This window comes from Sphingomonas sp. P3_C5 (genome assembly GCF_056402635.1).
Window position 1 is genome coordinate 56431 of the sequence record NZ_JBFUHA010000007.1, and the last position, 57020, is coordinate 113450.

50 protein-coding genes and 1 pseudogene (2 of these 51 only partly in view) are annotated in these 57020 nt (G+C 63.3%); 27 read left to right on the plus strand and 24 right to left on the minus strand.

Annotation, left to right across the window (positions count from 1 at the left end; genetic code table 11):
- Together AC1DVS_RS17550 and AC1DVS_RS17555 are read right to left on the minus strand one after the other, a co-directional pair.
- Window positions 1-106, minus strand: the beginning of a protein-coding gene (locus AC1DVS_RS17550) for a YbjN domain-containing protein (RefSeq protein WP_478025190.1). 374 nt of this gene lie to the left of the window's left edge; the window shows 106 of its 480 coding nt (coding positions 1-106); the start codon lies at window positions 104-106; the stop codon falls past the left edge of the window.
- A 64-nt stretch (window positions 107-170) separates the two neighbouring features.
- Window positions 171-518: a VOC family protein gene (locus AC1DVS_RS17555; RefSeq protein ID WP_478025192.1), complete on the minus strand. Its 348-nt coding sequence runs from the start codon at window positions 516-518 to the stop codon at window positions 171-173.
- Window positions 519-570: 52 nt separating this feature from the next.
- Here AC1DVS_RS17555 and AC1DVS_RS17560 point away from each other — a divergent pair, with 52 nt between their 5' ends.
- The 3 genes from AC1DVS_RS17560 (at window position 571) to AC1DVS_RS17570 (ending at window position 4596) form a co-directional block, all read left to right on the plus strand.
- On the plus strand, window positions 571-1644 hold the full coding sequence (locus AC1DVS_RS17560) for a PA0069 family radical SAM protein (RefSeq protein ID WP_478025194.1): 1074 nt from the start codon (window positions 571-573) through the stop codon (window positions 1642-1644).
- 873 nt (window positions 1645-2517) lie between these two features.
- Window positions 2518-4044 carry a carboxylesterase/lipase family protein gene (locus tag AC1DVS_RS17565; protein ID WP_478025196.1) on the plus strand — a complete coding sequence of 509 codons (1527 nt, stop codon included), beginning with the start codon at window positions 2518-2520 and terminating at the stop codon, window positions 4042-4044.
- A 69-nt stretch (window positions 4045-4113) separates the two neighbouring features.
- Entirely contained in the window at window positions 4114-4596 is a 483-nt protein-coding gene (locus AC1DVS_RS17570) for a GreA/GreB family elongation factor (protein WP_478025430.1), read from the plus strand.
- Window positions 4597-4641: 45 nt separating this feature from the next.
- Here the strand turns inward: AC1DVS_RS17570 and AC1DVS_RS17575 are convergent, their stop codons facing one another.
- Window positions 4642-5553: a LysR family transcriptional regulator gene (locus AC1DVS_RS17575; RefSeq protein WP_478025198.1), complete on the minus strand. Its 912-nt coding sequence runs from the start codon at window positions 5551-5553 to the stop codon at window positions 4642-4644.
- Window positions 5554-5655: 102 nt separating this feature from the next.
- Between AC1DVS_RS17575 and AC1DVS_RS17580 the strand changes: the two genes are divergently transcribed.
- The 4 genes and pseudogenes from AC1DVS_RS17580 (at window position 5656) to AC1DVS_RS17595 (ending at window position 8283) form a co-directional block, all read left to right on the plus strand.
- On the plus strand, window positions 5656-7017 hold the full coding sequence (locus AC1DVS_RS17580; RefSeq protein ID WP_478025200.1) for an alpha/beta fold hydrolase: 1362 nt from the start codon (window positions 5656-5658) through the stop codon (window positions 7015-7017).
- A 22-nt stretch (window positions 7018-7039) separates the two neighbouring features.
- Window positions 7040-7891 carry a lysophospholipase gene (locus AC1DVS_RS17585; protein WP_478025202.1) on the plus strand — a complete coding sequence of 284 codons (852 nt, stop codon included), beginning with the start codon at window positions 7040-7042 and terminating at the stop codon, window positions 7889-7891.
- A 23-nt stretch (window positions 7892-7914) separates the two neighbouring features.
- Window positions 7915-8007 (plus strand): annotated as a pseudogene (locus tag AC1DVS_RS17590) (transcription elongation factor GreB); the annotation flags it as partial.
- Window positions 8008-8055: 48 nt separating this feature from the next.
- Window positions 8056-8283: a hypothetical protein gene (locus tag AC1DVS_RS17595; RefSeq protein WP_478025204.1), complete on the plus strand. Its 228-nt coding sequence runs from the start codon at window positions 8056-8058 to the stop codon at window positions 8281-8283.
- A gap of 18 nt (window positions 8284-8301) precedes the next feature.
- Here AC1DVS_RS17595 and AC1DVS_RS17600 read toward each other — a convergent pair whose 3' ends face one another.
- Window positions 8302-8784, minus strand: coding sequence for an SRPBCC family protein (locus tag AC1DVS_RS17600; RefSeq protein ID WP_478025206.1), 483 nt, complete (start codon window positions 8782-8784; stop codon window positions 8302-8304).
- 86 nt (window positions 8785-8870) lie between these two features.
- Here AC1DVS_RS17600 and AC1DVS_RS17605 point away from each other — a divergent pair, with 86 nt between their 5' ends.
- Window positions 8871-9206: a hypothetical protein gene (locus AC1DVS_RS17605; RefSeq protein WP_478025208.1), complete on the plus strand. Its 336-nt coding sequence runs from the start codon at window positions 8871-8873 to the stop codon at window positions 9204-9206.
- Between the two features lie 65 nt (window positions 9207-9271).
- Here AC1DVS_RS17605 and AC1DVS_RS17610 read toward each other — a convergent pair whose 3' ends face one another.
- Together AC1DVS_RS17610 and rsgA are read right to left on the minus strand one after the other, a co-directional pair.
- Window positions 9272-9778, minus strand: coding sequence for a DUF805 domain-containing protein (locus AC1DVS_RS17610; RefSeq protein WP_478025210.1), 507 nt, complete (start codon window positions 9776-9778; stop codon window positions 9272-9274).
- A gap of 128 nt (window positions 9779-9906) precedes the next feature.
- Window positions 9907-10902 carry a ribosome small subunit-dependent GTPase A gene (gene rsgA / locus AC1DVS_RS17615; RefSeq protein ID WP_478025212.1) on the minus strand — a complete coding sequence of 332 codons (996 nt, stop codon included), beginning with the start codon at window positions 10900-10902 and terminating at the stop codon, window positions 9907-9909.
- A gap of 268 nt (window positions 10903-11170) precedes the next feature.
- On the opposite strand from rsgA, the gene AC1DVS_RS17620 reads away from it, so the two are divergent.
- Window positions 11171-12607 (plus strand): serine hydrolase domain-containing protein, encoded by a 1437-nt coding sequence (locus AC1DVS_RS17620; protein ID WP_478025214.1) that lies wholly within the window; start codon window positions 11171-11173, stop codon window positions 12605-12607.
- Window positions 12608-12713: 106 nt separating this feature from the next.
- Here AC1DVS_RS17620 and AC1DVS_RS17625 read toward each other — a convergent pair whose 3' ends face one another.
- From AC1DVS_RS17625 to AC1DVS_RS17635, 3 genes are all read right to left on the minus strand, one after another.
- Window positions 12714-12935, minus strand: coding sequence for a hypothetical protein (locus AC1DVS_RS17625; RefSeq protein WP_478025216.1), 222 nt, complete (start codon window positions 12933-12935; stop codon window positions 12714-12716).
- A gap of 86 nt (window positions 12936-13021) precedes the next feature.
- A complete protein-coding gene (locus AC1DVS_RS17630) occupies window positions 13022-13540 on the minus strand; it encodes an RES family NAD+ phosphorylase (protein ID WP_478025218.1) in 519 nt (172 codons plus the stop codon).
- Between the two features lie 27 nt (window positions 13541-13567).
- The gene (locus AC1DVS_RS17635) at window positions 13568-13999 is read right to left on the minus strand and encodes an antitoxin Xre/MbcA/ParS toxin-binding domain-containing protein (RefSeq protein WP_478025220.1); all 432 of its coding nucleotides are present in this window, start codon (window positions 13997-13999) and stop codon (window positions 13568-13570) included.
- A 273-nt stretch (window positions 14000-14272) separates the two neighbouring features.
- Here AC1DVS_RS17635 and AC1DVS_RS17640 point away from each other — a divergent pair, with 273 nt between their 5' ends.
- From AC1DVS_RS17640 to AC1DVS_RS17665, 6 genes are all read left to right on the plus strand, one after another.
- On the plus strand, window positions 14273-15586 hold the full coding sequence (locus AC1DVS_RS17640) for a serine hydrolase domain-containing protein (RefSeq protein ID WP_478025221.1): 1314 nt from the start codon (window positions 14273-14275) through the stop codon (window positions 15584-15586).
- Window positions 15587-15660: 74 nt separating this feature from the next.
- On the plus strand, window positions 15661-16020 hold the full coding sequence (locus tag AC1DVS_RS17645) for a hypothetical protein (protein WP_478025222.1): 360 nt from the start codon (window positions 15661-15663) through the stop codon (window positions 16018-16020).
- A gap of 187 nt (window positions 16021-16207) precedes the next feature.
- The gene (locus tag AC1DVS_RS17650; RefSeq protein WP_478025223.1) at window positions 16208-16675 is read left to right on the plus strand and encodes a hypothetical protein; all 468 of its coding nucleotides are present in this window, start codon (window positions 16208-16210) and stop codon (window positions 16673-16675) included.
- Between the two features lie 243 nt (window positions 16676-16918).
- Entirely contained in the window at window positions 16919-17299 is a 381-nt protein-coding gene (locus tag AC1DVS_RS17655; protein WP_478025224.1) for a DoxX family protein, read from the plus strand.
- A 3-nt stretch (window positions 17300-17302) separates the two neighbouring features.
- Window positions 17303-17446 (plus strand): OST-HTH/LOTUS domain-containing protein, encoded by a 144-nt coding sequence (locus tag AC1DVS_RS17660; protein ID WP_478025431.1) that lies wholly within the window; start codon window positions 17303-17305, stop codon window positions 17444-17446.
- Between the two features lie 163 nt (window positions 17447-17609).
- On the plus strand, window positions 17610-17900 hold the full coding sequence (locus AC1DVS_RS17665) for an acylphosphatase (protein WP_478025225.1): 291 nt from the start codon (window positions 17610-17612) through the stop codon (window positions 17898-17900).
- Window positions 17901-17906: 6 nt separating this feature from the next.
- On the opposite strand, the gene AC1DVS_RS17670 is transcribed toward AC1DVS_RS17665, so the two are convergent.
- Window positions 17907-18866: a hypothetical protein gene (locus AC1DVS_RS17670; protein WP_478025226.1), complete on the minus strand. Its 960-nt coding sequence runs from the start codon at window positions 18864-18866 to the stop codon at window positions 17907-17909.
- Window positions 18867-18930: 64 nt separating this feature from the next.
- Window positions 18931-19374 (minus strand): nucleoside deaminase, encoded by a 444-nt coding sequence (locus AC1DVS_RS17675; RefSeq protein ID WP_478025227.1) that lies wholly within the window; start codon window positions 19372-19374, stop codon window positions 18931-18933.
- Window positions 19375-19475: 101 nt separating this feature from the next.
- Between AC1DVS_RS17675 and AC1DVS_RS17680 the strand changes: the two genes are divergently transcribed.
- Entirely contained in the window at window positions 19476-21530 is a 2055-nt protein-coding gene (locus tag AC1DVS_RS17680) for an acyltransferase family protein (RefSeq protein ID WP_478025228.1), read from the plus strand.
- Between the two features lie 153 nt (window positions 21531-21683).
- Here AC1DVS_RS17680 and AC1DVS_RS17685 read toward each other — a convergent pair whose 3' ends face one another.
- Complete coding sequence (locus AC1DVS_RS17685) at window positions 21684-23186, minus strand: hypothetical protein (RefSeq protein ID WP_478025229.1); 1503 nt, start codon at window positions 23184-23186, stop codon at window positions 21684-21686.
- A 288-nt stretch (window positions 23187-23474) separates the two neighbouring features.
- The gene (gene ettA / locus AC1DVS_RS17690) at window positions 23475-25154 is read right to left on the minus strand and encodes an energy-dependent translational throttle protein EttA (RefSeq protein WP_478025230.1); all 1680 of its coding nucleotides are present in this window, start codon (window positions 25152-25154) and stop codon (window positions 23475-23477) included.
- A 206-nt stretch (window positions 25155-25360) separates the two neighbouring features.
- Here ettA and AC1DVS_RS17695 point away from each other — a divergent pair, with 206 nt between their 5' ends.
- Complete coding sequence (locus AC1DVS_RS17695; protein ID WP_478025231.1) at window positions 25361-26737, plus strand: M20/M25/M40 family metallo-hydrolase; 1377 nt, start codon at window positions 25361-25363, stop codon at window positions 26735-26737.
- Between the two features lie 130 nt (window positions 26738-26867).
- Window positions 26868-27059, plus strand: a complete 192-nt coding sequence (locus tag AC1DVS_RS17700) for a hypothetical protein (RefSeq protein WP_478025232.1) — start codon at window positions 26868-26870, stop codon at window positions 27057-27059.
- Between the two features lie 212 nt (window positions 27060-27271).
- On the opposite strand, the gene mgrA is transcribed toward AC1DVS_RS17700, so the two are convergent.
- On the minus strand, window positions 27272-28324 hold the full coding sequence (gene mgrA / locus AC1DVS_RS17705; protein WP_478025233.1) for an L-glyceraldehyde 3-phosphate reductase: 1053 nt from the start codon (window positions 28322-28324) through the stop codon (window positions 27272-27274).
- A gap of 151 nt (window positions 28325-28475) precedes the next feature.
- Between mgrA and AC1DVS_RS17710 the strand changes: the two genes are divergently transcribed.
- A complete protein-coding gene (locus AC1DVS_RS17710) occupies window positions 28476-29585 on the plus strand; it encodes an aldose epimerase family protein (protein ID WP_478025234.1) in 1110 nt (369 codons plus the stop codon).
- Between the two features lie 33 nt (window positions 29586-29618).
- On the opposite strand, the gene AC1DVS_RS17715 is transcribed toward AC1DVS_RS17710, so the two are convergent.
- The 5 genes from AC1DVS_RS17715 to AC1DVS_RS17735 are packed head-to-tail and all read right to left on the minus strand — an operon-like array spanning window position 29619 to window position 36736.
- The gene (locus AC1DVS_RS17715; RefSeq protein ID WP_478025235.1) at window positions 29619-30641 is read right to left on the minus strand and encodes a cupin-like domain-containing protein; all 1023 of its coding nucleotides are present in this window, start codon (window positions 30639-30641) and stop codon (window positions 29619-29621) included.
- Window positions 30638-32170, minus strand: coding sequence for a tryptophan halogenase family protein (locus tag AC1DVS_RS17720; RefSeq protein WP_478025236.1), 1533 nt, complete (start codon window positions 32168-32170; stop codon window positions 30638-30640). Before AC1DVS_RS17720 ends, AC1DVS_RS17715 begins: the two co-directional genes overlap by 4 nt.
- Window positions 32167-33741, minus strand: a complete 1575-nt coding sequence (locus AC1DVS_RS17725; protein WP_478025237.1) for a tryptophan halogenase family protein — start codon at window positions 33739-33741, stop codon at window positions 32167-32169. Before AC1DVS_RS17725 ends, AC1DVS_RS17720 begins: the two co-directional genes overlap by 4 nt.
- Entirely contained in the window at window positions 33738-35237 is a 1500-nt protein-coding gene (locus tag AC1DVS_RS17730; RefSeq protein WP_478025238.1) for a tryptophan halogenase family protein, read from the minus strand. The genes AC1DVS_RS17725 and AC1DVS_RS17730 overlap by 4 nt, the downstream gene beginning before the upstream one ends.
- Complete coding sequence (locus tag AC1DVS_RS17735) at window positions 35237-36736, minus strand: tryptophan halogenase family protein (RefSeq protein WP_478025239.1); 1500 nt, start codon at window positions 36734-36736, stop codon at window positions 35237-35239. The genes AC1DVS_RS17730 and AC1DVS_RS17735 overlap by 1 nt, the downstream gene beginning before the upstream one ends.
- Before the next feature lie 281 nt (window positions 36737-37017).
- On the opposite strand from AC1DVS_RS17735, the gene AC1DVS_RS17740 reads away from it, so the two are divergent.
- Entirely contained in the window at window positions 37018-40404 is a 3387-nt protein-coding gene (locus AC1DVS_RS17740; RefSeq protein ID WP_478025240.1) for a TonB-dependent receptor, read from the plus strand.
- Between the two features lie 76 nt (window positions 40405-40480).
- On the plus strand, window positions 40481-42331 hold the full coding sequence (locus tag AC1DVS_RS17745) for a glycoside hydrolase family 9 protein (RefSeq protein ID WP_478025241.1): 1851 nt from the start codon (window positions 40481-40483) through the stop codon (window positions 42329-42331).
- A gap of 736 nt (window positions 42332-43067) precedes the next feature.
- Here the strand turns inward: AC1DVS_RS17745 and AC1DVS_RS17750 are convergent.
- Window positions 43068-44144 (minus strand): LacI family DNA-binding transcriptional regulator, encoded by a 1077-nt coding sequence (locus AC1DVS_RS17750; RefSeq protein WP_478025242.1) that lies wholly within the window; start codon window positions 44142-44144, stop codon window positions 43068-43070.
- A gap of 200 nt (window positions 44145-44344) precedes the next feature.
- Between AC1DVS_RS17750 and AC1DVS_RS17755 the strand changes: the two genes are divergently transcribed.
- The 3 genes from AC1DVS_RS17755 to AC1DVS_RS17765 are packed head-to-tail and all read left to right on the plus strand — an operon-like array spanning window position 44345 to window position 48450.
- Window positions 44345-45562: an endo-1,4-beta-xylanase gene (locus tag AC1DVS_RS17755; protein WP_478025243.1), complete on the plus strand. Its 1218-nt coding sequence runs from the start codon at window positions 44345-44347 to the stop codon at window positions 45560-45562.
- Between the two features lie 43 nt (window positions 45563-45605).
- Window positions 45606-46211, plus strand: coding sequence for a hypothetical protein (locus AC1DVS_RS17760; RefSeq protein ID WP_478025244.1), 606 nt, complete (start codon window positions 45606-45608; stop codon window positions 46209-46211).
- A 28-nt stretch (window positions 46212-46239) separates the two neighbouring features.
- The gene (locus AC1DVS_RS17765) at window positions 46240-48450 is read left to right on the plus strand and encodes a beta-glucosidase (RefSeq protein ID WP_478025245.1); all 2211 of its coding nucleotides are present in this window, start codon (window positions 46240-46242) and stop codon (window positions 48448-48450) included.
- Between the two features lie 248 nt (window positions 48451-48698).
- Here the strand turns inward: AC1DVS_RS17765 and AC1DVS_RS17770 are convergent, their stop codons facing one another.
- The 3 genes from AC1DVS_RS17770 to AC1DVS_RS17780 all read right to left on the minus strand — a co-directional run bounded on the left by AC1DVS_RS17770 (window position 48699) and on the right by AC1DVS_RS17780 (window position 51491).
- Window positions 48699-49730 (minus strand): oxidoreductase, encoded by a 1032-nt coding sequence (locus AC1DVS_RS17770; RefSeq protein ID WP_478025246.1) that lies wholly within the window; start codon window positions 49728-49730, stop codon window positions 48699-48701.
- Window positions 49731-49762: 32 nt separating this feature from the next.
- Entirely contained in the window at window positions 49763-50272 is a 510-nt protein-coding gene (locus tag AC1DVS_RS17775) for a hypothetical protein (RefSeq protein ID WP_478025247.1), read from the minus strand.
- A 61-nt stretch (window positions 50273-50333) separates the two neighbouring features.
- On the minus strand, window positions 50334-51491 hold the full coding sequence (locus AC1DVS_RS17780) for an AI-2E family transporter (RefSeq protein ID WP_478025248.1): 1158 nt from the start codon (window positions 51489-51491) through the stop codon (window positions 50334-50336).
- Window positions 51492-51765: 274 nt separating this feature from the next.
- On the opposite strand from AC1DVS_RS17780, the gene AC1DVS_RS17785 reads away from it, so the two are divergent.
- Window positions 51766-54624: a TonB-dependent receptor domain-containing protein gene (locus tag AC1DVS_RS17785; protein ID WP_478025249.1), complete on the plus strand. Its 2859-nt coding sequence runs from the start codon at window positions 51766-51768 to the stop codon at window positions 54622-54624.
- A 208-nt stretch (window positions 54625-54832) separates the two neighbouring features.
- Here AC1DVS_RS17785 and AC1DVS_RS17790 read toward each other — a convergent pair whose 3' ends face one another.
- Window positions 54833-55603: a MerR family transcriptional regulator gene (locus AC1DVS_RS17790; protein WP_478025250.1), complete on the minus strand. Its 771-nt coding sequence runs from the start codon at window positions 55601-55603 to the stop codon at window positions 54833-54835.
- Window positions 55604-55750: 147 nt separating this feature from the next.
- On the opposite strand from AC1DVS_RS17790, the gene AC1DVS_RS17795 reads away from it, so the two are divergent.
- Window positions 55751-56389 carry a hypothetical protein gene (locus AC1DVS_RS17795; RefSeq protein WP_478025251.1) on the plus strand — a complete coding sequence of 213 codons (639 nt, stop codon included), beginning with the start codon at window positions 55751-55753 and terminating at the stop codon, window positions 56387-56389.
- 576 nt (window positions 56390-56965) lie between these two features.
- Window positions 56966-57020 carry the beginning of a hypothetical protein gene (locus tag AC1DVS_RS17800; protein ID WP_478025252.1) on the plus strand. It continues 704 nt past the right edge of the window, so the window shows 55 of its 759 coding nt (coding positions 1-55); it begins with the start codon at window positions 56966-56968; its stop codon lies off the right edge, out of view.

The window sequence follows — 57020 nt, forward strand, 5'->3', positions numbered from 1 at the left end:
GCGCAGCGACGCCCTGGACGCTGCTGACATCGACCACCTGGTCAGCCGCCATAGCGCTAGCCGGAAGTGTCAGCGCCGCGACGAATGCCAATGCCCGAACCCACATATGCCCTCTCCCCTGATAGAACCGATCCGGACTTTAAGCGTCGGCGCCACCCGCGCAATAGCGGTCAGCTTTGTTCAGCATCGACCTGCACCACACCAAGCTCATGCCCGGCCGGATCGCGGAAATGGAATCGCCGGCCGCCCGGAAAGGCGAAGATCCCCAGCGTGATCTCACCGCCCGCCTCCGTCACGCTCGCCTCGGCGGCTTCGAGATCATCGACTTCGATCGCCGGCAGCAACAGGGCCGTCATATGGGCCGGATCGCCGTTGAGGCCGATATCGGTGTCTCCGGTCATCGTCGCTGCATAGTCCGCGCCGAAATCCGTGAAGCTCCAGCCAAAGGCCGAGCTGTAGAACGCCTTGATCGCCGGCACATCGCGGACCGGCAGTTCGAGATAATTCAAGCGCGCCATAAATGCCTCCATTGTTCTTGATATGTTCTCGCCGACCCGCTAGACCGAGTCAATGGTAAAACCCCGTCCCGTCCGCGGCGCGACGTTGAACCGCGAGAGCACCCGCTTCAACCTGCCCGAACGCGAGGCCGATGGCGACTGGCTCGATGATCGCGAGACGCTCGACGAAGGCCCGCCCCCGCTCCGCACCACCGTGACGATCGAAAAACCGCGCACGATCATCACCCGCAACAACTCGCCGGACGTCGGTTTCGATCGCTCGATCAACCCTTATCGCGGCTGCGAACATGGCTGCATCTACTGCTTCGCCCGGCCGACCCATGCCTATCACGATCTGTCCCCCGGACTCGATTTCGAAAGCCGGTTGTTCGCCAAGCCCGATGCCGCGCTGCTGCTCCGCACCGAGCTCTCGAAACGAGGCTATGTCTGTCGCCCGATCGCGTTCGGCACCAATACCGATCCCTATCAGCCGATCGAGGGCGACTGGCGGATCACGCGAAGCTGCATCGAGGTGCTGGCCGAGACCAACCACCCCCTCACCATCACCACCAAATCGGACCGTGTGACCCGCGACATCGACCTGCTTGCCCCCATGGCGGCGAAGGGGCTTGCGGCGGTCGCCCTATCGGTGACGTCGCTCGACCCGCGGATCGCGATGACGGTCGAGCCGCGCGCTCCCGCGCCGGAGCGAAGACTTGCGGCGGTGAAGAAGCTCGCCGAGGCCGGCATCCCGACCTATGTCTCGATCGCCCCCGTGATCCCTGCGATAACCGATCATGAGCTCGAGCACATCGTCGAGCGTGCCGCGCTGGCCGGGGCAACGGGCGTCCGTTTCCTCATTGTGCGGCTGCCCTTCGAGGTTGCGCCGCTGTTCAGGGCGTGGCTCGAGACGCATTTCCCCGATCGCGCCGGCAAGGTCATGGCGACGATCCAGTCGCTTCGCGGCGGGCGCGACAATGATCCCGATTTCTTCAGCCGGATGCGCGGGCAAGGCCCATGGGCAGACCTGCTGCAGACTCGCTTTCAGATCGCTTGTCGAAAGCACAATATGAACCGCGACCGGATCGAGGTGCGGACCGACCTGTTCAGGCCGCCAGCCGGACCGCAGGGCGAGCTGTTCGGCTGAAATCATGCGCCGCGACGAGTATTTGCCGTCCAACATGGATAGTTGCGCCGATTGTGCGTGCCCCTCGCCGAAATCGGCGCGGAGTGAGTCGGGGATGTCGCGGCTTTTTCTGGTTTTTCAGCGTGTTGTTTTGCGACTGGGAGGTCCGGCGCTTGTCTGCGGTCCGGCTCTCAGGCTGAGCGAGTCGCAGTATTCTGCAATATCCATTGCGAGCCCGCCGAAAATTCCAGGCTAATAACCCTGTTTGGCGCGCCCACCCCCCCTCCGGGCGGCGGGCGGCGCGGCATTTTTGCGATTCGACGTGCGAATTCAGATTTCGCAGGCCGCCGGATTTGGCGTTGGAAATGCAATATTCTTCACGTCGATCCGCGTGCGTTTTCATCATCTAACCGTGCGCCACTTCGCTTGGAATTACATGATTTAGCGCATCAGAAGTATAGAGTTTCGAGAATCGTTCCGTTACTCTTTCTTCCTGCTTACCCGGCCGGGTGATGTGACAAAGCGGAGCGCCAATCGTCCACATCCCCAACTGGATTCGGCCTTCGCCGGGAAAGCGAGAAGGAACGAAGGGAGCGTTTGTGCGCCGCCCTCGCCCACCGGCGGCGCGGTGGGGTGTTCGTGATCTTGACCGTTAGAAAGAGCGGCCCTGACGCGCAGGGTATTGGCCGGGCAGGACGATAGCAGCGATTGCATGTGTTTGAATTGCCTCGGGCGAGACCGGGGGAGTCTTGTGCCGTACGGGAACGCTCCGCTTCAGCGAGCGGCGGAGCGGCGGTTGACGGGCCATGCGTGTTATACTAGAGTAACACAGTAAATTGGTTCGTCGATAGCGGTGCGCGGCCGTCAATAAATACAGGTGAGGAAACGGTCGTCATGTTGCACAAGTCTCTCGCGTTCGCCGCTTTGCTCGCCGCCGCCAGCGCCCCTGCCCTGGCGCAGCCTGCCGCACCCACCGTTACGGTCGACAGCGGGAAACTGGCCGGCAATGAACGGGATGGCATGAGGGCGTTCCTCGGCATTCCCTACACCGCCCCGCCCATCGGCGACCTGCGTTGGAAGGCGCCACAGCCGGTGAAAGCCTGGCAAGGCACGCGCAAGGCGACCGAGTTCGGGTTCGTCTGCCGCCAGACCGCCGATTGGGTGAAGATGCCGCAAAGCGAGGATTGCCTGACGCTCAACATATGGGCGCCCGCCAAAAAAGCAGCCAAACCCTATCCCGTCATCGTCTGGATTCACGGCGGCGCGTTGACCAGCGGCCATGGAACCGAATGGGGCCCCGAAGGCGGCAAGAGCGTCGTGCGAAAGGGCGTGATCCTCGTTTCGATCAACTACCGGCTCGGCGTGTTTGGCTTCTTCGCCCATCCCGAGCTTTCGACCGATGCCCCCAACCACACTGGCGGGAACCAGGGCTTCCGGGACCAGATCGCAGCGCTGCAATGGGTCAAACGCAACATCGCAGCCTTTGGCGGTGACCCTCATAATGTCACCATCGCGGGTGAATCGGCGGGCGCATCCTCGGTGAGCGCGTTGACGATTTCGCCGTTGGCCAGCGGCCTTTTCCAGCGCGCCATCGCCGAAAGCGGCGTGGCCGGCCCCCTGCCCCCCGCGGCCGCAGCGGAAAATCTGGGAAAGGCGCTGGGCGAGGCCCTCAAGGCGCCGCATCTCGCCGACCTGCGCAAGCTGAGTGCCGAGGATCTGCTCAAGCAGAAATGGCAGGTGATGCCCTATCTGGACGGCGCGGTTTTTGCCGAACAGCCGCAGCAAAGCTTCGCCGCCGGCCACCAGAACAAGGTGCCGCTGTTACTTGGCTGGAATGCCGATGAAGGGCTGGACCTCGCCCCCGATGTCTTCGGCACAAAGGATATCAATGCGACCAATTACGAAAGCCTGCTGCACAGGCCCTTCGGCCCGCAGGTGCCGCCCGTCATACTGACGCTCTATCCGGGGAAGACCGATGCCGAGGCCAAGGCATCGGCGCAACGCCTGGTCACCGACATGATCGGGCTGTCGCATTTCGGCTGGGCCACCACGCAGCAGAAAACCAACACCCAGCCGGTCTATCTCTATTACTACACCCACTCCCCCGCCGAGGCGCTGCCGGAGCAGCCCTGCACTTATGGCTGCAAGGCCGGGCATACCGCGGAAATCCGCTTTGCCTTTGGCCAATTGTGGCGCGACCCCCGCCCGTGGAACAAGGATGACCTGGCGCTGGAGGAACAGATGCTCGGCTATTGGACCGACTTCGCCAAAACCGGCGACCCCAATGGCGCGGCGCGGCCGAAATGGCCGGTCTTCGATGGTACGCCGGCCACGGTGCAAAGGCTTGGGAGTGCGGCGGAGATCAAGGAGCGCGGCAATTTCCCGGATTTCCGGCCTTTCCTCAGCATGATGCCGCAATAGGCCAAGGCGCATGTGAGGGGCATTCCAGCCCTTTCGCCCGCGCTGGCGATCCGGCATGAAGCAGCGGCTATGGACCGCCCGAACTATATCACTCCTGCCGGCTATTCAGCGCTCAGCCGCGAATATGGGGCGCTGCTCGGCGACGAGCGGCCGAAGCTGGTCGAGGTGATCTCTTGGGCGGCCGGCAATGGCGATCGGTCCGAGAATGGCGATTATATCTATGGCCGCAAACGCCTGCGCGAGATCGACCGGCGGCTCGGCTGGCTGGCGAAACGGATGAAGGCCGCCGTGGTAATCGACCCCGCCGCCCAGCCCGACCGTTCGCGGGTGTGGTTCGGCGCGACCGTCACCATTGCCGATGAGGATGATGTCGAGCGGGTGCTGACTCTGGTCGGCGACGACGAGGCCGATGCCGGCGCGGGCCGGATCGGCTGGAGCGCGCCCTTCTCCCGGGCCTTGCGGGGCGCCGCAGTAGGCGATCTGCGGCGGGTGATATTGCCGGCTGGCGAGCGGGAATATGAGGTGATCGCAATCACCTACCCGGAGCCCTGACACTGCGGGCGACCTGCCGCTGAGAAGCAGAATTGAGCGCGCCAATCAGGCCTGTTCGGCCAGTGTTTCGCCATAATGCTCAGCGAGATAATCAACGAACAATCGGATGCGTGTCGGCAGGTTTGCGCCACCCATGAAGACGGCATGGAATATCTCCCTGTCTCCCGGGTTGTACGGTTCCAGCAACGGTATCAGGCGGCCATGGGCGATGGCGCGCCCGATGGCGAAATTGCCGATGCGGGCGATGCCGACGCCGTCGAGCGCGAGTTGCAGGAGCGTTTCGCCACTATTTGCTTCGATCGAGCCATGGACTTCGAACGTCTCGATCCTGCCGTCACGCCGAAAGGGCCAGACCGGCTCGGCTCGTCGAAAATTGAAGTTCAGGCAGTTGTGCCGGGCGAGGTCTTCAGGCGATTGCGGCGTGCCCCGTTCCGCAAGATAGGCCGGTGATGCCACGACGGTGCGGCCATTGTCGCCAAGGCGGCGGGCCATCAGCCCGCTATCGGCAAGTGGCCCGGATCGCACAGCGATATCGGCCTGGCCCGCCGCGATATCGACCGTTTCGTCGCTCAGGTTGATGTCGACGAGGATCGAGGGATAGCGACGCACGAAAGCTTTCAGAAGCGGTACGATACAGACCCGGCCGTGGGACACCGCTGCGCTGACACGAACGCGCCCACGGGGAGCGCCCTGATCCGCGATCGATTGTTCGACTTCGTCGATGTCCGCCAGAATACGGCGCGCACCACCAAGATAGGTTTGGCCTTCAGCCGTGAGCGTCAGCGCGCGCGTCGTTCGCAGGAGCAGGCGCGTACCCAGCCGCGCTTCGATCCGGTCGACCGCCCGGCTGACGCCTGACGGGGTCAGGGACAGGCGCCTGCCTGCGCCGGAAAAGCTGCCGGTTGCTGCGATTGCGGCAAAGACTTCGAAATCGCGCGCGCGGTCGAATGCTGTCACCTTTGCCTCCCAGTCAATAATCCTGCGACTGGCACCCAGCTAATCAAGCGGCAGCCGCTCGTCTAGTTGTGCTTCAGCGCATGGAGCGCCTGAGGAGCCGTTATGAAAATTTCGAAATTCGCCCGTCGCCTCGCAATCGCCGCGGCCGCAACCACCAGCCTGTTCAGCCTGGCTGCCTCGGCGCAGACACGCACGGACTTTCCCAGGGAATTCCACACCCAGGAGATAAAGACCAACGGCACAACCATTCATGTCCGCGTCGGCGGAACCGGTCCGGCCGTCATTCTGCTGCACGGCTATGGCGATACCGGCGACATGTGGGCGCCGCTCGCTACGGGCCTTGCGAAGGATCACACCGTGATCGTTCCCGATCTGCGCGGCATGGGCCTCTCCGCCGTCGCCGATTCCGGGTTCGAGAAGGCGAACGAAGCCCAGGATATTGTGGGCGTCATGGAAGCGCTGCACACATCCAGCGCTGATGTCGTGGCGCACGACATCGGTAACATGGTCGCCTACGCACTCGCAGCGCGCCGTCCTGAGCATGTCACCCGGCTGGTACTGATGGACGCACCCGTTCCCGGCATCGGACCGTGGGACGAAGTGCTGAAGAGCCCTTTGCTGTGGCATTTCCGGTTCGGCGGACCGGATATGGAGCGCCTCGTCGCGGGTCGCGAGCGGATATATCTCGATCGCTTCTGGAACGAATTCGCGGCCAATCCGGCACGCTTCACCGAGGCGGAACGCACGCATTATGCCGCGCTCTATGCAGCGCCCGGTCGCATGCATGCGGGCTTCAGGCAATTTGCCGCCTTCGACCAGGATGCAGTCGATAATCGCGCGTGGCTCGCCTCACACGGCAAGTTGCGCATGCCGGTGCTGGCCATCGGCGGCGAAAAGTCGTTCGGCCCGATGATGGCGGTCGTTGCGCGCGGCGGCGCGGTGCAGGTCGAGGAGCGCGTCATTCCCGATGCCGGCCACTGGCTGATGGAAGAACAGCCGGACAGCACCGTGAAGGCGATCCGCGACTATCTCGACGCAAGGCTGCCAGTCGCGACAGCCGGCAAACTCTCCCGATCCGTCCTGTCGCTCGATCAGGCCGCGATGAAGCCAGTCGCCGGAGCGGGCGCGGGAACCTCGGGTGTGACCGGCATCCAGACGGTGCTGCTCTATGGCGACCCTGCCAAGCCAGGACCCTATGCGCTCGAAATCCGCGTTCCGGCCAATACCGCGATCGCACCGCACACGCACCGCGACGATCGTTTCGCGACGGTCATGTCCGGCACATGGTTCTTCGGATACGGCAGCGACCGCGCGCAGGCGCGCGTTTCGGCGCTGACAGCCGGCGGCCTCTACACCGAGCCCAGGGACGTGCCTCATTTCGCGTTCACGCGCGACGAGGCGGCCGTGGTCCGGGTCACCGGCGTCGGCCCGAGCGACACCGCCTTTACCGCCACGCAGCGCTGAGCATTTTCGAGAGGATTGACTCATGACTCAGTTGGAAGTGATCGCCGAGCGCGATCGATCGATCGAAGGCAATGCCGGGCGGCTGTTCGTCCGGCAATGGCCAGCCCAGGGCGAGCCGGCGGCGAGCCTTGTCATCTGCCACGGCTTCAACGCCCATAGCGGCCATTATGCGAGAGCGGCCGAAGCCTTTGCCGCACGTGGATTTGCGGTGACGGCACTCGACCTTCGCGGTCGCGGCCGATCGGATGGCGAGCGGTTCTACGTCGACAGCATCGACGATTATGTCAGCGACCTTTCCGGGGCAGTGGAGCTGGTGCGGACGGAGGCCCCGCATCTGCCGATCTACCTGCTCGGCCACAGCGCCGGTGGCGTGACGGCTGTCGCCTATGCCATCGACAACCAGGATCGGATCGCCGGCCTGATCTGCGAGAGTTTTGCACTGCGTGTCGCTGCGCCCGACATCGTGCTGCAGCTGCTCCGGGGCGCCAGTCACATCGTGCCGCACGCCCATATCCTGAGGCTGAAGACCGAGGACTTCTCACGGGACCCGGCCTGGATCGCTCACATGAATGCGGATCCGTTGATCGACGACGAGGTCCAGCCGATCCGAACCGTAGCGGCGCTGGCGCGGGCGAGCGAGAGGCTCGATCAGGCCTTTGGTCGCATCACCCTCCCCGTCCTGATCCTGCACGGGACAGCCGACAGAGCGGCCCGGCCAGACGGCAGCCAGCGCTTTTTCGACGCTGCGGGATCAAGCGACAAGACGCTTCACCTGTACGAAGGCCATTATCACGATTTGCTCAACGACATTGGCCGGGATCGCGTGCTGAACGACGTCGGCAACTGGATCGAGAAACGCGTGATCCAGCTTTGAAAAATATCAACCACGTTTCCAGGCGGGCAGCCGCGGTTGGCGATCTGCGGCGGGTGATATTGCCGGCGGGCGAGCCGGAATATGAGGTGATCGCAATTGCCTACCCGACGGTTTGAAGGAACCGCGCCACCCCCCGGCCGGTTGATGGCGCAAGGAGAAGGAGCATGGAAAACCCCCGCACCACCACCGCGCGCGACCATGACGACCATGAGCTGATCGAAGGCGAGGCCCCTGCCCCCGCTGTCTCGGGCTCGGCCGGCGGAAATCTGGCCCGCGACATCGCGACGCAGAGCGAGGAGGATAGCCTTATCGAGCCATATAGCAGCAAGCGGGTGCAGAAGGACGACGCGATCCATAACGACACCGCGCGGCGCAACCGGCGACCGCGCTAGGCCGCGACGGCGACAAGCTCAACCGCGCCTCAGCACTTCGGCGAGGTTCGCGATCATCGCTTCCCAGAGCTTCTGCGCGTCCGCCGGTCCGGCTCCTCTCGCCTGAAAATTCAGGCGCGTGTTCGGCCTAATGGGTGTGAACGTCACGTCGATCTGCGCCAAACCCGCGAAATGCTGGGGTACCGCCAGGCTGAACGAAAGCCTCCTGGGCGGCTCGAAAATCGCGTAATTGCCATCATGCGTGATGATCCGGCCGGCTTCGTGTTCCACAATGGAAAACGCCCCGCCGGTTCGGCGATCGGTTCGTGCCACGAGCCTGTTCGTCGGCGATTTGAACAGCCAGCGCTCGATCAGCGGCGGATCGACCCATGCCTCGAATGCCGCATGGGGATCTGCATCGAGATCGATCGAAATCCTGGCTCGTACGTCACTGGCGACCATCGCCCGCGTCTCCACAGCTGCCGGCCCGGTCTTGTTGGAAAGCCGACGTCCCCGGCTCAACGGTCGGATCGGCCATCCCGATCCAGCGAGGCAGCGCGAAACAAGCAGCGGTGGGCAGCGCAGCTTTTAGGCCCTAAGGCCGACGCATGGCCAGACTTTCAAAAAAAGACCCCTATGGAGATCTGCACCGCGAGGAGGAGGCTCCCGCCCCGCCGACGCTGTGCTGGCTCTGTGGCCGGCCGACCGGCAAGACCATAACCTGGCACCATCCCGTGCCCAAGAGCCGGGGCGGGCGCGACGTCGTGCCGATGCACCCGATTTGCCAGCAGACGCTGACCGCGAATTTCACCAATTCCGAACTGCAGCGCCACGGGATGGATGTGGAGGCGCTGCTGGCCAACCCCAATATCCGCAAGTTCGTCGACTGGGTGGCGAAAAAGGATCCGGATTTCACTGCGGGCACGACCAAGAAGCAACGCTGATCAGGCGTGCCTGGCACTCCAACGGAAAGGCGCCAAAACCCGCACTGTCGCGGGCGGCCAGGGGCCTATTCGAAGGTCGCGCTCAGATCTTCCAGCGTCGCGCCGAACGGGTCCTTGCCGAAGCGATTGTCGCCTCGGGTGCCGGGAACGATGCACCAGATGAGGAGTGTGGCGGTTCCGACCAATGTGGCCAGCACCCCACCACCGCCGATCGTGAGAAAGAGAGGCCGGTTGCCCAATAACAAGAAAAACAGCGTTATGGCGAAAGGCACCCAGATCAGCAGGACCCACCAACCCCGGTTGTTCATGTCATGCAGCCGCCGAACCGCGACCGCCAGGCTCGGCAGGAACGTTCCGAGCCAGAAGAAGAATGCGAAGACTATGGCGAAATCACCCCATATCCGCGTGCTCGAGCGCCCGCTCCTGAAAGCGCGATCGCCGAAATTCGCGTTCAACACGATGCACGCGGTGATGACCGCCACCATGAACGCTATCCAGGGCCAGAACTCCCGTCGCGACGCCCGGCCGCTGAACCGGGCGTAGCGCCGCAACGGCATGAACATCCACCGCATTCTTCCCCCTTTTTGTGGCGCTTCGATGCCCCGTCGCCAGAACTGCCAGTATCAGAGTATCTCGAAAAAACGATAAACCCGCCCGATCTCGGCGTGTCGGTTTCCGACCGCAGTTCAGTTCGATCTCGTTATCGGCGCCGCTTCTTCGGGTATGCGGGAGCGGCGCGGTCGTCCGCTGTCAGCTGCTGCCAGCGATTGAAACGCTCCACCGTCAGCGTGCCCTCGGCAATCGCTGCCTGGACGGCGCAGCCGGGCTCGTTGCCATGGGCGCAATCGGAGAAGCGGCAGTCCTGCGCCGCCAGCAGGAAGTCATCGAAAACCTCTGAAACCCCCTCGGCCGCGTCGGACAGCTGCAATTCGCGCATGCCCGGCGTGTCGAGCAGCCAGCCGCCCCGCTCCAGCCGGTGCATTTCGCGCACGGTGGTCGTGTGGCGCCCGGTATCGTCGCTTGCCCGGATCGCCTGGGTGGCGATGCTGTCCGAGCCACGCAAGGTGTTGACGAGGGTCGATTTGCCGACCCCCGAGGACCCCAGAAGCGCCACGGTCTTGCCTTTGCCGCACCAGTCCGCGAGGCGCGCCACGCTGGCGGGATCGCGGCCGTTGACGGTTTCGACCCGCAGTCCGGGCTCGATCGCACGCGCCGCGGTCGCAAAAGCGTCCGGGGTGTCGGTCAGGTCAGTCTTGGTGAGAACCACGACCGGGTCCACGCCCACATCCCGCGCCAGCACCAGGTAGCGCTCGAGCCGCGCGACGCTGAAATCCTGGTTGCAGGAGGCGACGATGAACAAGGTGTCGATATTGGCGGCGATCATCTGCTCCTTGCGCGGATCGCCCGGCGCGCGCCGTTTGAACAGGTTCATCCGGCGCAGGACTCGCGTCGGCAGCTGCGTGGCATCGTCGACCAGCAGCCAGTCGCCCACCGTCGGATGATCGTCCGTGGGCAGGGCACCGGGGATATAAGGCGTGATCGAATGCTGAAACCCGGCGCCCGCGACCGCGATCTGGCCGCGATGAACGGCCATGACGCGGACGGGATGGCATAGCCGCGCCTCCTCGGCCGAAACCTGTTCGCTGAAAAAGTCGCTCCAGCCGAGCTCTTCCAAGGACTCATCAGTCGATTTCATAGGCGGCGGCTGCGTCTTTCTTTCTGGTCGGGAAGCCGTTTGCCGGCTTCGGGGACATGCCGGGCTCCGCTAGCATGGCTCAGCGGGAGAACCTATCGAGGTCGTGCCGGATTCTGACGCCCTGACCCGAAGAGCCGCCACATCTGAGGTGCTGGCGAGCCGGCCGCACGGGCGGCCGTTCATCGCCGCGCAATCTGGCGCATCCCATTCTCTCCGACTGTAGAAGTAAGGGCAAGGCATCAGGAGCAGCGCGTTCGGAGGGGAAGTCATGGGGACGGGCAAAGGGCTTATCGCGGCCGTGTTTGCGATACTTCTCAGCGCGCAAAACGCGCATGCCGACACCACTGACGATTATGTTGCTGCGCAGATGCGCGATCAGGCCATCCCCGGCCTTTCGCTTGCCGTCCTTCGTGACGGGCGGGTCGTCAAGACAGCCGGCTACGGGTTCGCCAATGTCGAGCTTCGCGCGCCGGCGAGCAGCGCCACCGTCTATGAGCTTTGCTCCATCACCAAGCAGTTCGTCGCTGTGGCGATCCTGCTGCTCGTCGAGGACGGGAAGCTGCGGCTGGACGATCCGATATCGCAGTATTTCAGCAACGCGCCGGAATCGTGGCGCGGCATTACCGTTCGCCATCTGCTTTCCCATACATCTGGCATCCGCGACCTGATCAACGATCCGTTGACGCCCGGCGCACGTCCGCTCGACCAGACCCGGGCCTTTCCGCGAGAGGATACAACAGCCACGGACGTCATTCGCCAGATGATGACGGCCGAGCTCAATTTCGCGCCCGGCAGCCGCTGGTCGTACAGCAACACCGGCTATATCGTCCTCGCCGAACTCGTGTCTCGGGTGAGTGGCACTCCCTGGCACCAATTCCTCGCCGACCGCGTGTTTCGGCCGCTCGGCATGAACGACACACGGTTTCACGACGAAAGCGGGATCATTCCCGATCGCGCTGCTCGCTACGATCGCGTGGGCACTCCCGGGCCTCCGCAGCTGCGCAACAGTCCCTATCTCAACCCGACCTATTGGTGGCTCGGCGGCGCGGGCATCATGAGCTCGGCAAGAGATATGGCGAAGTGGGACTTAGCGCTCAGCAGGGGCGCCATCCTTACCCCCGCCAGCCTAGAGCTGCTGCGCCGGCCGGGCATTTTAACCGATGGCAGCCGGACAGGGTACGGATTCGGCTGGAATCTCGACCAATATCAGTCCCAGTCGCGGATGTGGCACAATGGAAGCATATCCGGCGGATCCAGCCATTACAGCCGTTTTCTCGATTCCAGAACAAGCGTGATCGTGCTGGCCAATACCAATGCGAATCTCGACGTGATCGCGCTGGCCGTCGCCGGATTCTATGATACCAAGCTTGCCCATTCGTCGCCCATCCTGAGCGTTGCCGCTCCCGCGCGCGCCGAGGCGGGCAAGCCGCTCGAAATAACCGTGTCCGCGCAGAATTGGGGCGTCGCCATTCCCAAGGGCCAGCTCAATCTGGAGATCCGCGCCGCGCCGTTCGGCCCTGACAATCACGTGAACCAGCAGAGTTCCGCAGTGGCGAACTGGCTCAGCGGCCGCACCCTCTCGCGAGCCTTCTCATGGACCCCGCCAGCGCCGGGCGAATATCGCCTGTATATCGGCGCCTTCAACAAGGACTGGTCGGTGATGCATGCGTGGAAGAACGGCGTGGCAACCATCGATATACGCTGACGTGCCTGCCGCTATGGAGCCGCGTGCAATACCGCCAATCAAGATTATGTGATTATTGCACGTGGTACCGTAATCGATCGCTATCTGCGGCCTTCCCGCTCAACGCTCATGGCAGCAATCCCGCCGACCAGCCGAGCTGTGGCGGCTTCAGCGCCTCGATGCCGATGGATGGCGACGAGCGCGCGCGCCGGAGCGCGAGCAGGAGAGTCTGGTAGTTTCTGACGAATTGGCGGTGGGTCGACCGTACATCGCCACATGTCGCGACCTGGCCCAGGAGACGATGCGTCCGGGCTCGCCTGAGCAGATAGGGGATTTCAACTGTGTCCATAGGGCACCTCCGTGAGAAGGTGGTGGCACCCATCAGGAGCGGTGTCGCTACGGGATTTACCGGATGACTGCGCCGACGGGACAGGCTCAGCGCCACGAAAGCTGATCCTTGGGCAGCCGCCCGCTAGGATCATAGACGATCACCTGATGCGGCAGATCGGGGCCCCAGCGCCAAAGCACGAGATTGTTATTGTCCGCAGTCGCGCCGGGCGCGAAGCTCGGTATGAGGATGCCGCTATGGCCCGTTTTTTTGAGGCGGTCGGCGACCAGCCATGAGGGTGCGTCGCGGCCTGCGCGCAGGGCGGTCAGCCAGCTGCAGTCGAGCTCGCTCCACCTCACGCCGTGCACGGCGCGCCCGGCATCGTCGCGCAGATCGGCGATGCCCTCGCAATCCACGTCATATTCGCACATCGTCAGCGGCCGGAGCCGATGGCTGAACCCTTGCGTGCATTCCCCGATCGAGGTCATCACGTCGAGCGAGAGATACAGGGTCGGCTCGCCCTTGCGATTGAAGCGCCCTCCCGTGAACGCCGCGCCCGCGCCGGACATCGGCGAGAAGGACCAGGCCGGATCATGGCCGCGATAGCAGCGCCCGACGAATCTCAAGCCCTGCCTCCGCGGCCCGGACCGGCCTTAAGCAAAGCCGCCGAGCGCCATATGGTCGAGATAGTCGCGCACGGCGCCTGCCTGGCCCGACTTGACCAGCGCTTCGGACGTCCGCCCGTCGAGCGCGGGGATCGGCTGCGAGCGATACCATGCCATCGCCTGCGCCTCGCCGCCGGCCCATTCGCGGATGCGGCTGATGATCTCGAGCATCTCGGTGACGCGCGTCTGGGTGCGCGGCGACGCCTTGCGATCGGTCTTCGATATGGTCGCGGTGGCAAGGCCGGTGGTCTCGGCCAGCTGCCCTTTGGTCATGCGGAACATGGTGGCGACACGGTCGACGTCGATCACGCCGCCCTTGTCCATGAAGTCCGTCACGAAGCCGCCGGCCGCCAACGCCCCTTCGCCGCCCTGCACGCGGATCGATCCGCCTTTGCCGGGTTTCGGTCTCGCAGTGGCCATGTCCCATTCTCCGTCCGTATTCTGGACATTATGTAGGACATCAGTGTTGCGACTGCAAGACATATGGCAGAGGTTGGATCACCCGTGCCCCCTGCCCCGCCATTCCGACGGCTCCGCCAGGAGATTCCAAGGGGCGGAATTCAAAGGCTTTTGTGCTAGCCGCGCTTGCGCGTGGCGTTGTCGCGTGAAACGTATCGGGTCTCCGTCGGACGAGATGCTGGCGGTACCGGGCGTGGATGCGCGCTTCGGCAGGGACGAAAGGGTGGGCCAATCATGACTGAAGACTTCGCTCGCTTCGCACAGAGCCGCCGCTCGCTTCTTAAATCCGGCGTGTTGTGTGGCCTTGGCCTTACAGCGTGCAGGCCCTCAGGCCTGGGACACGTCTCCGATCCGGCAGGCCCGTTACGCGGCGACCAGCTCGCGGCGCTGGACCAGGGGTTCGCCGCGATGCTCGAGCGGCACCATATTCCGGGGCTCGCCGCCGGGATCATCCTCGACGGACGCCTGGCCTGGGCCAAGGGTTTCGGATTTGCCGATATCGAGCATCGCCGGCCGATGACGGCGGATACGATCCAGAATATCGGATCGGTCACCAAGACCATCACGACCACGCTGGTGCTCCAGGATATCGAAGCGGGCCGGCTCGATCTGGACGGCGACATCAATCGCTATCTGCCTTTTCCCGTCCGCAATCCGAACCACCCTGAGGTCGCGATCACGTTACGGCAGCTTCTCACGCATCGCTCCTCGATCCGCGACGGCGAGGCCTATGGGGAGAGCTATCGTTGCGGCGATCAGACGGTGTCGCTCGGGGACTGGCTGCGGACCTATTTCGCTCCGTCGGCCAAACCCGACCATTTTCACAGCTGGGCACCAGGCACGCTGCATCCGCCGGGCAACCCGCGCGCGTATTCGAACGTCGCTTTCGGGCTTGTCGGCCTCTTGTCGGAACGGGCGGGCGGCAAATCCTATGAAATGCTTTGCCGGGAGCGCATTTTCCGCCCGCTCGGCATGGCCTCGTCCGGGTTCCGGCTCGATACCATGGACCGGAGACGGGAATCGGTGCCGTACAAGATACTCGGAGCGGACTTCAAACCCGGCGACATCTCCGAACTCGAACTGAAATTCGCACGCTATTCTGACCGCGATTTTACGCCGAAGCCCGGCGGTCACTTCCCCTTTTGCGGCTACAGCTTCGCGACCCCTCCCGACGGGCTGCTGCGCACGAGCGTCCGCGAACTCGCGCAATTCATGCTGGCCTGGATCGACAAGGGCTCGCGCGTCATGCCGGGAGGCAAGGTGGCCAGAATAGTCTCCGCCGAGACCGCAGCGATGGCGCTTGCGCCCGCGCATTATGAGCGCGCCCTCGGCTGGGACTATGTGCCCCGCTATTATGGCACCCAGGATCCGATCCCCGGCGGTCGCCTGATCGGCCATAATGGCGCCGATCCGGGGATCGGCGCGGTGGCGGTGTTCCGGCAGGAGAACCGCAGCGGCTTTGTCATGATATTCAACGTCGGCATTGAGGACGCTATCTCGCGTGACGGCCTCAAGCTTTATCTGGATACACTCGCCGCCACTGCATGAGCGCGCTCCATGGGGACCTGGCTTCTGTCACCACGCCCGCTATGGGCAATGGCGGGCCAGGTTGGGAGCGAGCGATGAGCAATCCGTCAAAGCCGTGGGATGGAGACCTGGTCCGGACATGGCTTGAGCGCCGGCTTGCCGCATCGAAGCTGGATCAGGCGGCGGCGGACAGGCGCGGATACGAAGCGCGGGACGAATATGACATGGCCGCCGCGGAGGAATGGGTCTGCCGTGCGCTTCTGGCTGCGGATTGCGCGAACGATCAGGCCGCGTTCGCGAAGCGCCTCAAGGAGCTGATCGGCCAGGACGAGTATCGGGCGACGGGCATCAATGACGATGTGCGGTTCGAGCGGCATGTTCGGGGGCACCTCAGGAAAGTGGCGAAGATGACCAAGGCAAATGAGGGGTTCGAGAAGACGCTGCGCTATCAGTGAAGGCGGTGCGGGATATCGGTGACGGCGCATTCAACTTGCACAGTGAAATGCGCAGTCATCAAATTTCCGCGGTCCATTTCTCAGCGCCAGCCCCTCCATCGGATGCCTCAAGTCACTCTCATCGGTGCATTTAGCAAAGGTGTAACCTCTATCATGCAATGCCCGTGCACGATTGGGAGTGTGGCGCGTGAACAGGATTTTCCCTGGCAAAAAATTTGGTGGAGTCGAGGCAATGGTATTTGCCTTGAGCTGGATCACGATAGGCTCCATCTCGATGTTCGTCCTGGTCGAATTAGCTCGCATGATCGGGAGCGGTCTTCCAAGCGTTCGTAACGGCTTGATTACAGGAATCGCTATTGTCAGCCTTTTCTGGATGATGCCGGACATTTTGACTAACGGCCGAAACGTCAAGGAACTCGTCGGTTACGGAAATTGTCGCTTACCGATACCAATGTTCAATGTCGTCATGAGCTTTGGCTTGATATTAGGCGCGGTTCCTATTTTTGCTTATAGGGTGGCTTTTCTACCGCATATCAAAGAAATGGGCATCCCGCTCTCCGCTACTGCGATATCTTTCATGTCGCTTTGGGCATTTGTCCTGATTTCATTTATGATTTCCTGGTTATTCGGGTGGATCGTCACCAATCCGGAATGAACAAGTGAGCCGGCCCGCTTCCGAACTCGGCGACGCGGGAGCGGACGACAATAACCGCGCCCTGCCACAGCGGCTGCGGGGAATAACGGGTGTCAGGATCAGGAAAATGTGCCGGAACGTCACCGTCGGACGTGGTTCTTGAGTTTCGGCGAGACGGAACTGGCCAAACGAATGAAGCGCATTGATTGACGCCAACCGCGCGCCGTGAAACGATCGCGCCACCCGATAAAAGAGGATGTCTCCATGCCCATCCCCGCCACCTGGTCTCCGAAGCTGCTCAGCATCCTCCGCATTGTCGTGGGTCTCGCCTTTATCGATCACGGCGTTTCCAAATTCTTCAACATTCCGCCCTTCCCCATGCCGATGACCCCGTTGCTGACGGTTGCTGGGGGCCTCGAGCTGGTCGGTGGTATGCTGATCCTGATCGGGCTGTTCACGCGCCCGGTCGCGTTCGTCCTGTCGGGGTTCTGCGCGGTCGCCTATTTCATGATGCATCTGCCGCAAGGCTTCCTCCCGCTGGCGAATGGCGGCGAGCCGGCGATGCTCTATTGCTTCATCTTCCTCTATCTCGCCGCGGCCGGCGGCGGTGCGTGGAGTGCCGACGTGTCGCGCGGTGCGTCATGAGCGATCTCTCGGCCGCGGGCCGGTAAACCGTCGAGCTTCAACGCTCGTAATTGCGGTTATCCCCGCCTGTCGGACCTGTTCGAGGCAGTGCCTGGAGTCGTCGTCAACGGGCGCGATGGCGGCGCATTCCTTCGGCGCAAGAAATAAGTGCAACGATTCAACCCGGTTGCGGGTCATATCTCGACGAAATCTGCACTGAACGCGACGGAATCATGCGCGCGCGCCCTTCTGCCCTCCTTCACCCATGTTACACCCGAACGCGGGAGCAGGGTCCGAGGGGGACCTTGATCGTACAAGATGAGTGGGCTTGATGACGACTCAACGCGTATTCGTGAGCGGCAAGGTGCAGAATATCGGCTTTCGCAACTGGGTGATGTGGAAAGCGCAGGAATTCGGGGTCACTGGTTGGGTGCGCAACCTGACGGACGGGCGGGTCGAGGTGCTCGTGGCGGGGGATGACGAGGCGGCCAATGCGCTGATCGAGGCCTGCCGCCAAGGGTCGCCGCATTCGCGGGTCGACCATGTCGAGGCGCGGCCGGATGACGAGCGGCCGCCCAAGGGCTTTACCAAGCGCTTCACGGTGCAGATGCCGGCGGGGTAAGCGCCACTAGCCGGCCGAAACAGGGGCCGGACATGCCCCGTAGCTCGCCAGCGCCCGATCGAGCAGCGGCCTGACCTTCGCCGGCGGCAGCTTCGCCATTTGCGCAAGCGGCATCGTCTCGCCGATCTTCTGCGCCAGCAACAGCCCGAGATAATAGCCGTAACGTGCCGGGAATTTGCCCTTTTCCGCTCGCATGAAGAAGAACGGCGCCATGTCGTCCGTCGCTGTGGCATCGAGTTTTTCGCGCAGGCCGCACATCGCCTCCGCCAGATGCGGATCGACCGCGGCGCGGATCGGCACCGGGATGGTGAGCAGGAGCTGCCGATCCGTCGCGCCGGGGTTCATCCGCGAGGCGACATAGACGGCCAGCCCCTCCTCCCACAGGCCGCACCAAAGCGCGTCGCAGCCGGGGAAATACTGGGTGTGGTAAAGGTGGAAGAGCTCGTGATCGAGGAACGGCGGAATCGTCGTTTCGTCATGGATCCGGGCGATCACATCGGCGCCAAAGACAGCGACGGTGCGGCCCTGCAGCTCGCGGGTCCCGCCGTCCATCTCGCCAAGCGAATGGACGAGATAGACCGGCATGGTGAGCTTGTAATCGGGGAAGAATTTGCGGAATCGGGCTTGGCCGGTTGCGAATGCCTGCTCGAAACGCGCGGCCGCTGCGCTGTAGCGTACGCGGATGGTGGGGAAAGCCTTGAGCGCGTCTGCGATACTGGCATCGACCTTGGCCGGATCGCGGCCGCGCGGGCCGTAGAAGCCGCCGGCGAGCGGGGCGAAGCGCAGGCGGAATAGTCGAATGCGTTGGGCTTCGGGGAGCGTTGAGGTCTGGTCGGCGAATTTCGCGAAATCGTCGGTGTAGGAGGTGAAGCGGGCGGCCGGCGTGATGGCGCGCGGTGCCGGGCGCTTCGGCGCGCCATGGCCCTGAGCGGCGAGTGCCGCTGCCATGACGATTGAGACGATCATCGAAAAGCTCCTCTTCTCGCCGAACCTGGCGTCCTGCGTATCGTTCGCGCAACGGGAACGCGGTTCAACCCTCGGCGATATCCTCGTTCCAAAGGGCGGGCTGCTCGGCGACGAAGCGAGCCATCAGATCAGCGCAGCGAGCGTCGTCAACGATCTCCACCTGCACGCCTCTCTCACGCAGGAAATCCTCATTGCCGCCGAAATTGCGGTTCTCGGCGATCACGACATGCGGGATGCCGAACTGAACGATCGTGCCGGCGCACATCATGCAGGGGCTGAGCGAGGTGTAGAGGATCGTATCGCGATAGTGGGTCTGGCGGCCGGCGTTGCGCAGCGCATCCATTTCGCCATGCGCGATCGGATCGCCCTGCTGGATGCGCTGATTATGCCCCTCGCCGATGATCACGCCGTCGCGCACCAGCACCGAGCCGATCGGGCAGCCGCCTTCGGTGTAGCTTTTGAGCGCGAGCTCGTAGCAGCGGGTGACGAAGGGCTCGTGTCCGATCATTGCGCGTCATCCTGTTCGGGCCTGTTCGGCCTCATAGCGAATGTGTCCCGAAGCCGCCTGCGTCAATGATTTGTCCAGCACCACGGCGCTAAGGGCGGGCGATGGACATCGAGGTCGGCAAGCTCAATCCTGACATCGCGGCGAGCGAGATGGCGCCGATTGCCCGATATCGCGCCGATATCGACGGGCTGCGCGCCCTTGCGGTCACCTCGGTGGTGCTGTTCCATACCGGGCTTGCGGCGGTGGGTGGCGGCTTTGTCGGGGTCGATATCTTCTTCGTGATTTCGGGCTTCCTGATCGGCGGCATCGTCGAGCGCGAAATCAGGTCAGGACGGTTCAGCTTCGCGGCTTTCTACGCGCGGCGGGCGCGCCGTATCCTGCCGGCGCTGGTCGCCGTATCGGCAGTGACCGTCGGGTTCGGCCTTGCCTTACTTGGTCCAGCCGAGATGCAGCGGCTGGCGGCGAGCGTGGCAGCCGCGCTGACCGGCGTATCGAACCTCTGGTTCTGGGCAACCGCCGGCTATTTCTCGCCGGACGCGCGGGGCGAGCCGTTCCTGATGACCTGGTCGCTCGGGATCGAGGAGCAATTCTACCTGTTCCTGCCGCCGCTGCTCCTGCTGCTCAACCGGATCGGCGCGCGGGCGACGCTGCCGGCGATCGCGGCGATCACCCTGGTGTCGCTGCTGCTGTCGATTTTTCTCACCAGCCATTTCCCGAGCGAAGCTTTTTATCTGCTGCCGGCGCGCGCCTGGGAGCTTGGGATCGGGGTACTGCTCGCGCTGCTGGCGGCTAGCCGCGTGCCGCCGATGTCGCAGCGGTTGCAGGAAGGACTTGGCTGGGTTGGCCTCGCCGCTGTCGTCGGCTCGATCGCGCTGTTCGACCAGCATCTCGCTTTTCCGGGCTTCGCGGCCTTGCTGCCGACCTTGGGAGCGGCTGCGCTGATCCTGAGCGAGGGGAGCACCGTGAATCGCCGGCTCTTGGCCTCACGGGCGTTTGTCGGGATCGGGCTGATCTCCTATTCCTGGTATCTCTGGCACTGGCCGCTGCTTGCCCTGGTGCGGATCTGTGCCGTGGAGGCGCCTTCGGTGGCGTTGATGACCAGCGTGGCGCTGTTGTCGCTGGTGCCGGCCTGGCTGTCCTGGCGGTTCGTCGAGCGCCCTTTTCGCCATGGTGGACTGCATCTCTCGGATGGCGCGCAACTCTTTCGCTATGGTGCGGTGATCGGTGCCGGCGTCCTTGCCCTCATCGCCGTCTATGCCACGCACGGTCTGTCGGCGCGGATGGGGCGTGATGCGGGAGGGATCGAAACGATCCTCGCGGAAAGCCGTGGTGGCCCGTGTCTCGCGCCTTATGGGGCTGACCGGCCCAATCTTTCGGGCGCGTGCGTCACGGCAGATGCCCGCCCTCGCCTTGCGCTCCTCGGTGACAGCCATGCGGCGGCTTTGGGCAATGCTCTTCGGGCAGCGGCGGAACGGCATGGGCTTGGCTTCGAGCAGCTCACCAAATCCTCCTGCCCGTCCCTGCTTGGTGCGAGCCGCAAGATGCCGAACCATCCCGGCCATATCGCCGAGTGCACGCGCTACAATCAGGCCGCGATCGACGCGGTGGCGCGCGACCCGCAGGTTCGCACGGTGGTGATTGCGGGCTTCTGGCAGGTTCCGTTCGGGGCGAGCGCGATCGCCGCCGGAGATGCCTATGTCGAAGGCGATGGCAGCGCGGCAGGGCGGTCGAGCGAAGACGAGCTGAGGCTCGCGCTGGCCCGCACCATCCGCCGGCTCTCCGCGGCTGGTAAGCAGGTGATCGTGCTGGGGGACGTGCCCTATCTGCGCTTCAACCCCGCACGCCATGCGATGACCAGCTTCCTGCCGGCACGCCGCGCGGCCGAGGCGTTGCTCAGCTCGGACTTCGCGCCTGCCGACGGCCAGGTGGATATGCGCTTCATCGAGCCGACCGACGACACCGGCGCGCGGATCGTGCCGTTAGCCGTGGGCAACGTGCCGGGTGCACTCTACACCTCAGTCTCGCGCATCCTGTGCACACCCTCTCGCTGCCGGTTCGCTGAAGGGGCGGTGCCTTACTATATCGATCCCGAGCATTTATCCCGGCCAGGTGCTGACTATATCGTCAGCGCGCTCGACGATAAGCTTTGGCGCTAGCGGACCGGCGCGCGCGATGCTCACACATTGCGAGGCTCAGAATCTCAGCGAGGACAACGTCGCTCTGATGGCCTGAATCCGGCCGCTCATGCTGCATCATGGCAATCGCTCACCATGATGCGCAATTTTGCGGCCGGTTCAAACCCGCCCGAGCTATTGGGGTATCACTCCCGTCGGCGGAGGAGCGATCCACGCACCGGTGATTTCATGGAGCACATTGGCGACGGTCGGTCGGAAAGCCAGTGTCAGCGACGTGGCAGCTGAATTGAGCTGGAACGATCCGCCGAACGTCGCCGGAATGCCGGTCAGGTTCGCCGTCAGGTTGGTCGTCGCGATCACCGTGTTCGAGCTGTTGCGCTGGACCACCTGGATAGTGACTGGAACCGGAGGCGCGCTGCTGGCGAGATCGGGCGACCACAGCATCGCACCGAAGGTGTAGGTGCCGGTGCTGCCAGGGTTGATGCTGACTTGCTGGAAGAGCGACTGGTTGCCGATCGGACCCGGCGTCGCCCAGATCAATGTGCAATTATACCCATTTGTGAAGGGCCAAGGCGCCGTCGGTGTCGAAGGTTTTGAATCCCAAGCCCAGTTGAGCACAGTCGGGTCGTTCACACGATCCCAGCCGTTGACGATGCAGCCGGTCACCCCTCCGGGACCGTAAGACCCGCCGACATGCGTATTCGTGAGCAGGTTGCGGCTCGTATAGAGTGGATCGACCGGGAAGCTCAGGATGGCCGGGTCATTGGCCGCCCGGCCCTTCGGATCCCATGGGCCAAGGTTCGTGACGATGTTCGTCCATTGATGGCAATCGAAGAGGTAGAATTGTTTGCCGTGCAGCGTGGCAGAATACAGGCTGTTTGGGCACTGCCCCATGGTGCCGGAGCTAGTGGGGCCAGTTCCCGGGATCCATGCCTCCCAGCGCGTGACGCCATATTCCTTCGTCAGATAGGTGACCTCCGCCGGGCCATATCCTTCAGCAAAATGAAAAGAGACCAATGTGTCGAGCGTCTTTCCCGGCGCATAGGTGACATTGTAGTGATTCCATTCCACCGTCGAGGCGGAGACCGGGACGGAACCGACACAGTCAGGGTATGACATTGTCGGCGAGACATCCGATCCATAGCCCGATGGCGGCACACCGCCCGGGACTAGTCGCCATCCCGCAGGACGGCAATCAGCTGTCCACCAAGGCTGCCACCCGCCCGCCGGATCATAGGTACCGTCATAGGAAAGCCAGGTGCCGTCGCTGCCCAGGATATTGTAGCCGCCGTGGAGCGGATTGAAATAGGGTTGCCCACCAAAGCGCGGATCGAGCGTTGGGTCGGTGTAGCCGACCTGCGGCACATAGAAATAGGTTTGCACCGCCCTGACAGGGGCGAGGGCATCAGTCTGGATCGGATATGAATCGCTGATCTGATACCCGCCCAGATCGATCTTGTGATAGGGGAGCGCCTCGCCGATCTTGAGATGGCGGCGCGAACTCACGACGCAGGTCGTCGGATCCACCGCCAGCGCCACACCGTTGGTATCGACGCAGACCTGCTGTGTCATATAGTCGGTGACATTCTGCGCGGCGGCCGTGTGGACGGGAATCGCGCCAACCACGGTCAGCGCGAGAGCGCAGCGCACTAACATGACATATAATCTGTTCGGCATTGATATCCCCTGCTTCAGTGCATCGACGTCAGAAGTTCATACGCCCTGGCTCGCCGGGGCCTTCAGCCTTCGAAATGCGCACTACCCACCCGACGGCCATTCGCTACCAGAATGCAGATCGGGAAGACTGGAGATTAGTTTAGAGATTTTTCGGTTGCGCGCATCGAATGAGCAGGATGAAGCCAGCGCAGCGCCCCGTCCAGTCCTAACTCTTTGACACTCTTGAACAGAGTCCGCGCACTCGAGACCCGCATCCGGCAGACGAGTCAGCTCGCCTGCCGGCACGCATCAGCGCGTCAGCTTCTTGTACGCAAGGCGCGTCGGCCGATCGGCCGCGTCGCCCAGGCGGCGGCGCTTGTCGGCCTCATAGCTCTCGAAATTGCCCTCGAACCACTCGACATGGCTATCACCCTCAAAGGCCAGGATGTGGGTCGCGAGGCGATCGAGGAAGAAGCGGTCATGGCTGATCACCACCGCGCAGCCGGCGAAGCTTTCGAGCGCCTCTTCGAGCGCGCGCAGAGTCTCGACGTCGAGATCGTTGGTCGGTTCGTCGAGCAGCAGGACGTTACCGCCCTCCTTCAGCATCTTGGCGAGATGAACTCGATTGCGCTCACCGCCCGATAGCTGGCCGACCTTCTTCTGCTGGTCCTGGCCCTTGAAGTTGAACGCCCCGACATAGGCCCGGGTACCGAGCTCCTGCTTGCCAAAGCGGAAGACTTCGAGCTTGTCGGAGATCTCCTCCCAGACATTGTTGTTCGGGTTGAGATCGTCGCGGCTCTGGTCGACATAGCCGAGCTTCACCGTCTGGCCGACATCGATCGTGCCGCCATCGGGCTGTTCCTGGCCAGTGATGAGCTTGAACAGCGTGGACTTGCCGGCGCCGTTCGGCCCGATCACGCCAACGATGCCGCCGGGCGGCAACACGAAATCGAGATTCTCGAACAGCAATTTGTCGCCATAAGCCTTGCTCAGGCCCTTGGCCTCGATCACCTTGCCGCCCAGGCGTTCGGGGAGCTGGATCAGGATCTGCGCCTTGCCGACCGAACGGTTCTCCTGCTTCTCCATCAGCTCGTCGAACGCGCGGATACGCGCCTTGGACTTGGTCTGGCGGGCCTTGGGGGTCTGGCGCATCCAGGCGAGCTCGTCGGCGATCGCCTTGGCCTTGCCCTGCTCCTCGCGCTCTTCCTGCTCGAGGCGCTTCACCTTCTTTTCGAGATAGCCCGAATAGTTGCTCTCATATGTGTAATAGCGGCCGCGATCGAGCTCGAGCACCCAGTTCACGACGTTATCGAGGAAATAGCGATCATGCGTCACGAGGATGACGTTGCCGGTATATTCCTTGAGATAATTTTCGAGCCACTGGACGCTTTCGGCGTCGAGATGGTTGGTCGGCTCGTCGAGCAGCAGAATCTGGGGCTTTTCGAGCAGCAGCTTGCACAAAGCCACACGGCGCTTCTCGCCGCCTGACAGGTTGGTGACCGGGCTGTCGCCGGGCGGGCAGCGCAGTGCCTCCATCGCGATCTCGAGCTGGTTGTCGAGGCTCCAGCCGTCGACTGCGTCGATCTTCGCCTGGAGATCGCCCATCTCCTCCATCAGCGCGTCGAAATCGGTATCGTCCTTGGGATCGCCCATCTCGGCCGAGATCGCGTTGAAGCGATCGACCAGGTCCGCGACCGGGCGAACCCCGTCCTTGACGTTGTCGATCACGTTCTTGGTCGGGTCGAGCTGCGGCTCCTGCGCCAGATAGCCGACCTTGATTCCCTCGGCCGCCCAGGCCTCACCCTGAAAATCGGGATCGATGCCGGCCATGATCTTCATCAGGGTCGACTTGCCCGATCCGTTCGGGCCGATGATCGCGATCTTCGCGTCGCCAAGGAACTGGAGGTGGATGTTGTTGAGCACCGGCTTGGGGGCGCCGGGGAAGGTCTTGGTCAGACCCTTCATCACATAGCTATACTGCACGGCCATCGCCTGCGGGCTCCGTCTCGATTGAATGCGGGGAAATTTCGAGGGCGCATGTAGTGGCTGGAGGCGGAATTGGCAAACCACATCATGCCCGCACTTTGCGCAAAATTTCGCGAAGTGGCCGCCTTGTCGAAGCACCACCCTTCCCGGTAAGCGCATGGGACAACAGCCATTGAGCGTCGCTGCTCGGGGCGAACGGAGGTTTTTCAGTGGCTCGCAAACTTCTCATCCTCGCGGTGCTCGCCGCATCCGCCCTCACCGCTCCAGCCTTCGCCGAGACCGATCCGGCCGTCGCGAAACTCCGCGACGCAGCGCTGAAGGACGATGTCGCCTGGAATGTCGTGGAGGGGCTGACGACCGAGATCGGCCCGCGCCCCGACGGATCGCCACAGCAGGCCCGCGCCCGTGAATGGGCGGTGGCGAAGCTCAAGGGCCTGGGGTTCAGGAATGTCCATATCGAGCCCTATCAGCTCGATACCTGGGTGCGGGGGCTGGAGAGCGGCGAGATCGTTTCGCCTTATCCCCAGCCGCTGCGCCTCACCGCGCTCGGCAATTCAGGCGCGACGCCGCCCGAGGGGCTGACGCTGCCGGTGGTATTTTTCGAGAGCTTTGCCGATCTGAAAGCCGCGCCCGAGGGAAGCCTGAAGGGCAAGATCGCCTTTGTCTCGAACTCGATGCAGCCGACCATGGACGGCTCGAGCTATGGCAGCCAGGGCCAGGCGCGGCGTGCCGGGCCAGCTATCGCCGCCAAGAAGGGCGCGGCCGGGATCGTGATCCGCTCGATCGGCACCGATCATGGCCGCGGGCCGCATGCCGGCGTCACCAATTTCGGCGACGTCACGCCGATCCCGGCCGCTGCCCTGTCAGTCGCCGATGCCGAGAATCTCGAGCGGATGATCAAGCGCGGCAAGCCGGTGACGCTGCATCTGCTGCTGACCCCGCAGCGGGTCGGCATGCGCGATTCGGGAAATGTCGTGGCCGAAGTGCCGGGCACCGATCCGGCGGCCGGCGTGATTCTGATCGGCGGCCATCTCGACAGCTGGGATCTTGGCACCGGCGCGATCGACGATGGCGCTGGCGTCGCGATCACCACCGCGGCCGCCAAGCTGCTGATGGAGTCAGGCAAGCACCGCCGCACGATTCGCGTGGTATGGTTCGGCGATGAGGAGACCGGCGGTTTTGGCGGGATTGCCTATGCCAAGGCGCATGCCGGCGAACGCCATGCCGTTGCAGCGGAATCAGATTTTGGGGCTGATCGGATATGGCGATTCCAGACCAACCTGCCCGACAATGCAAAGGACGTAGCTGATCGGCTCGCGGTAGCGCTCAATCCGATCGGGGTAATCCGCGGCGCTGCGGCCGCCGGCGACGGTACTGATGTCGAACCGACAATGGCAACCGGCGTCGCGTCGATCAACCTGAACCAGAATGGGATGCGCTACTTCGACTGGCACCATACGCCGGAGGATACGCTAGACCGGATCGACCCCGAACAATTGCGTCAGAATGTCGCCGCCTGGACCGTGATGCTGGCGATTCTTGCCGACGCTCCGGAAGAAATAGGACCGGTCCCGATCCAGAAATGACGGAAAACCGTGGCCTAACCTTTCCGAGAGATGAATTACGATTGACGCACGGTTCGCTTGCGTTATGAACCGCCGCTCGTGGTAAGCAATCGGGCTGGCCGCGAATTTTGCTATGCTTGGGAGCATCCGCATGAAGAAGATCGCCTTTGTTCTCGCCGCCGCCGGCCTGATGTCGCTTGCCGCTTGTAATAAGCCTGCAGAGACCACGGCCGTAAATAACGAGGCGGACATGACCGCCATGGATAACTCGGCGAACGCTATGGACACGATGGCAACCGAGAACGCGGCGACGCCGACGGAAAACGCCACGACGAACATGTAATTGGTGCCGATCGGGCTTCGGCCCGTTCGACCTGATGAGAGGGCGTCCCCTGCGGGGGGCGCCCTTTTCATTTGGGCCTGCTTCACATGAGGCCGGCAGGCGGTTTCCGCGTCAGCTCAGCGCGATAGACGCACCGGGTAAATCTGAACCGCCAGGCCATGCCGCCGCCGTTCTGACCGCTTCTAAGGATAGGGGTCAGAATTGAGTCAGCCTCACTCGCTGCCGAGTGTCGACGACACCTTCCACAGATCCACCCCGCCCTCGCCGGCATGCTGATCGATCTCGGCCAGTTCCGCCGCATCGAAGCCGAGCCGCTTCACCGCATCGAGCGAATCGTCGAGCTGCTGGACCGTGCGGGCGCCGATCAGCGCCGAGGTGACGCGAGGATCGCGCAGCACCCAGGCGATCGCCATCTGCGCCAGCGTCTGGCCGCGCCGCTTGGCAATCGCGTTCAACGCGCGGATCCGCTCGAGATTCTCCTCCGATAGCATCCCCTGTGAGAGTGACCCCGCCTTGGCCGCGCGGCTGTCCTCGCTGACACCGCCGAGATATTTGCTGGTGAGCATGCCCTGGGCGAGCGGCGAGAAGGCGATGCAGCCGGTGCCGAGCTCCTCAAGCGTGTCGAGCAGGCCCTGCTCCACCCAGCGATTGAGCATCGAATAGCTTGGCTGGTGGATCAGCAGCGGTACCCGCTCCTCCTTGAGGATCGCTGCGGCCTTGCGGGTCAGCTCGGGCGAATAGGAGGAGATGCCGACATAGAGCGCCTTGCCCTGGCGGTGGAGATGGGCGAGCGCGCCCATTGTCTCCTCAAGCGGGGTCTTCGGGTCGACCCGGTGCGAATAGAAGATGTCGACATAGTCGAGGCCCATGCGCTTGAGGCTCTGGTCGCAGCTCGCGATCAAATATTTGCGGCTGCCGCCGACGTCGCCATAGGGGCCGGGCCACATGTCCCACCCCGCCTTGGTCGAGACGATCAGCTCGTCGCGGTGGCCTGCGAAATCACTCGCCATGACCCGCCCGAAATTCTCCTCGGCCGATCCGTACGGCGGTCCATAATTGTTCGCGAGATCGAAATGGGTGACGCCGCGATCGAAGGCGCGGCGCAGGATCGCCCGGCCGGTTTCGAACACGTCGGCGCCGCCGAAATTCTGCCACAGGCCAAGCGAGATCGCCGGCAGATCGAGCCCGCTTCGCCCGCAGCGGCGATAGGGCATGCGTCCGTCATAGCGGGCGGCATCAGCGACATAGGGCGTCGGATAGGGCATCGGAGAATCCTCGGAAGCAAGACGGGTTCGACAGGGCGCATTGCCCGCTCGGCATCGCCTACGGAAGCGCTTTATCAATCGCCATGAGACCGGTAACAGAGAGGCTTGTCAAACGGCCGAAGAGCCGATCATCGTCAAAAAGGGGAGCAGGATGGCAAGGTTGAGGCTGATCGCGGCGCTGCTGGCGTTCACTGCCACCGCGGCGAGCGCGCAGGTTGCGCAGGACGATCCCGGCATCCGCGAATATACGCTGCGCAACGCCTCGGGCATGACGGTGCGCTTTCTCGATTATGGCGCGATCATTACGTCGATCGAAGTGCCTGATCGGGCCGGGCATTTCGACAATGTCGTGCTCAGCTATGGCTCAGCCGCCGAATATCGCGCGAAGAACGACAAGAACCGGTTCGGCGCGGTCGTCGGCCGTTATGCGGGCCGCATCGCGGGGGCCAGATTCAGCATCGGCGGCAAGGAATACAGGCTCAAGCCGAATGACGGCCCCAATGCGCTGCATGGCGGCGGCGAGCCCGGGCTCGACAGCAAGATCTGGCACGTCACCAGGTTTCGCGAGAAAGGCTTGGTCGGCGCGCGGCTCAGCGTGACCAGTCCCAATGGCGACCAGGGCTTTCCCGGCGCGCTGACCGTCACCGTCACCTACCGTCTTCTCGCCGACAACAGCCTGCGCATCGACTATAGCGCACGCACGACGCGGGCGACGGTGCTGAACCTCACCAACCACAGCTATTTCAATCTCGCAGGGAGCGGATCGGTCGAGAAGCAGACCCTCCAGCTCAGCGCGAGCCGCTGGGTGGAGACCGACCAGACCGGCATCCCGACCGGTCGCCTCCCGGCTGTCGCGAACACCCCGCTCGACTTCCGCGTCGCGCACCCGATCGGCGAACGGATCGATGCGAAGCTGCCGATCATGGCGGCACGCGGCGGCTATAACCACGCATGGCTGCTCGCCAGCCGCGATCGCACTGCGGCTGCACCAGCGGCAGTCCTGACCGACCCGGCCTCAGGCCGCCAGCTCCGGATCACAACCACCGAGCCGTCGCTCCAGGCCTATACCGGCGATTATATCGACGGCCTCGACAAGGATGCGAAGGGCCGGACGATTCACCCACGCGACGGCATTGCGCTCGAGACCCAGCATCTGTCGGACAGCCCGCATCAGCCGAGCTTCCCGTCGACCCAGATCAAGCCGGGCCAGGTCTGGCGGTCGGAGACGGTGTGGCATTTCGGCGTGACCGGCCGGCGCTGAAGGAGACCGGGAGATCGTGAACTCGTCGCGGTCCTACCGTCGACTGAGGCTTTGGAGCAGCGCCGCGCGAGTCCGAGCCACTTGCTCCGGAGTGATCGGTCCGAGCACACCCTTAACATCGGGCGGCAGATGTGCAGCCGGGTCGCCGTTCACCTCGAATATATAGTGATCGAACAAAGCGCGCCACGCGGCTCGCTGATCGTCAGGCAATCCGCGTACCGACGTCAGCGCGAGCAACAGGACATCATCTGTGCTGCCGAGGTGATCCGGGGCCGGGTTCCACCAGTAATTGACGAAAGCATTGACGGGATCGAGCGATTCTACCCCATGCCACCATTGAAACGGCAGGTAGATCGCGTCGCCGGGTTCAAGAAGAGCGGTCTGCGCGGCAGCCAATGCCTCGGCGTAACGCGGGTACCGTTCGAGATCGGGGGCGGCTACATCGACCAGACTGATGACCACTCCCGCCGGCGTCAACTCGAACGGACCAGGGTAGAGGTTGGCCACCTGCTCGGGTGGAAAGACGGTGAAGCGCCGTCGGCCCGTCATAACGATCCCGATATTCTCCATTTGATCATAATGCGTCGCAACCCTGATTGAATTGCCGAGCCAGATGCGAGGCACGATTTGCTCGTCGAGCAGATCGTTTCGGTTCTCTTCGACGAAGCCGGGAAGATGTTCTGGCAGAGCAAGCGACTGCACCGCCATCGCATAGGGCCGCACAGTCTTTTGGTCACGCAGGAGACGGTCGAGAAAGGGATCAAGCGGGGTAGTACCTCGTTGAAAATTGAGCTTTTTCAGGTCCGCCGTATAGAAAAAACGTCCCTCTATCTCCGGCTCGCCAAGCATGGCTGAGACCGGTCCGGGCTGGCTGAAGCGTTTGAGATAGTCGATCGCCGCTTCAGGCGAGGTGCGGCCGGCTTGCACCGCAGGCCAATCCCTGCCGAGGCCGCGGAAGATCGCGGGCTGGCACGACGGCCGGATTTCGGCGTGGAAGCGGACTCGGTCAATGCTTTCGATCTCGCGGATCGGGGCCGGTTTAGGAGCAACCATCATGACGCGCGACGTGCCACGATTTCAGACCAGCTGCCATGCGCCCGCAGGAATTCGTCCTGGGTAGACATTGCCTCAGCTGTGGCACGGACAACCTCGCGAATATGCTTCAGGCGCTTCAACGTCTCGGCATCGGGCAGCAGATCCGCCGCGGGGTGATAGCCGCCAGCTACTATTCCCTGCCCGACCATCACCGCCAGCCAGCTCGTCTCATTGAACAATTCTTCATGCTCTTGAAACACCCGGCCATTGGCGCGAAACATGTCGAGCTTGGCGGCAAGCCCGGCAGGCGGTGGCAAGGTGCGGCAATAATCCCAGAAGGGGGAATCGTCGCGTTCGGTCGCCTTGTAGTGGAGGACGAGAAAGTCGCGGATATCGACATATTCACGCTCGGTCTGGCTATTGTAGCGATCGATCTCGACCTGGTTGATGTGGCGCGTCGGGAATAAAGTGAGCAGGCGGGCAATGCCGGTCTGGACAAGGTGGATGCTGGTCGATTCGAGCGGCTCGAGAAAGCCGCCGGCCAATCCGAGCGCGACGACATTCTTTACCCAGGCCTGTTTGCGGTGTCCGGCCGTGAAGCGGAGCTGTCTCGGCTCGGCGAGCGCCGCGCCGTCGAGATTTGCGAGCAAGGTGGCCGCCGCCTCGTCATCCGAGATATGCGCGCTCGAATAGACATAGCCGTTGCCGATCCGGTGCTGGAGCGGGATGCGCCATTGCCAGCCGGCGTTGCGCGCGGTGGAGCGGGTCAGCGGCTGGCGATCGCCAGCATATTCACAAGGCACAGCAAAGGCACGATCGCACGGCAGCCACCGGCTCCAGTCCTCGAAGCCCGCCCCTAGCGTCTGCTCGATCAGCAGGCCGCGGAACCCAGAGCAATCGACGAACAGATCGCCCTCGATCCGCGTGCCGTCCTGAAGCACGACCGCCTCGACAAAGCCGCTTTCGCCATTGCAGGCGACGTCGACGATCCGCCCCTCGTTGCGCCGGACGCCCCAGCCCTCGGCAAGGCCGCGCAGATAGCGGGCATAGAGGCCAGCATCGAACTGATAGGCATAGCCGAGCTTGGCCAGCGGCGAATTGGGCAGATCGGTGCGCGGATGCTCGAACCGCCCGGCAAGGCCGGCAACGATGCCGAGCGAGTAATCGTCGAGTTCGGTCGTGTCGCCGAGCGCACGCCCCTTCAGCCAGTGATGGTGGAATTCCACCCCCATCATGTTGATCCCGTAAAAGCCGAACGGGTGGACGTAACGGTGGCCGATCCTGGCCCAGTCGACGAACTCGATGCCGAGCTTATAGGTGCCGTTGGTCGCGCGGACGAACTCGTGCTCATCGATCCCGAGCAGAGCATTGAACAGGTTGATCTGCGGAATCGTCGCCTCGCCGACGCCGACGGTACCGATCTCGTCGGACTCAATCAGCGCGATATCGAGACCAGTCGGCCCCATGATCTTCGAAATCGCCGCCGCCGCCATCCAGCCGGCGGTGCCGCCGCCGACCACAACGAGCTTGCGGATCGGCTCCTTGATCATGTGGGGTTGCCGGTGAAGGGCATGAAACCAGGATTCTCATCGGTAAAGGAGAATGCCGGTACCGCCGGCGGCGCGGCGCCGGTCGCAGCGATGAAATCGCCATGGGACGGCAATTGCTGCGCGGTTTCCAGATAGCCGAGCCGCATTTGTTCCAACGCCTCCGCGACCTTGTCTTCGTCGAGCGCGTCGACTGTTGGCTCGTAATCCTGTGGTACGATATTCTGGCCGAGCATCACCGCGACATAGGATGGCGTCGCGAACAGGTCGAAGCCTTCGCGGAATACGCGGCCCTTGGCCCGGAACAGATCGATCTTGCCCTGGAGCGACTCGGGGATCTCCATCGTCCGGCAATGGTTCCAGAAGGGAGAATCGTCGCGTCTGGTCGCTTTGTAATGGAGGATGATGAAGTCGCGGACATCGTCGTAGAGATCACTCATCTGGCGATTGAATTCGTCGCGCTCAACGGGGTTGAAGCGCTTGTCGGGGAAAAGCGCAATCAGCCGGGCGATCGCGCCCTGGATGACATGGATGCTGGTCGATTCCAGCGGCTCCACGAACCCGCCCGACAGGCCCATCGCGACGACATTCTTGTTCCAGCTCAGGTTGCGCCGTCCAGTGGTGAAGGACAGCCGGCGCGGATCGGCCAGCGTCTTGCCGTCGACATGGTCGAGCAAAGTGCGCTCGGCATCGTCGTCGCTCAGGAACTTGCTCGAATAGACGATGCCATTGCCCATCCGGTGCTGCAACGGAATGCGCCATTGCCAGCCCGATGGGTGCGCAGTGGCGCGGGTGAAGGGATCGGCCGGGCCGGTGAGTGAAGTCGGTACCGCAATCGCACGGTCGGCGGGCAGCCAGTGGCTCCAATCCTCGTAACCGGTCTTGAGCGCCTGCTCGATCAACAAACCGCGAAAGCCCGAGCAATCGATAAACAGATCGCCCGCGATCACCCTCCCGTCAGCGAGGGTCACGGACTCGACGAAACCGTCCTCGCCCCGCAACGCGGTGTCCACCACCTTGCCCTCGACGCGGCGCACCCGACCCTGCTCGGCATAGTTGCGCAGGAACCGCCCATAGAGGTTTGCGTCGAAATGAAAGGCGTAGAAGAGGTTCTTGAGGGGTAAGGGCGCGTCGGCATTGGGGCGGGCAAAGCGGCCCATTGACGCGGCGACCGCGCTCATCGACCAGCTCGAAATATCCTGCATCACGCGTCGCTTGCGCTCGCGCAGATACAGCTGGTGGAAATGCACGCCGTGCAGATCCTCACCATGCTGGCCGAAAGGATGGAAATAGCGTTCGCCGATTCCGCCCCAGTTCACGAACTCGATGCCGAGCTTGTAGGTGCCCTGCGTTGCCCGCAGGAAATCATTCTCGTTTATGCCGAGCATCCGGTTGAAGGTGATGATCGGCGGGATCGTCGCCTCGCCGACGCCGATCGTGCCGATTTCCTCGGATTCGATCAGGGTGATCCGGGTGACCCCATTATTCATGAAACGCGAGAGCGCCGCGGCAGCCATCCAGCCGGCCGTGCCGCCGCCGACGATGACGACGTCCCTGATGCTATGCTCGTTCATGTGGCGGATTGACCTTTGAGAGTGCGGAGAAAAGCGGAATAGGTTGGAAGCGTGGAGACGATCGCCGTGAGGCTATCGCGCATCGCCGCCATCGCCCGGTCGGATTGTTCGGGGGGCACCGAATCGATCAGCGGGTCGGTACGCCGGGGGATTACCCCCTGCCCGATCAGCACGGCCAGCCAGCTTTCGCGGGAGAAGGTCTCGTCCTCGTAGAAGGGCAACCGCCCGCGATCGCCGAACAGCGACATTGTGTGGGCCAGCGACGCCGGTGGTGCGACGCCGCGCAGATCGCGCCAGAACGGGTCTGTCCGGCGTGACGCAACATAATGCAGCACCAGGAAATCGCGCACGCGATCGGTCTCGGCCGCGCATTGTCGGTTGAAATCCCATAGTTCGACGGCAGCACAATCGCGGTCGGGCAGCATCGCCACCAGCCGGTCGATAAAATTATGGGCCAGATGAAGATTGGTCCATTCGAGCGGCTCGAGCGTGATCGCGGCATCGCCGATCGCGACGCAATTGCGCAGCCATGGCTGGGGCCGCCGCCCCTGGCGAAGCGCGATCGGCGCGCCCGGCTCGACGCCGGCGAAGCCGCGCAAGGTCCGCGCCGCTTTGGCGTCGGCAAGATGCGCGGAGGCATAGACCAGCCCATGGCTGGTGCGCGCCGGATTGGTCGCCACCCAGCGCCAGCCCGCCGGTTGGGCGATCGCACGATCGAGCGGCTGTCCTTCCGCCGCCTTGGCATCGGCCATCAGCACCCGATCGCACGCAAGCCATTGCCCCCAATCCTCGAAGCTTTGGTCGAGTTCGGATCGCAGCAATGCCGCCGGGCCGGTGCAATCGACGAACAGATCCGCCGTGGTCATGCTGCCATCGTCGAGCGCCAGGCCGGCGATAAAGCCGTCCTCGGCCCGCAAATGCACGCCGGTGATTGCCGCCGGCCGCTCCCGCGCGCCGATATGCAGGGCATAGGCACGCAACATTGCGGTGTAGTGGTCGACGTCGAGCGCGAGCCCGAACCCGAATTCCGACAAAGGCGATCCCGTGGGCTGGTGCTCGGGCAGGAGAAACCGCCCCGCCCGTGCCATCGCCGCCGCCGGCGCGTGCGCATCGAATGGCGCGACCCCGCCCTTTTTCGCAGCCCGCACCCAATGATTGTGGAAGGATGTGGTGCCGAATTGCTGACCGTACCGATCATAGACGTGCGCATAATCGTCGCGCCCGTCGATCCAACCTTCGAACAGGGTGCCGGCGCGAAAACCGCAGCCGGCGCGCAACACCGGGTCGCTATCCTCGAGCCCGATATCTTGATGGAAATCGAGCACCGACGGCAAGGTGCTGGCGATCCGGTCGGCCAGCGCCCCGGGCGCGACGGGAATCGGCACCACCGTCACCTCGACTACCGGCAGCTTGCGCCTGAGCGCCGCCGCGCAGGCCCAGGCGACCATCCCACCGCCCGCGACGACGACCGAGCGAATCGGACCTCCGCCAGCCATCAGGCAGCCATCGGGCAATAGCGGGCGAGATACTCGGCATGATCAGGCATGCCGCCGGCGATTCCCGCGATCTGGCTGTGCAATTGCACCATGCCCGCGACGAGGCTCTCGGTTCCCGGCGCGTCGGCGCGCAGATCATGGCCGAGCGGAACGACCCTCTGACCAAGATAGACCGTGACCCAACTCCCATCCAGGAACACGCCCTCGCGATACTTTACCACACGCCCGCGGCGGCGGAACAGCTCCAGCTTCTCTGCCAGGCTGTCGGGTATCTCCATCGTCCGGACATAGTCCCAGAAGGGCGAATCATCGCGTTCGGTGGCGTGGTAATGCAGGATCAGGAAGTCCCGGATGCGGTCATATTCCAGGTCGATCAGGCGATTGAACTCATTGCGGTCGACTGGCGAAATCTCGGGCTCGGGAAACAGTTCGAGCAACCCGGTAATCGCCGCCTGGATCAGATAGATGCTGGTCGATTCAAGCGGCTCGAGAAATCCCGAGGAGAGCCCGACGCCGATGCAATTGCCGACCCAGCTGCGCACCCTGCGCCCGGCGAGGAAACGCAGATGCCGCGGCGGCGCGATCGGCTCTCCCTCGACTGAAGCCACGAGAGCAGCGGCGGCATCCTCGTCCGACAGGAATTTGCTCGAATAGACATAGCCATTGCCGGTGCGGTTCTGGAGCGGGATCCGCCAGCGCCAGCCAGCCGGCATCGCGATCGCGCTGGTATAGGGCGTGATTGCGCCTTCGGTCCGACAGGGCATCGCCACGGCCCGGTCGGCCGGCAGCCATTTCGACCAGTCCTCAAATGGCTCGCCAAGTGTCTTGCCGAGCAGCAGCGACACAAAGCCCGAGCAATCGACGAACAGATCGCCCTCGATCCGCTCACCGCTTTCGAGTTCGATCGCCGCAATGTCGCCGCTTTCGCCATCGCGATGAACGGTGACGATCCTGCCCTCGGTCCGCTTCGCACCCCAGCTTTCGGAAAGCTTGCGCAAATAGGGCGCGAACAGATTCGCGTCGAACTGATAGGCATAGCCGAAGGTCGAGGTGAGATCCCGTGGATTGCCCGAGGGCAAGGCAAAGCGATTACGCCGGGCGATCATGCAGCCCATCGAGAATTGCTCGAGGTCGGGAACTGCCACACCCTGTTGCCGCAGCCGCAGCCAATATTGATAAAAACTCAGTTCGCCATTGCCGGTGCCGTGAGTGCCGAACGGATGAATGTAGGAATCGCCGATTCGGCCCCAGTCGCGAAACTCGATGCCGAGCTTGAAGGTCGCCCGGGTCGCGGCCATGAACTCGGCCTCGTCGATGCCGAGCCGCTCATTGAAGGCGCGAATATGCGGCAGCGTCGCTTCGCCGACGCCGACGATACCAATCGCTTCGGATTCAACCAGATGCACTGAACATTGGCCCGGCAACAGCTTGCTCAAAGCAGCTGCCGTCATCCAACCGGCGGTGCCCCCGCCCACGATTACGACGCGGCGCGACGCCATCAAACTTCCCCTCCAAGCGTGTTTTCTTTTCTTATTGCGGCGTCCGCGGGGCATTGGTCAACCGCAACCGAGCGTCCCATTGCCCGCCTCCTGAAAAGATTCCGAAAAGAAATTGTGTTATTACAAGCACACTGCGCGCAGAAAAATGACCAACGTAAGACTTTCTCGGCCCCAGCCCTTGCAATTTACAACCGATCCGGCATCATGTCGGCCGCTAGACAGTTAGCCAATAAGTAATGCTCCACAAAGGTGGTAGCGGTAACATGGGAGGGGCAGGCCAAATGAAAGTTGTTTCGCGTAAGCGGGGAATCACGAAAATCGGAATCGGACTGGCGCTGAAGGGTGGCGTTTCGACGCTCGCGCTTTGCGCCATGTCGGCTGCGGCGCCCGCCTGGGCGGCTGCGGAAACGCCGGCCAAGGCGGCCGATCCAGCAGTGCCGGTATTGACCGCCGCACAGGCATCGCCAAGCCAGGCTGCGCCTCAGGATCCGTCACCTGAAGAAAAAGACATCGTTGTCACCGGCATCCGCGCAAGCCTTGCCAGCGCACAGAACATCAAGCGCAATTCGGACACTGTCGTTGACGCGATCACCGCGCAGGACATTGGCGCGCTTCCCGACCGTTCGGTGACTGAAGCGCTGCAGCGCATCCCGGGCGTCGCGATGAACCGCTTCGCCGGCAGCAACGATCCGGATCACTTCTCGGTCGAGGGCTCGGGCGTCGTCGTCCGCGGCCTCACCTTCGTCCGCTCCGAGTTCAACGGACGCGACACCTTCTCGGCAGGCGTCGGCGGCCAGGCGATCAACTTCGCTGACGTGCCCGCTGAATTGCTCGGCTCGGTCGAGGTCTACAAGAATTCGACCGCCGAGATGATCGAGGGCGGTCTGGCCGGTACGGTCAACCTCAACACCCGCAAGCCGTTCGACAACAAGGGCTTTCATTTCAGCTTCGATGTCGAGGGCAATTATGGCGACATGAAAAAGAAGTGGTCGCCGACCTTTTCCGGTTTGATCAGTGATACCTGGGATACCGGCATCGGCACCGTCGGCGTACTGCTGTCAGGCTCCTATTCGCGGCTGTATTCGAAATCCAACGGCATCAACATCTCCAACATCCAGACGCGTGATGGTACGTCGGTGCTGCAGTCGAATTCGACGACGCAGTACGTCTGTCGCAATCCGCTGCCCTCGAACACCGATACGACGACACTGTCGCCAGGTTGCGGCGTTGCGGGCACGGGGCTTCCCGATACGCTCGCGGACAATGCCGGCACGCGCTATGCGCCGATCGGCGGTCAGTTCCGTGAGGAAGATTATGATCGCCAGCGCAAGGGTATTGCGTTCGCGGCACAGTGGGAAAGCCTTGATCGCCGCGCTTTGGTTACGGTGCAGGCCCTGCACACCGATTCATCCAATAACTGGGGCGAGCATACCTTCGAGAGCGCGTCCGACCTTTCGGAATATAATACCTATCCGGCGGGCTGTCAGCAGAACGGCAACGGCCCCAACGGTTCAACCCGCGCGGAATGCCCGATCGCGTCCCTGCAGAATTACACCTATGATGCCAATGGCGTGTTCGAGAAGGGCCTGATCACCTATCCAGGCGGCGCCTGGCGCGGCGATCCGCGGGTCTTGGAGAATATACCGATAGCCGGCGGCATGCAGCAGAGCCTGTCGCGGCGTCAGGTGCAGGAGCGCAACCAGGTCAGCGATTTTGGCCTGAACTTCAAGTTTGACGCGACCGAGCATCTGTCGTTCAACTTCGACGCGGATTATACCAGGGCGCAGCATGACAACCTCGATGTCAGCGTTTTCGGGTCGACCTTCGCCGACAATTATCTCGACCTCACCGGCAACCTGCCCACCGTCGTTGCGCATAAGCCACTGGTCACAAATACGTCTTGGACGGGTACGAGTGCGACCACCACCCGGGTCGCGGGCGAGAATGACGCGCAATATTTCGCCGATCGCAACAATCAATTCTGGCGTGCGGCGATGGATCACATCGAGCATTCGACCGGTCATGAAGTGGCTGTCAAAGGCGATGTCGTCTATAAGTTCAACGACGATGGCTCGTTCCTGAAGCGCTTCAAGTTCGGCGCTCGCTACGCCGATCGCGAGCAGGTCATTCGTACATCGAACTACAATTGGGGGGTGCTCAGCGAAGTCTGGGGAGGCGACAAGGCGGTGTCGTTCGCTCAGTCCTCGGCCAATTCTTCGCTGTACCAGTTCGACAACTTCTTCCGCGGCGCGACCGGTGGCCCACCGGCAGCCTATTATTACAACGGCGATCTGATCAAGGATTATGCTGGATCGTCGAACTACTTCAAAACCATCGGCCAACTCTGGTCCGTAACGAATCATTCCAACTCGTCGACATGGACGCCCGCCGCCGGGCGCGCCGGTGTCATCGCGGGTACGCCTTATCTGCCGTCTGAAATCCAGCCGGTGAGCCAGAAGACCGGCGACGCATATATGATGCTGAGCTTCGGGCGCGAGGAACCGTTGTTCGGAGGCATCAAGGTCGAAGGCAATATCGGCCTGCGCTATGTAAGCGATCAGGTGAAAACGACTGGCTCGATCGGCGCCCCGACGGCGCAGCAATTGGGTGTGTTGGATCCATGGGAGGTCCGCTGTCCAGATCCCGCCCCACGGCTCCCGGGCGACCCGCCCCCGACACCACCGGCCGGCGTCTGCGCCCAGGGTAAGCCCACTTACCTGTTGCTCCAGCAGTTTGCCGGGGATGGCAGTAACGTGGCCAACAGCACGTCCAACCGTTATAGCTATTTCCTGCCCAGCCTGAACCTCAAGTTCGGCCTGTCGAACGACATGCTCGTACGCTTCGCAGCGTCACGGGTGCTGACCCGGCCCGATATGGCCGATCTCCGCAACTATGTCGGTATCGGCGTTGCAAGCGACGGGGTCACTCTGACCACGACTGCCGGTAACCCCTATCTCAAGCCGGCGCGCGCTTGGCAGTTCGATCTGACCTATGAATGGTATTTCGCCAAGGTCGGTTCATTGACAATTGACGCCTTCTACAAGGACGTAAGCGGCTTTTTCTACCAGAACCAGTTCTACCGACCGATCACCAACAATGGTGTGACGCTCGCGACGCTGGTGCGCGGGCCGGACAATTTCCCGGCGCATGGCAAGATCAAGGGCGTCGAAGTCGCCTATCAACAGACCTTCACCTTCCTGCCGTGGATCTTCAGCGGGTTGGGCACGCAAATGTCCTATACCTATTTGAAGAGCTCGGGCATCCCGAACAGCTTCCTGAACGGCGGTTCGCCTGCCAACGTATCGCGCGTTCCAGCCGGCAACCTGCCTCTCGAGCAGCTTTCGGAGCACAACGTCAATGCCACGGTCTTCTTCGAAAAAGGACCGGTCTCGCTTCGTGCCGCCTATACCTGGCGTTCGAAGTTCCTGTTGACGGCGTCGGACGTGATCTTCCCCTACTTCCCGATCTACAATGATGCGGAAGGCCATCTCGACGCTTCGGCCTTCATCAACATCACGAAGAAGATAAAGCTCGGCGTGCAGGGGGTGAATCTCACCAACACCGTCACCAAGACGCTGCAGCAATATAGCGCTGCCGGCGCTCAGGGGCCGCGTAGTTACTTCATCTCGGATCGCCGCTTCTCGTTCATCTTGCGCGGCAGCTGGTAAACCCCGCTTCCGCAAACGAAACTACAAACCCCCTTCGCGCAAGCGGAGGGGGTTTTTCTTTGACTGAAAGATTCCCATGATCATCCGCTCAGCGACCGCGATCATTGGCGCACTCATTTTAACCGTACTGGTGCCTGCCATTGCGGCGGATGTACCGTCTGCCTCTATCAACATGAACCAGATAGGTTTTGAACCCGGATCCGCAAAGCGCGCGATCATCAATGATCCGGCCAGCGCGCCGCTGCCTTGGCGCCTGCTCGATGCAAAGGGCGCGGTCATCGCGCAAGGCGTCACAATCGTGATCGGTGACGATGCGGCATCCGGCGACCATGTCCATCAGCTCGACTTCTCGCAGGTCGCGACGCCCGGCACCTACAGGCTCAAAGTCGGAACGGCGGAAAGCCGCCCCTTCCCGATCGCGGCCCATATCTACGCGCCGCTCAAATACGCCGCGCTCAATTACTTCTACCAGACCCGCGCCGGCATCCCGATCGAGGCGCGCTACGCCGGCGGCGCGATATGGGCACGCCCCGCCGGGCACCCCAAAGAGGTCGCGCCCTGCTTCTCGGGCAAGGACGATCGCGGCAATGATTGGCCCGGCTGCGATTACAGCCTGGACGTGACCGGCGGCTGGTACGATGCCGGCGATCACGGCAAATATGTCGTCAATGGCGGCATCGCCTTGTGGACGCTGCAGAATCTGTACGAGCGCGAGGCAACGGGCGGCACCCCCTCCCCCTTCGCTGACGGCCCCTTTGCTGACGGCAGGGTGAAAATCCCGGAGGCCGGCAACGGCCGCAACGATCTGCTCGACGAAGCGCGCTGGGAGATGGAATTCTTCCTCGCCATGCAAGTGCCTGACGGCAAGCACATCAAACTTCCGGTCGGCCCGCTGCCGCCCGGCGAGAAGGGGCTTGTGCTCACGGAGGTGGACGCTTCAGGCATGGCCCATCACAAGGTCGCCGACCGCGCCTGGACCTCGCTCCCCACCGCGCCCGCTGACGATCGCCAGCCGCGCCTGCTCTACCCACCGAGCACCGCCGCGACGCTCAATCTCGCCGCGACCGCAGCACAATGCGCCCGGATCTGGCGCGCGGTAGATCCAGCCTTTGCCGCGCGCTGCCTGGCGGCGAGCGAGCGGGCGTTCAAGGCTGCGCTGCGCAATCCGGAAGTCTATGCCCCCGACAGCTTCACCGGCAGCGGCAGCTATGGCGATCGGCAACTCGCCGACGAATTCTACTGGGCGGCCGCTGAATTGTTCGTAACGACCGGATCACCCGCGTACCGCGACGCAGTGACGCATATGGCGCAGTTCACCGCTCCGCTGAACGAGCCAAGCTGGGGCGGCACCGCCGCGCTCGGCACGATCGCGCTCGCCACGATACCCAACACGCTGACGCCGAAAGAGATCGCCGCCCAGCGCGCGCTGATCATCGCCGCGGCCGACCGTTTCCTCGCCGACATAAAGCAGAGCGGCTACCGCGTTCCCTATCCCGGCACCGCCTATATCTGGGGATCGAACGCCATGATCCTCAACCGCGCCATGATCCTGGCTCAGGCCGAACGGCTGACCGGCGATGCGCGCTACCGCGAAGGCGTGGTCGATGCGATGGATTATGTCCTGGGCCGCAACCCGCTCGACCAGAGCTATATCACCGGCTTCGGCGCCAATCCGGTACACAACCCGCACCACCGCCTCTGGGCCCATTCGCTCGACCCGAAAACGCCGCCCCCACCGCCGGGGATACTGTCTGGCGGGCCGAATTCCACCTCGATGGTCGACACGATCTCGAGCACGATGAGGGGCAAATGCGTCGGCCAGCGCTGCTGGACCGACAAGACCATGGCCTACACGATGAACGAAGTTGCGATTAACTGGAACGCGCCGCTGGTGTGGGTCGCGGCGTATCTGGATGAGGGGCGCTGACCAAAAACGATTGAGACAAAGTGTCGCTGTAACGCTCAATTGGAGCTTGTCGCAGAACGCACTCCACGATCGTCACTCGAAGATGGGGTTCCTTGACCTCGGTCGCAGCGTGCGTGAAATCTGAACCTTGGGCGCAGTTCCCGTACCGCCCCCCGATTCAAAGCCGGAACACCATGCTGTATGCTGTTCCCACCGCTACGGCGGGCGGGACTCAGGTTGTCGGAAATGTCAGCATCCGCATGACTTCTCCAACACCGGGGCATCGCCTCCAGCGCCTCGCATGACGCGCGCTCTCACCCCCAATACAGTCTACCGAAATTATCCAACACGAAGAACGGTCGCCTGCACAATGAACGAGGCGGGGATAAACTGGAACGCGCCGTTGGTTAGGGTTTGGTCTGTCTGGATGAGCGCACTCGCCGAAAATGATACCCGGCAATGTCGCCAAACCCTCTGGAATGCCTACCCTAATAGCCATGGTGATGCATCCATACAGCCCCGAGCATAGCTGTAACGACGAGCAGGCAGAATACCGCGCTTCCCATATATTCCTGCCAATAGGCGCCGGATTGCCGAAGTCGATGGGCGCGAATGAACGCCTTGGCCGAGCCAAATGCGAAGCAGCAGGCAAAAGCGAGGAAGAAAACATCCCCTGGGTACGGGCTATGCGCCACGTCTAACCACTCTCCTCACATCGCCGCCGGATCTTCGGTCTGTTGTTCGACGTCCCGCCCCCTCAGGCCAACACCGGCCGCGTCGGCGGGCGCCGGCGCGGTGCGGCATCCGACTGACGGCGGACCAGCGTGAAATCGAGCCGCACATGCTGCTCGCCCTCGGGCGCCGGGGCGCCGCGCCGGCGGATCGTCGCGACCAGCATCTCCACGGCCGCGCGCGACATGTCGGCGATCGGCTGGTGGATCGTCGTCAGTTCGGGCCAGATCGCGGTAGCGAGCGTGGTGTCGTCAAAGCCGCACACGGTCAGGTCGCCCGGCACGTCGAGCCCGCGGCGATGTGCGACAGCGACCGTCGCCGCGGCCATATCGTCATTGCTCGCAAAGATCGCGGTCGGCGGATCGGGCACATCGAGCAGCTTCTCGGCCGCATCGAGCCCCGATCGATAGGTGAACAGCCCGCCGGCGATCAGCGCGTCGTCGGCCGGGATATTGGCGTCGGCCAATGCCTTGCGATATCCCCGCAACCGCTCGTCGCTCGCGGTCTGCGCCGGATTGCCGGCGACGAAGCCGACCCGGTGATGGCCGAGCGCCAGGATGTGCTTCGTCATCGAATAGGCAGCGGCGAACTCGTCGATGCTGACCGCGAACAGGTCCTCGGACGGCCGGCCGCTGCCGACCAGCACCGCCGGCACGCCCTCGGCCGCGATCGTCTTGATCAGCCTGGTTGAATCGCACAGCGGCGATGGCAGGATCAGCCCGTCGATCCCGCTCTCGATCAGATGCTTCGCGACCTCGACCTCATGATCGCCGAGATCGCATTTCTCGATGATCAGCTGCACGTCGCTCCGGCTCGCCTGGTCGAGGCTGCCGACCAGGAATTCGCTGAGATAGGCAGCGCTCGGGTTGCTGTAGAGCAGGCCGATCCGGTCCTGCCCCGCGCCGGCCAGGCTGCGCGCCGCCGAATTGGGCGCGTAGCTGAGCGCCGAGATCGCGGCATTGACCACGTCGCGCGTCGCCGCGCGGACATTGGCTTCGCCGTTGATCACACGCGACACGGTCATCGATGACACGTTCGCCATGCGCGCGACATCTCTGATCGTCGGGGCTGATCGCCGACGGCGTGTGGTCTTGTCGTTCACGGTAACTCCCGCTCTCCCTTGGCCCGTTCATAGCGCATATTCGCCGCTTGGCACCATCTCTGCCGAACTGGCCTGATCAGGCCCTCCGATCCGTATTGACAAGGTTGGTCAAGCGCCATCATGGTACCGGTATCTGGTGGGGGATCAGACCAAGAGTGCGGCAACAGGCCGGACGCTGATCTCCTCGGGAGGATGGGTCGATGACTGGAATATCGCGGCGCGAAAGCCTGATCATGGCAGCCGGCATGGTGCTCAGCGCCTGCGCGGGCGGCGGCACCGCTGCGAGCGGCGCGACCCCCAGCCCGACCCCGGCACCCGGGCCGACACCGACGCCCACGCCAAGCCCCACTCCGCCCCCCACGCCCTCGCTCAACGCAGCCGCTGTGGCGAAGGGCATGCGCTTCGGCTCGGCCTTCGCCTGGAGCGCGGCCGGTGCCGATGCCGGCTCCTTCGCGAACCCGTCCTATGCCGCGCTGCTCGAGGCCGAGTGCGGGGTACTGGTGGCTGAGAACGAACTGAAATGGCAGTTCATCCGCCCAAGCCCGACCAGCTTCGACTTCACCAGATTCGATGCGATGCTTGCCTGGGCGGAAAGCAAGAGCCTCGCGGTCCGCGGCCACAACCTGCTCTGGCACCAGCCGAAATGGATGCCCGGCTGGGAGGAAAGCTATAATTTCGGTGCAAGCCCCGCGACTGAGGCTGCACGGCTGCTGAGCGAGCATGTCCGCACCGTCACCACCCGCTACGGCACGCGGATCAAAAGCTATGACGTCGTCAACGAGGCGGTGAACCCGTCCGATCAGTCGCTCTACCAGACCGCCCTGTCACGCGCGCTGGGCGGCCCGGAAGCGACGCTCGATCTCGCCTTCCACACCGCCCGCGACAATGCGCCGCACGCCCAGCTCGTCTACAACGACTATATGAGCTGGGAGCCCGGCAATGCGCAGCACCGCGCCGGCGTGCTCAAGCTGCTCGAGGGGTTCAAGACGCGCGGCACCCCGGTCGATGCGCTCGGCGTCCAATCGCACCTCGTCACCCAGGGCACCGACACCGCGGCGAGCGTCTCGGCGCAGCAGGCAAGCTGGAAGAGCTTCCTCGATCAGGTCGTTGCGATGGGTTACAAGTTGCTGGTCACCGAGTTCGACGTGCGCGACAATAATCTCCCGGCTGACATTGCCGCGCGAGACCGTGCTACGGCCGATTATACCCGCGCCTATTTCGATGTGATGTTCACCTATCCGCAGCTCGGAGATGTGCTCGCCTGGGGCATATGTGATCGCTACAGCTGGATCGAAGGCTTCGAGCCGCGCGGCGACGGTTCCAGGCGCCGCCCATGCCCATATGATCTGAACTTCAATGCCAAGCCGATGCGGACGGCCATAGCCGACGCCTTTGCCGCGGCACCGTCACGACCATGAATCACAAGCCGCACTAAAGCGGCATCAAAAGGGGGAGAGAAAAATGCGAAATGCACTCACAGCCGTCATCGCCCTGGCCACGGCATGGGCCGTGCCCGTGCAGGCTCAGACGGCGCCTGCGCCTGCACAGGATTCCGGGGGCGGCATCACGGACAAGGCGGTTAACAAGATCGGCGCCAACTGGTCATTTTATGGTCCCAACCAGACCAGCAAGATGATGAAGGACGCCGCCGTTCAAGGCGGCCAGTTCGTCCGCGTGAAGGTGACCGCAAAGGGCGCCAATGTCTGGGACGTCGGCGCGATCTCGCCGATCCAGAAGCCGATCGCGGCCGGCGACACGGTCCTCGTCGCGATCTGGATGCGCGGCCCCGAGCTGAAGGACGGCGAGACGATGCCGCTGCCCTTGATCGGCGCGAACGGGGCCGCCGCGCCTTATACCAATCTGGTCGCGTCCGACGTTAAGATTACCAACGCATGGAAACTCTATTACGCTTCGGGCAAGGCATCGACGAATTTTGCAGGCAACTCCGCAAATGTGACGGTGCATCTTGCTTCGGACAAGCATGTGGTTGATCTCGGCCCGGTATTCGTGCTGGATTTCGGCCAGAACTACACTGGAACATTGCCAGACAATAACGACCCGCAATAGCGGCACGAGAATCACCGGGAGAAAGACGATGATCAAGCATCTTTGGGCGGCCGCACTGACGGCATCGCTTCTGGCGGGCGCGGCCGCGCCAGTCGCCGCCGCACCGCGCAAGGCTCCCGCAAAGGCGCCGGGCAAGGCCGCGCTTTCTCCCGATGCCCGCGCCGCCGCGCTGGTCGCGAAGATGACCCGCGACGAAAAGCTCACCCTCGTCTACGGCTATTTCTCGACGGATTTCGCGTCGAAGAACTTCACCGCGCCCCCGGAAGGCCGGCCCGGTTCCGCCGGCTATATCCCCGGCATTCCGCGTCTCGGCATTCCGCCGCAATGGCAGACCGATGCCGGCATCGGCGTCGCCACCCAGGGCGGCGCGGCCAAGAAGCGCGAGCGCACCGCCCTGCCCTCCGGCCTCGCCACCACAGCGACCTGGAACCCGGCGCTCGCCTTTTCCGGCGGCGCTATGATCGGCAATGAGGCGCGCAATTCGGGCTTCAACGTGATGCTCGCCGGCGGCGTCAACCTGATGCGCGAGCCGCGCAACGGCCGGAACTTCGAATATGGCGGCGAAGATCCGCTGCTCGCGGGCACGATGGTCGGCGCGCAGATCGCCGGCATCCAGTCCAACAACATCATCTCGACCATAAAGCATTATGCGGTGAACGATCAGGAGACCGATCGCAACGCTGGCAACTCGATCCTCGACCAGAGCGCGATGCGCACATCCGACCTGCTCGCCTTCCAGTTCGCGATCGAGCGCGCCAATCCCGGCTCGGTGATGTGCTCGTACAACCGCGTGAATGGCGATTTCGCCTGCGAGAATGATTTCCTGCTCAACCAGGTGCTCCGCAAGGACTGGAAATGGCCGGGCTATGTGATGTCCGACTGGGGCGCGACGCACAGCACCGCCAAGGCAGCCAATGCCGGCCTCGACCAGGAATCCGGCGCGCCCTTCGACGACAAGCCCTTCTTCGCCCAGCCGCTCAAGGATGCGCTGGCGAACGGAAGCGTCAGCGCGGCACAGCTGGATCTGATGGTGACGCGCATCGTCCGCTCGATGGTGGCGCACGGCCTGTTCGAGCATCCCGTCGCTGAAGGCGGCAGGATCGACTATGCCGCCCACGCAGTGGTGACGCGCCAGGACGCCGAGGAAGGCGCGGTGCTGCTCCGGAACAAGGAAGCGCTCCTGCCGCTCTCGCGTTCCACGAAGCGGATCGCGATCATCGGCGGCCATGCCGACAAGGGCGTGCTGACGGGCGGCGGGTCCTCGCTGGTCTATCCGATCGGCGGCAATGCGGTGCCGGGCATCGTCCCGACCAGCTGGCCGGGGCCGATCATGTATTACCCTTCGTCGCCAATGGCCGAGATCGCCAAACTCGCTCCTGGCGCCAAGGTCAGCTACGCAAGCGGCGACGATCCAGCCGTCGCCGCCGATCTGGCGAAGGACGCTGATGTCGTGATCGTATTCGCCACCTCCTGGGCGGGTGAATCCTTCGACGTGCCGCTTGGCCTGCCCGGCTATCAGGACGCGCTGATCAGCACGGTCGCAGCAGCCAACCCCAAGACGGTTGTGGTGCTCGAGACCGGCGGTCCGGTGCTCACCCCCTGGGCCAATCAGGTCGGCAGCATACTCTCCGCCTGGTATCCCGGCACCGCGGGCGGCGCAGCGATCGCCAATCTGCTGTTCGGCAAGGTCAATCCGTCGGGCCATCTGCCCGCGAGCTTCCCGAAAAGCGCCGAGCAGCTGCCGCATCCGGCAGCGCCGAATTCCGGCGATACGATCTATGCCGAAGGCGCGACGGTCGGCTATAAATGGTATGATATGAAAGGCCTGGAGCCGCAGTTCCCGTTCGGCCACGGGCTTTCCTATACCAGCTTCGGCTATTCGGGCCTGGCAGCGACGTCGACGGGCGCAGGCGTGAGCGTTCGCTTCACGGTGCGCAACACAGGCAAGGTCGCCGGCAAGGCAGTCCCGCAAATCTATGTCGCGCGCCATGGCTGGGAAGCACCGAAGCGGCTCGGCGCCTTCTCGAAAGTCGCCCTCGCCCCCGGTGCCTCGCGCACGGTCACGGTGACGGTCGACCCACGCCTGCTCGCGACCTGGGACGACAGCGCCCACGCCTGGCGCATCGCCCCCGGTGCCTATGAGGTAATGCTCGCCGCCTCGGCGCGGGATATCAAGCAGACGGTGACCGTGCAGGTCGCAGCGCGGACCTTGCCGGTGGGGTGGTCTCCGGCAAAATAGACCGGCAAATTGTTCAGCCCCTCCCCTTCAGGAGTGTCAGGTGAACAGCGCCCCGCGCTGTTCAGGACATGCTGGGAGCATGTCCGACCTGACACTGGGTGTGGGGGTGGGGGCGCGCGTCTGCGCGCTCAAAAAGACTCTTCGCCCGAAGATCGAAGCGTCGATCGGGGCATCGAGCCCCGCTCGACGCTGCCCCACCCCCTACCCCTCCCCTGAAGGGGAGGGGCTGATATTGCTCTGGCAACGCCTCAGAAGCAGGCCAGCGTCCGCCCCTCAGCGGCACTCCGGCGTGCCAGCGCAATCAGCTCGAGCCCTGCAAGTGCATCCGCCGGATCGACCGGCGGCGGCACGCCGTCGAGGATCGCATCGGCCACGCCCTCATAATAAAGCCGCCAGTCGCCGCGCGCTGAAGGCACCACCTCAGGCGCACCCTCCCCGATCGTAAGCAAACCGTAAGTCACCGGCGGCTCTTCGCCATAGCCGGGATCGCCCGCCTTGCCGCCCGCGCGCAGGAAAGGCTCCTGCGGATCGAGCCCATATTTGACGAAGCTGCCAAGACTCCCATGCAGCGCGAAACGCGGCCGCGCCGCTGCAATCAGGGTCGAGCCGGACAGGATCACCCGGCGCTTTCCATAATGCAGCACCAGCTCGAAATAATCATCGACCACCACGCCCGCCCGCTGCGCGGCAAGGTCCGCGGTCAGACTCTCGGGCGGCCCAAACAGGCACAGTGCCTGGTCGATCAGATGCGGCCCGAGATCGGCGAGCATCCCGCCGCCCTCCTCAACGCTCGCCTCGCGCCAGCCCTGCTTGATCGCCGGCCGGAACCGGTCCCAGCGCAATTCAGCCAGCATCACTTCGCCCAGCGCCCCATCCCGCAGTACCTGCTGCGCGGTCAGGAAATCGCTGTCCCAGCGCCGGTTGTGAAACACTGACAGCACCCGCCCGCGCGCCTTTGCGACGGTAATCAGATCCGCGGCAGCACCCGGGTTCAGCGCAAAGGGCTTGTCGATCACGACATGCTTGCCTGCCATGAGCGCTGCATGGGCAAACGGCGCATGGAGATCGTTCGGCGTCGCGATGACGATCAGGTCGATCCCCGGATCGGCGATCAGCGCCTCCGCGCTCGCTACCACCGCAACGCCGGGATAATCGCGCGCGACCTGGTCGGCCCGCGAGGTGACGATCGCCGCCAGCTTCAGCCGGTCGACCGCGGCCACCAGCGGCGCATGGAAGCTCGCCCCGGCCAATCCATAGCCGATCACCCCCACATTGATCATGCGGAGGTCACCCGCCAATCACCCTGCGCCAATCAAATATGCTGTGCGGCGAGGATCGCTGCATCGCTGGCGAGGCTGTGCAGATAGGCGCGGCGCTCGGGCGATCCGTTGCGGAGCTTGCCGAGCCGCTGGCGCTGGTCCTCCGTCAGCCTGAAGCGAACATAGCCGCGCTGGCTGAGACAGGTGTCGAGCGTGGACTGCTGGAGCGCAGCCACTTCGCGAAAGGCCTTGTCGGGCCGCGCGGCATCCACCGTACGGGCGATCGCGGAAACCGCGGGATCGTCATAATAGGGAAGGCTGCCACCGGTCGCGATCGACGCCAGGCTATCGATCCGGCGCGACGCATCGACGAGACGCTTGGCGCCATCGGTTTGCGCCACATCCTGATAATAAGCGCGGCTGGCGCATGACACCGCATCGTCCTGATATTGCACTAAAGGAACGCCCGCCTTGCCCCAGCTTTCGCGCGGTTCACTTGCGCCGAGGGCGGATGTCGAGAGCGTCACGGCGCACAGGCCGGCAAGCAGATAACGACCGATCATTGGAATCCTCCTCAATCGATATCCGACATTACCATGTGCCGCGCCGGGCGGCAAATCAGGTCTATACGCTCTGACCCTGTCCGACCTCGCCGGCCACATCCGCGCCGCCGCCCACCTCACTCCCGGCAGGCGGGCGATCGAGATATTCCCGCCACATCATGATCAGCACCGCCATCGTGGCAGGGCCGACGAACAGGCCGAGCAGCCCGAAAGTCTCGACGCCGCCAAGAATCCCGATCAGCACCCAGACGAACGGCAGCCGCGTCGCCCCGCCGATCAGCACCGGCCTGATGAAATGATCGGCGATCGCGACCACCGCCAGCCCGATCACCACCACGGCGATCGCACCGCTCACGGAATCCTGGCCGAGCAGCAGCAACGCGGCGATCGCGAACATCAGGGCGGCGCCGAACGGGATCATCGCCGCCACCGCCGTCAGCGCGCCGAGCAGGATCGGGTGCGGCACGCCGAGCATCACATAGACGATCGTCATCACAGCGCCCTCGCCGATGCCGACCAGCACCAGCCCGTCGATCGTACCGCGCACCGAGCGGATCGCCTGAACCCCGATCCGCTCGCCGGCCGGGCCGAACAGCAGGTCGCCGGCCCGCTCCGCCTGCGCAACGATCGAATCCCGGTCGCGCAGCAGGAAGAACAGGGTGAGCAAGGTGAAAGCGAAGATCACGCTGCGATGGAGCAGCCCCTTGCCGATCAGCTGTGAATGGTCGTGCCAGGCAGCGCCACTCAAGGTCCGGATCTGCAGCGCGGCGCTTTCCGGCGTGGCGAGATTGGCCTCCCACCAATGCTTCAGCGTGTCGCTGGCAAAGGGCACCTGGTTGATCCAGCCCGGCACCGGCACGCCATTGGCGCGCGCCGAGGTGATCCAGGCCATGACGTCCTGCACCTCGCGCGCGGCCTGGGCGATGCCGACCGCGATCGGCACCAGCACCAGCAGCGCAACCACAAGCGTGATGATGGTCGGGATCGTCACCCGGCTCGCGGCAAGCCCTGGTCGAAGCGCCCGCAGCCGCAGCAGCAGCGGATCGACCGCAACCGCGATCACCAGCGCCCAGACGAGCGCTGGCACAAAGCCCGAGACGACCCACAGGCCAAGCAGCCCGAGCGCCGAGGCAAGCACGATCCGCGCGACGCTCTGGGCTTTTGCAGCGCTCGGGGTGCCTGCGGTTGGGGGTACGGGTTGCGTGTCGATCTGGTCCATGCGCAGAGGTTTAGCAGCGTGCGAGGGATTTGGTAGCGGGTGCGTAACGCTCGCTCCGTTCGTGGCAATGAGCACACCGCCGCGACCGCCGAAATTCCCCGCATCGGCATAGTCCGGGCGCGCCACGGCATGTGTTACCCACATGGCACAGTAGGTTACAGAATAACCAAGCCGGCTCCTTTTGTCCCTTGCCACGCCGCCATCGCGGTGGCTCAGTCGTGAAACTAACCGGGGGGAGAATGTCTGCACAGGCGTGGATCAGGAGAAAGAATTCATGCGCGATTTCAAAATGGGTAAACTCGCCGGCATAGCCACGCTGGCACTCATCACAGGCTTGTCAGCCACGCCAGTCCAGGCCCAGGAGACGCCTGTGGCGGATACGGCGGCACCGGTCGACGACATCGTCGTGACGGGATCCCGCATTCACCGCAATCCGCTCGATCAGGATTCGCCGGTCATCACGGTTGACCAGGCGGCGATCGGCCAGACCGGCCTGACATCGGTTGCCGATGTCCTGCAGCGGCTGCCAAGCGCATCGGGCGGCCTGAATTCCAAGGTCAACAACAGCGGCAATCTCGGCAATCCGCCAGACGGCGGCGGCGTCGGCGCCGGCTCGGCTGAAATCGATCTGCGCTATCTGAGCGCCAAGCGCACCCTGGTCCTTGTCGACGGCCTGCGCTTCGTCAACGGAACGAGCGGCAGCGGCATTCCCGCGACCGTCGATCTGAACACCATTCCCATCAATATGATCGACCGCGTCGAAGTGCTGCAGGCAGGCGCCTCGCCGCTTTACGGTTCGGATGCGATCGCCGGCGTGGTCAACATCATCACGGTCGCGCAGCAGGAGGGCCTTCGCGCCTCCGCGCAGTTCGGCACCTTCCGGCAGGGCGATGGCCACACTCAGGAATATGCCCTCAGCTACGGCATCAAGGGCGATACGACCAATTTCGTCTTCGGTGCGAGCTATGTGAAGCAGGAAGCGGTGCGCTCGGCGAACCGCACGATCTCGCAATTCCCCAATCCGGGCCAGACGGCCTGCTCGAACGGCGGCGGCGGTTGCAGCAGCGCTGCGCTGAACGGCCGTTTCCTCACCGATTTCGGCAACCAGACGATCTCGACCGCGCCGGACAGCACGCCAACCTTCGCCGAGCTTCGGCCGTTCGTGGTGACCGACCGGTTCAACTTCGCGCCGTACAACTACATCCTGACGCCGTCGGAGCGCTACGGCGCATGGTTCAGCTTCAAGCAGGAGCTGAGCTCGAACGTCAATCTGCGCGTCAAGGCGCAGTATAACCGGCGCAACTCGGAGAATCAGGCTGCATTCGAGCCCCTGTTCATCGGCCCGGATGCAGGCAATGGCGCCGGGAGCCTGTTCGACACTTTGTCATTCGACGCGAGCAACCCGTACAACCCGTTCGGCGTGACCTTGTCGGCCGGCGGCCCAGGTCAGCCGCCGCAGAATTATTCCTTCATTGCCCGGCGCCTCGTCGAGGCGGGCCAGCGCACGTTCGACCAGAAGGTCGATACCTATTCGAGCACGGTGACGCTCGATGGTTCGTTCATGATCGGCGACCATAAATGGTATTGGGACGCGAACGCGCTGTTCGGCATCAACGATGCCCATCAGAGCTTCACCGGCAACGTCAACGCGGCCCGCGTCGCCCAGGCGATCGGCCCGATCGCGAACTGCACCGCACCGTGCGTACCGCTCAACCTGTTCGGCGGCGCCGGCTCGATCACGCCGGCAATGCTGAACTTCATCGCCTTCACCGAGCGCGACCGGAGCAGCCAGAATCTCTATGATTACACAGCGAACCTCAGCGGTTCGCTGTTCGATCTGCCGGCAGGTCCGGTCGGTATCGCGATCGGCTATGAACACCGGGTGCAGAGCGCGAGCTTCACGCCCGACCCGATCGTTGCCGCCGGTCTCGGTGCCGACATTCCCGCCCAGCCGGCCTCCGGCAGCTACAATGTCGACGAGGTTTACGGCGAAGTCCGCGTCCCGATCCTGAAGGACACGGCCTTCTTCCATTCGCTCGAGGCAACCGGCGCGGTCCGCCATTCGAACTATTCGATCAGCGGCAGCAGCACGACCTATACCGGCACCGCATTGTGGAAGCCCGTGGCGGACCTGCTGCTGCGCGCATCCTATTCGACCGGCTTCCGCGCGCCGAGCCTTGGCGAGCTGTTCGGCGGCAGGTCACGCTTCGATCTGCCGGTTACCGATCCGTGCTCGAACATCGCCGGCTCACCTTATCAGTCGAGCGCGACGGTGCGCGCCAACTGCACCGCCAATGGCGTGCCCATCTCGGGCAGCTATCAGGAGGAGCCCGGCCAGCTTCCGGTCATCACCCAGGGCAATATCGCGCTCAAGCCGGAGAAATCGCGCAACCTGTTGTTCGGGGCGGTCTATTCGCCGTCATGGGCGCGCAACAGCGGCTTCGCCAGCGCATTCAGCGTCGAGGCGAATTACTATGATATCCGCGTCACCAACGCGATCGGTGCGGTGGATCCCAATCTGACGCTCAACAACTGCGCGCTGCTCGGCAATGCGCCCAGCTGTGCCCTGGTGGTTCGTACCAGCAACGGCTTCGTCAACGAGATCAACGGGACATTGCAGAATCTCGACAAGATCGAGACCAGGGGTATCGATGTCACCGCGAACTATCGCACCCCGACGACCGGCATCGGCAGCTTCGGCCTCTCGGCCAACGCGACCTGGCTGCTGAAATATGTCCTCACGGCATCGAACGGCTTCGTCGTACTGGATCGCAAGGGGACCGAGCGCGGCAGCCCCGACCAGGCGTTCCCCAAGTTCAAGGGCAACGCGACGCTCAACTGGTCGATCAGCGACTTCAGCGCATCGTTCACCGGCCGGTACATCAGCGCGGTGACGGAGATCAATCCGAACACCGGGCTGCCGAACCCAATGGCGAGCCGCTTCTATGGCGACGTCCAGTTCGTCGTCACGCCCAGCTTCATGGACAGGCGCTTCGCCCTCACGGTCGGCGTCAACAACGTCTTCAACCAGGATCCGCCAGCCTGCTTCTCGTGCAGCCTGAACAATTTCGATCCGACCACTTACGACGTGCCCGGCCAGTTCGGCTATGCACGCCTCACCTACAAGATGTAGGCGACACGTCGTCCCGGTGCCGATCCGTCGGCACCGGGCGACATTTAGAGTCGAATTCGACCAGCTTTGCCCGTCATGCCGGACTTGTTCCGGCATCCACGTTTCCGCAGGAGCCTCGCGGGTTATGTGTGCGGGACGGTGGACCCCGGAACAAGTCCGGGGTGACGGTTGATTTAACCTGGTCGAACTCGACGCTAGGTTCCATGCTCTACTGCCGCGCGGCCCAGCTCCGCATCGCAGCTGCCAGAAACTCCGCGAAACCCGGCTCGATCCGCTCGTAGCGGGCAATAAAGTCGGGATGCCCGAGATAGGTGTCGGCAAGCCCCGCATAAGCGGCGACCGGCGCCTCCCTGCCCCAGCTGGCGCTAACCCAGGCGAAATGCCGAGCGATAAGTGGATCAAGCGAACGCTCGTCCGGCGCGATACCCTCGCGCAGCGCCGCGGCCAGCCCCTGCTCGATGTCCGCGAGCTCAGCCATCATGTCGTCCCGCTCGGCCGGGCTCAGGCTCCCCATCTTGCGGCGGCCGGTTTGGATATGGTCCCGGATGCCCGGCCCATATTTGTCTTCGAGCCAGGCTTCATATTCGGCTTGCTTGTTCGGGTCGACGATCCCGGAATACAGGTCTGAGTCCTTCATGGCGGGGTCTCCTTCGAGGTCGGCGATCGTGCGGTCGATCGTCCTGAGCATCTCGGCGGAACGGGTCATCTGCCTGGCAATACGCTCGCGCTGTCCCTTGAGCGCCGCGAGGCGATCGAAGCCGGGAGCATCGAGGATCGCACCGATCTCGCCGAGCGCAATGCCCAGCTCGCGATGGATCAGGATCTGCTGCAGGCGCAACAGCTCCTCGCGGCCATAATAACGATAGCCGTTCGCGCCGACACAGGCGGGTTCGAGCAGGCCGATCTCGTGATAATGGTGCAGCGCGCGCACGGAAACCCGCGCCATCGCCGCCACCTCGCTCACCGTATAGTTCGCCATGTCCTTCTCCCGCGTCTGTCCGCAGGACGTGCCGATAGTCCCTCACGCCGCGTTAGGGTCAATAGGCCTTGATGATAATGATCGCCTGTTCGGGCTTGGGCATTGGATATATGACGCTCAAGCCGCACTATCTTACTAGGAGTATGCATGGCCCGTAATGTCGAGCTATCCGTTAGCGACATAGAGTCGCTAATGACCAAGCTATTAGACACAGACTCATCGGTAAGGCGCGATGGGCTTAGGTTATTTTCATTTTTAGGCCAGGAGGCCATCATCTTTCTGGATGCGGCCTTGAAATCGAGGTTCGATTCCCACTTTGCAGCGCGCTCGAACGTCATGGATGGGGTGATAAGCTGCACCAGTAAGGTGAATCCAGATCAAACGCGATTGATATTGGAATTGTCTGATGACCCGGATGAACTGGTCCGAGAGAAGGTGATAGCCTTTGTCGGCGCAGTCAGTATTTCAGTGCTTCGGTCAGCAATAGACGGGATGGATCCAAAGCAGAGGACTCCTTTTGCCCATGCGTTACCTATTGTGGAAAATTTTGGAGACGATACACAAGCCTTGTTCGATAAGGCCATCGCTCGATCAGATGTGGAATCCACATTCGCTCTGGCTTCACTGCAGAGAATGGCGCGAGCGGGTGTTTTGGACAGGGTGCCCAACTATTCCGGAAGCTCGTATCTCGCAAATGGTTGCCTTGCCAATACCCAGCGATTGATGAACGGCGCAGCCAGGCGCAGGAGTGGAGTCAAAACCTGGGCGCGGTCACACGTGCGATAGCCCTGTTACCTGCGCGCTTGGGCCCTCTCTCGCGTAACCATCACCGCCTTGAACTTAGCGCACACGCCCGAAAGAGCTGAGCACTGCATGGGCTCTCCTGACTGGATCTGTACAATGTTCTGTACAGATAGGAAATGTCAGTGACCCCTCATGACATTCCCAACAGCCTCGGAGGCGCTGAGCGCTCTCCCGCCTGCCTCGCTTCACGTCCCGACTGCGGCGCGCCCCCCCGATAGGCATGACATAATTATCCAACACGGGCGCTCCTTATTGGGGCATTTTCCCTCGTAGAAGCTGCTTCCGGGCGCCGAAATCCGCCCCGAATTATGTCACACTTCCAACATTTCCGCCGCGAGTTCGCCGCCTGATTCAACCCATGCCCGCAATCGACCATAGAGACATAGCGGACCGTCGGAAGCGGTGCGCGCCGCTCTTTCACATGACTGGAATTTTCGTCCGCTCTCGACCGTTGCCACGGAAGCGGTGGGCAGCGTCGCGGTGCGCTGATAGCGACAGCCACATTGACAAGCTGACCCCGAAGCGGCTCAAATCCCGCCCGGGAAGAGGGGAACCGGCATGGCAAGCACAAGTCCGGCAGGCGCGCCGTTCGCGGCCCATCATCGCCACGATC

What these genes read in the sequence shown, in the direction of transcription:
- AC1DVS_RS17555 (WP_478025192.1), bottom strand. Translation starts at nt 518, where the DNA reads ATGGCGCGCTTGAATTATCTCGAACTGCCGGTCCGCGATGTGCCGGCG.
- AC1DVS_RS17560 (WP_478025194.1), top strand. Translation starts at nt 571, where the DNA reads ATGGTAAAACCCCGTCCCGTCCGCGGCGCGACGTTGAACCGCGAGAGC.
- AC1DVS_RS17565 (WP_478025196.1), top strand. Translation starts at nt 2,518, where the DNA reads ATGTTGCACAAGTCTCTCGCGTTCGCCGCTTTGCTCGCCGCCGCCAGC.
- AC1DVS_RS17570 (WP_478025430.1), top strand. Translation starts at nt 4,114, where the DNA reads ATGGACCGCCCGAACTATATCACTCCTGCCGGCTATTCAGCGCTCAGC.
- AC1DVS_RS17580 (WP_478025200.1), top strand. Translation starts at nt 5,656, where the DNA reads ATGAAAATTTCGAAATTCGCCCGTCGCCTCGCAATCGCCGCGGCCGCA.
- AC1DVS_RS17585 (WP_478025202.1), top strand. Translation starts at nt 7,040, where the DNA reads ATGACTCAGTTGGAAGTGATCGCCGAGCGCGATCGATCGATCGAAGGC.
- AC1DVS_RS17595 (WP_478025204.1), top strand. Translation starts at nt 8,056, where the DNA reads ATGGAAAACCCCCGCACCACCACCGCGCGCGACCATGACGACCATGAG.
- AC1DVS_RS17605 (WP_478025208.1), top strand. Translation starts at nt 8,871, where the DNA reads ATGGCCAGACTTTCAAAAAAAGACCCCTATGGAGATCTGCACCGCGAG.
- AC1DVS_RS17610 (WP_478025210.1), bottom strand. Translation starts at nt 9,778, where the DNA reads ATGCGGTGGATGTTCATGCCGTTGCGGCGCTACGCCCGGTTCAGCGGC.
- rsgA (WP_478025212.1), bottom strand. Translation starts at nt 10,902, where the DNA reads ATGAAATCGACTGATGAGTCCTTGGAAGAGCTCGGCTGGAGCGACTTT.
- AC1DVS_RS17620 (WP_478025214.1), top strand. Translation starts at nt 11,171, where the DNA reads ATGGGGACGGGCAAAGGGCTTATCGCGGCCGTGTTTGCGATACTTCTC.
- AC1DVS_RS17625 (WP_478025216.1), bottom strand. Translation starts at nt 12,935, where the DNA reads ATGGACACAGTTGAAATCCCCTATCTGCTCAGGCGAGCCCGGACGCAT.
- AC1DVS_RS17635 (WP_478025220.1), bottom strand. Translation starts at nt 13,999, where the DNA reads ATGGCCACTGCGAGACCGAAACCCGGCAAAGGCGGATCGATCCGCGTG.
- AC1DVS_RS17640 (WP_478025221.1), top strand. Translation starts at nt 14,273, where the DNA reads ATGACTGAAGACTTCGCTCGCTTCGCACAGAGCCGCCGCTCGCTTCTT.
- AC1DVS_RS17645 (WP_478025222.1), top strand. Translation starts at nt 15,661, where the DNA reads ATGAGCAATCCGTCAAAGCCGTGGGATGGAGACCTGGTCCGGACATGG.
- AC1DVS_RS17655 (WP_478025224.1), top strand. Translation starts at nt 16,919, where the DNA reads ATGCCCATCCCCGCCACCTGGTCTCCGAAGCTGCTCAGCATCCTCCGC.
- AC1DVS_RS17665 (WP_478025225.1), top strand. Translation starts at nt 17,610, where the DNA reads ATGACGACTCAACGCGTATTCGTGAGCGGCAAGGTGCAGAATATCGGC.
- AC1DVS_RS17670 (WP_478025226.1), bottom strand. Translation starts at nt 18,866, where the DNA reads ATGATCGTCTCAATCGTCATGGCAGCGGCACTCGCCGCTCAGGGCCAT.
- AC1DVS_RS17675 (WP_478025227.1), bottom strand. Translation starts at nt 19,374, where the DNA reads ATGATCGGACACGAGCCCTTCGTCACCCGCTGCTACGAGCTCGCGCTC.
- AC1DVS_RS17680 (WP_478025228.1), top strand. Translation starts at nt 19,476, where the DNA reads ATGGACATCGAGGTCGGCAAGCTCAATCCTGACATCGCGGCGAGCGAG.
- AC1DVS_RS17685 (WP_478025229.1), bottom strand. Translation starts at nt 23,186, where the DNA reads ATGCCGAACAGATTATATGTCATGTTAGTGCGCTGCGCTCTCGCGCTG.
- ettA (WP_478025230.1), bottom strand. Translation starts at nt 25,154, where the DNA reads ATGGCCGTGCAGTATAGCTATGTGATGAAGGGTCTGACCAAGACCTTC.
- AC1DVS_RS17700 (WP_478025232.1), top strand. Translation starts at nt 26,868, where the DNA reads ATGAAGAAGATCGCCTTTGTTCTCGCCGCCGCCGGCCTGATGTCGCTT.
- mgrA (WP_478025233.1), bottom strand. Translation starts at nt 28,324, where the DNA reads ATGCCCTATCCGACGCCCTATGTCGCTGATGCCGCCCGCTATGACGGA.
- AC1DVS_RS17710 (WP_478025234.1), top strand. Translation starts at nt 28,476, where the DNA reads ATGGCAAGGTTGAGGCTGATCGCGGCGCTGCTGGCGTTCACTGCCACC.
- AC1DVS_RS17715 (WP_478025235.1), bottom strand. Translation starts at nt 30,641, where the DNA reads ATGATGGTTGCTCCTAAACCGGCCCCGATCCGCGAGATCGAAAGCATT.
- AC1DVS_RS17720 (WP_478025236.1), bottom strand. Translation starts at nt 32,170, where the DNA reads ATGATCAAGGAGCCGATCCGCAAGCTCGTTGTGGTCGGCGGCGGCACC.
- AC1DVS_RS17725 (WP_478025237.1), bottom strand. Translation starts at nt 33,741, where the DNA reads ATGAACGAGCATAGCATCAGGGACGTCGTCATCGTCGGCGGCGGCACG.
- AC1DVS_RS17730 (WP_478025238.1), bottom strand. Translation starts at nt 35,237, where the DNA reads ATGGCTGGCGGAGGTCCGATTCGCTCGGTCGTCGTCGCGGGCGGTGGG.
- AC1DVS_RS17735 (WP_478025239.1), bottom strand. Translation starts at nt 36,736, where the DNA reads ATGGCGTCGCGCCGCGTCGTAATCGTGGGCGGGGGCACCGCCGGTTGG.
- AC1DVS_RS17740 (WP_478025240.1), top strand. Translation starts at nt 37,018, where the DNA reads ATGAAAGTTGTTTCGCGTAAGCGGGGAATCACGAAAATCGGAATCGGA.
- AC1DVS_RS17745 (WP_478025241.1), top strand. Translation starts at nt 40,481, where the DNA reads ATGATCATCCGCTCAGCGACCGCGATCATTGGCGCACTCATTTTAACC.
- AC1DVS_RS17755 (WP_478025243.1), top strand. Translation starts at nt 44,345, where the DNA reads ATGACTGGAATATCGCGGCGCGAAAGCCTGATCATGGCAGCCGGCATG.
- AC1DVS_RS17760 (WP_478025244.1), top strand. Translation starts at nt 45,606, where the DNA reads ATGCGAAATGCACTCACAGCCGTCATCGCCCTGGCCACGGCATGGGCC.
- AC1DVS_RS17765 (WP_478025245.1), top strand. Translation starts at nt 46,240, where the DNA reads ATGATCAAGCATCTTTGGGCGGCCGCACTGACGGCATCGCTTCTGGCG.
- AC1DVS_RS17770 (WP_478025246.1), bottom strand. Translation starts at nt 49,730, where the DNA reads ATGATCAATGTGGGGGTGATCGGCTATGGATTGGCCGGGGCGAGCTTC.
- AC1DVS_RS17775 (WP_478025247.1), bottom strand. Translation starts at nt 50,272, where the DNA reads ATGATCGGTCGTTATCTGCTTGCCGGCCTGTGCGCCGTGACGCTCTCG.
- AC1DVS_RS17780 (WP_478025248.1), bottom strand. Translation starts at nt 51,491, where the DNA reads ATGGACCAGATCGACACGCAACCCGTACCCCCAACCGCAGGCACCCCG.
- AC1DVS_RS17785 (WP_478025249.1), top strand. Translation starts at nt 51,766, where the DNA reads ATGCGCGATTTCAAAATGGGTAAACTCGCCGGCATAGCCACGCTGGCA.
- AC1DVS_RS17790 (WP_478025250.1), bottom strand. Translation starts at nt 55,603, where the DNA reads ATGGCGAACTATACGGTGAGCGAGGTGGCGGCGATGGCGCGGGTTTCC.
- AC1DVS_RS17795 (WP_478025251.1), top strand. Translation starts at nt 55,751, where the DNA reads ATGGCCCGTAATGTCGAGCTATCCGTTAGCGACATAGAGTCGCTAATG.